The sequence below is a fragment of the Streptomyces sp. NPDC102462 genome, from assembly GCF_044765425.1.
In the GTDB taxonomy this organism is placed as follows: Bacteria; Actinomycetota; Actinomycetes; order Streptomycetales; family Streptomycetaceae; genus Streptomyces.
In genome coordinates, this window is the sequence record NZ_JBIWKB010000050.1 from 17,354 (window position 1) to 70,283 (window position 52,930).

A 52,930-nucleotide genomic window follows, 5' to 3' on the forward strand; every position below is an offset into this window, starting at 1 on the left:
CGGCGGCGTCGTAGCTGGTCGCGCCCGCGCGGCGGAGCCGCAAATCGATACAGCCCCGCGCCCCTACAGGGCGCTGACCCCGGCGCCCAGCCGACAGCACCGGCCCGTGCCGCACCGTGCCGTCGGTCGGCTGCGGCGGCATCGTGGCTAGTCGCGCCCGCGCGGCGGAGCCGCATGTCGATACAGCCCCGCGCCCCTTCGGGGCGCCTGCTCAGACCGCTGCGGCCGTCGCGCGCGTGGTCGAGGCGATGGTCGCCGAGCCCACCACGCGCGTGCCGTCGTACAGGACGATCGCCTGGCCCGGGGCGACGCCGCGGACCGGTGCCGCGAACGACACCTCCAGGGCGCCGTCCACCAGTTCCGCGGTCACCTCGGTCTCGTCGCCGTGCGCGCGCAGCTGCGCGGAGTAGCCGCCGGGGCCTTCGGGGGCGGCGCCGCACCAGCGGGGCTTGATCGCGGTCAGCGCGGTCACGTCCAGGGCGGCGGCCGGGCCGACGGTCACGGTGTTGGTCACCGGCGAGATGTCGAGGACGTAGCGTGGCTTGCCGTCGGGGGCCGGGGTGCCGATGCGCAGCCCCTTGCGCTGGCCGATGGTGAAGCCGTACGCGCCGTCGTGGGTGCCCACCTTGGCGCCGGCCTCGTCGACGATGTCGCCCTCGGCCCGGCCGAGCCGCCGGGCGAGGAAGCCCTGGGTGTCGCCGTCGGCGATGAAGCAGATGTCGTGCGAGTCGGGCTTCCGGGCGACGGCGAGCCCACGCCGCTCGGCCTCGGCGCGGATCTCGTCCTTCGTGGTCACCGTGTCGCCCAGCGGGAACATCGCGTGGGCGAGCTGCCGGTCGTCCAGCACGCCGAGCACGTACGACTGGTCCTTGGCCAGGTCCGAGGCGCGGTGCAGCTCCCGGGTGCCGTCGGGGAGCGTCACCACCTTCGCGTAGTGGCCGGTGCAGACGGCGTCGAAGCCCAGCGCCAGCGCCTTGTCCAGGAGCGCGGCGAACTTGATCTTCTCGTTGCAGCGCAGGCACGGGTTGGGGGTGCGGCCCGCCTCGTACTCGGCGACGAAGTCCTCGACCACGTCCTCCCGGAAGCGGTCGGCGAGGTCCCAGACGTAGAACGGGATGCCGATGACGTCGGCGGCGCGGCGGGCGTCGCGTGAGTCCTCGATGGTGCAGCAGCCCCGGGCGCCGGTGCGGAACGACTGCGGGTTCGCGGAGAGCGCGAGATGGACGCCGGTCACGTCATGGCCCGCCTCGGCCGCGCGGGCGGCGGCCACGGCGGAGTCGACGCCGCCCGACATGGCGGCGAGGACACGGAGGGGACGGGTGCGCTGCGGGGTGTCAGTCATAGCCCCTCCAGAGTACGGGGACGCGGGAACCGGGGCGCGCGAGTATCCGTTGACGATCACATGGGGGACAGGAAACAGGACGGGGACCGGCAGTTGGGCAGGCGTGCGCTGCTGGTGGGCGGCGCGGCGGCGGCGGTGGGCACGGCCGTGCTGGCCCGTGAGGAGCTGTCCCACCTGTGGTGGCGGCTTCCGGGGGTGGACAAGCCGCGGGTGGCGGGCGCGGTGGACTTCCGGGGCGCGCGCTGGGTTGCCGCGTCCACGGCGAACTACCGGCGGGCGGACCGGCCGGCCGACTACCGGATCGACCGGGTGGTGGTCCATGTCACGCAGGGCGGCTACCGCAGCGCGGTGCGGGTCTTCCAGGACCCGGGGCACGGGGCGGCCTCGCACTACATCGTCGGCAAGGACGGCCGGGTCACGCAGTTGGTGCGCGAGCTGGACGTGGCGTTCCACGCGGGGAACCGGGAGTACAACGAGCGCAGCGTCGGCATCGAGCACGAGGGGTTCGTGGAGCGCGCCTCGTCCTTCACGGACGAGATGTACGCGGCCTCCGCGCGGCTGACGGCCGCGATATGCGCCCGCTACGGCATGGCCGTGGACCGCAGGCACATCATCGGGCATGTGGAGGTGCCCGGTACGGACCACACGGACCCGGGGCGGCACTGGGACTGGGACCGGTATCTGCGGCTGGTGCGCAAGGCATCGACCGACCTCGCGCGGCCGACCGCGTCATCGACCTGACCCCTTCCGCGACCCGCGCGGCCGCGCCGCAGCCCGGGAGACGGCAGGGCAGGCCCGTCCGGCAGGGCTGGAGCGGCGAGGGTGCCAGGTCGACCGGAGCGGGCTTCGGTGTCGGCGGTGTCAGGTGAGGCCGGCTGCGCGGGCTCGTTCGACCGCGGGGCCGATGGCCTTGGCGACGGCCTCGACGTCGGCCTGTGTGGAGGTGTGGCCCAGGGAGAAGCGGAGGGTGCCGCGGGCCAGGTCCGGGTCGGTGCCCGTGGCCAGCAGGACATGGCTGGGCTGGGCGACGCCCGCGGTGCAGGCGGAGCCGGTGGAGCACTCGATGCCCTGGGCGTCCAGCAGGAGCAGCAGCGAGTCGCCCTCGCAGCCGGGGAACGTGAAGTGGGCGTTGGCCGGCAGACGGTGCACGGGGTCGCCGCCGAGGATCGCGTCCGGCACCGCCGACCGCACGGCGGCGACGAGTTCGTCGCGCAGGGCGCCGATCTCACGGGCGAACGAGTCCCGCTGGGCGGCCGCCACCCGGCCGGCGACGGCGAAGGAGGCGATGGCAGGGACGTCGAGGGTGCCGGAGCGGACGTGCCGCTCCTGGCCGCCGCCGTGCAGGACGGGTACGGGGGTGTACTCACGGCCGAGGAGCAGGGCCCCGATGCCGTACGGGCCGCCGATCTTGTGACCGGAGACGGTCAGCGCGGCGAGCCCTGACGCGGCGAAGTCGACCGGAACCTGACCGAACGCCTGCACCGCGTCGGCGTGCAGCGGGACGCCGAACTCGCCCGCCGTCTCGGCCAGTTCACGGACCGGCAGGACGGTGCCGATCTCGTTGTTGGCCCACATGACCGTGGCCAGGGCGACGTCGTCGGGGTTGCGGGCGATGGCCTCGCGCAGGGCGTCCGGGTGGACGCGGCCGTACCGGTCGACGGGCAGGTACTCGACGGTGGCGCCCTCGTGTTCGCCGAGCCAGTGGACGGCGTCGAGGACCGCGTGGTGCTCCACGGGGCTGGACAGGACGCGGGTGCGGGCCGGGTCGGCGGCACGGCGGGCCCAGTACAGGCCCTTGACGGCGAGGTTGTCGGCCTCGGTGCCCCCGGAGGTGAAGACGACCTCGCTGGGGCGGGCGCCCAGCGCCTCCGCGAGGGTTTCCCGGGACTCCTCGACCGTACGGCGGGCCTGCCGGCCGGAGGCGTGCAGCGAGGACGCGTTGCCGGTGACGCTCAGGTGGGCGGTCAGTGTCTCCGCCGCCTGCGGGAGCATCGGGGTGGTCGCGGCGTGGTCGAGGTAAGCCATGGTGAGGCCGATTCTACGGCGCCTGCTCCGGCGGCCACGGGGGGTGTGGGGCTGCTCTCGGCCAGTCGGCGCGGCGGGTGCGGCCCGTCCCCGGCCGCTCGCCCCGTCCGGCCGGGGCCGTGCCCGCGCGCGGCGGCGGCCGGTCGGCTCAGAAGCTCCAGGAGACCGTGCGGTCGGCCTGCATGAAGGCCACCAGGACCAGCAGGTCGGCGATGCCCAGGGTGAGGCCGAGGACGGCGCGGCCGGGGCGGGTGGTGCCGCGCCACAGGGCGACGCCGGCCAGCGCGATGGCGATGGGGCCGAGGACGAGGTTGAGGACGAGGAGGCCGAGCAGGCCCAGGATGAAGGACGCGACGGCCATGCCGTCGGCGTCCCGGGTGGCGGGACGGCGGGTTGCCGGTGCGGTGAGGTGCATGGTGGTCAGCTCCCGACGGTCGGCTGGTTCAGCGGTGACGGTGGGGGTGGACGGTGGGGGTGCGGTGCGTCGGGGTCAGTCGGCCGACGGGCCGCGGCGCCGGGCGTGGCGCTCGCGGAGGGCGAAGACACCGAGCCAGACGGCGATGACGGCGCCGGCGACGGCGCTGAGGGGCAGCGGCGCGTGGGCGACGGTGCCCATCAGGACGCCCAGCAGCAGGAGCGCGGCGACGATGAACAGCATGGGATGCGATCCCCTTCCGAGATGCGCTCGTAAGGTTTCGGTGAACGGTTGTGGCTACAGCTGTTCACTGACTACCCACCCTAGCGCGCCGGATGCCTTCCCAATTCCGGAGAACAGTTGTTAACTGGATGACATGAGTCACACCCTCGGCGTCCGGCAGGCCCAGAAGCAGAAGACCCGGCAGGCGCTCCTGGACGCGGCGTTGGCGCTGCTGGAGGAGCAGAGCCTGAGCAGCCTGGGCCTGCGCGAGGTCACCCGTGCCGTCGGGATCGCGCCGACCGCCTTCTACCGGCACTTCCACTCCGTCGCGGACCTCGGCGTGGCCCTGGTCGACGAGGCACTGGGCAGCCTGCACCCGATGGTGCGCACGACGGTCTCCACGGCCGACGGCGACGAACGCATCGCCCGTGCCGTCGAGTTGATCTCCGGTCATGTGCGGACGCACCCCGCCCACATCCGCTTCCTCGCCCGGGAGCGGCACGGCGGGGTGCAGCCGGTGCGCGAGGCCATCCGGGAGCAACTGGCGCGGTTCGCGGAGGAGGTGAAGGCGGAGCTGGCCAAGGATCCGGAGGCCGCGGGCTGGGACGACGACGATCTGCTGATGCTGGCCCACCTCTACGTCGACCAGATGATCAGCACGGCCTCGCTGTTCCTTGAGGCCATGGAGGCGCCGGACGCGTCGGAGGCGGAACGCGCACGCGTCACCCGGGTCGCGACCCGCCGCCTGCGGCTGATCGGCATCGGCCGCCAGCACTGGCTGACCTGACCGCCCCTCGGCCCCGGCCTCCCCGGCGGGCCGCACCCCCGAACAGCCGCTCCCGTGTCGTTTCTCACGTCGGCGGCACCCGGCGCAACACGGTGGCCGGCGAGGGCGCGGTGCGGGTGCCGTGGGCGAGGTTCCGGGCCGCGCTCGCCGGCTAGATGATGGAGATCGTGACGCACACCCGGGATCTCGCCGAGGCCCTTGGGCAGGCGCGTGGACTCGCCCCGGATTTCGCCGAGTTCGCGCTCGTGAACGCCCGGCGTGTGCCGCCGGGGTCCCGGCCGTGGGGCGCCGGCACCCCCCTTCGACACCGCCGTCGCGGCGCCCGAAGGGGCCGACGCCTGCGGCCGGTTGGCGGCCCGACCGGGGCGCGGGCCGCTCAGTCGAGCCTGACCCGGGCCAGCTGCCGGGACTGGGCGACCAGCCGGTCCGCGCCGTCCCAGACCTCGGCGTCCTCCTCCAGGAAGCCGCCGGCCAGATTGCGGGTGGTGATCGACACCCGCAGCGGGCCGGGCGCCGGACGGTGCCGCACATGCACGGTCAGTTCGACCGTGGGGACCCAGCCGGACAGGCCGAGTTCGAAGGCGGTGGGCGGCAGGGAGTCGACGGCGAGCAGCAGCGCGAGGGGGTCGGCGTCCCGGCCGTCCGCGAGGGCGAACCAGGAGCGCATCTCCCCCTTGCCCGAGGGTGCGCCGAGCGCCCAGCCGAGAGTGGCGGGGTCGAGCTTCAGCGTCAGCCGGTCGGTGATGGCCGAGCCGACGTCCACCGGGTTCGGGCCGTCCTTGGGGCCGAAGCACTGGTCCATGGGCGGCAGCGCGGGCGGCGTCGCCGTCGTACGGACGTCGTCCGGGAGCGCGTCGAGGTCGCCGTAGGAGGCGAGGACGCGGATGCGTTCGACCTCCTCGCCGTGTTCGTCGCGCTGGTAGAGGGATGCCTGGCCGGTGGAGAGGGTGCGGCCGGTGCGCACGGTCTCGGTGCGGACGACGGCGGGGCCGGGCCGGGAGGCGGTCAGGTAGTGTGCCGAGACCGTGAACGGGTCGGGATGCGGAAGGGCGTCCGCGAGGGCCCGGCCGAGAACGGCCAGCAGATAGCCGCCGTTGACCGCGTTGGCGATCGTCCAGCCGGCGTGCAGGTCGATGTCGTAGACGCCGGGCTCGCGCCGGGCGACGGCGGTGTCGCGGTCGAACTCGCTGTCGCCGGGCATGGCCCGCCGGTCCGCCGCGGTGGCTTGTTCTGGCATGGGTGAACGGTACAACGGAAAACTACTAAGCGGTAGCTTTTGGGCTCCCGATCTGATCACATGACCATCCGTCCGCCGAGTGAGGTTCCGGCAATTTCTCGGTAAGTGTCCGGACACGTCCGTAACCCCGCGCCGGTCTTTCCCCTCTATGGGGGCATGAGCCTCACCGGGACAGCTTTCCTCTACACGACCTTCGTGCTCTGCGTCGTCGCCCTCGTCCTGCCGCTCGTCCTGTGGTCGCGGATACGGGGGCCGAAGGCCCTGCGCGTCGTCGCCCGGATGCTGATGCTGCTGTTCGCCCAGGGCACCGCCGTGACCCTGGTCTTCGTCCTGGTCAACAACTCCAACAACCTGTACGACAACTGGTCCGACCTGCTCGGCACCGGCAACCATGTGCAGCAGGCCGCCGACCTCGGCCGGGACGGCACCGGCGGGCTTGCGCTCCAGCGGCTGCCCAAGGTGAGGCAGGCGTTCCAGGCGGCCGAAGGACCCGGCATGCGCGCGGCCGGCGGGGTCCGCGTGACCCAGCTCAGGGGCCGGGTGTCCGGGGTGAACGCGGAGGTCTATGTCTGGCTCCCGCCGCAGTACGGCCAACCCGCCTACCGGCACCGGAAGTTCCCCGTGGTGGAACTGCTGCCCGGCTACCCCGGCTCGGCGAAGGCGTGGTTCGGCTCGCTGAAGGCGCACGAGCAGCTGCTGCCGCTGATGGAGAGCGGCCACGTCGCGCCGTTCATCCTGGTGGCGCCCCGCACCAACCTGCTGGCCGGGGTGGACACGGGCTGCGCGAACATCCCCGGCACGGTGAACGCCGACAGCTGGCTGAGCATCGACGTGCCCAAGATGGTCACGGACAACTTCCGCGCGGAGCCCGGGCCGGCCGGCTGGGCGGTCGCCGGGTACTCGGCGGGCGCGCACTGCGCGGTCAAGCTGGCCGTGGCCCACCCCGACCGCTACCGGGCCGCGGTGAGCCTGTCCGGCTACAACGACCCGATCGGCGAGCGGAACTCGCTGACGGCGCAGAACCCGGCCGTACGCGCCCGCAACAACCCCTATCTGCTGCTGAAGAAGGCCCCCATGCCGCCCAGGATCGCGCTCTACGTCTCCGGCGAGTCCGGCGACGGCTACCAGGCCGGCGTGGCCCTGGCGTCGGTGGCCAGGGCGCCGACGACGGTGCACGTGGTGTTCCTGCCGCGCAGCGCGGGCGGGCACACCCTGGCGCTGTGGCGGCCCCAGGTGCCGGCCGTGTTCCGCTGGCTGACCGTGCAGATGGGCCAGAGCCGGATCGGTGACGCTACTCCTCCGTCACCGTCGACCGCCGGTTCCAGGCACGCGGCGCTCGCCAGTGGAAACGCATCGCCAGCAGCCGCAGGACGAAGGCGGTGAGCGCCGCCAGCCCGCTGGTGAACGGATTGAGCGCGCCGTAGCGCAGGCACAGCGCGACCAAGGCGGCGCCGACGATCGCCGGGACCGCGTACAGATCGCGGTCCCAGCGCAGCAGGGAGGGGACCTCGTTGGCGAGCACGTCCCGCAGGACGCCGCCGCCGACCGCGGTGGCCAGGCCCAGCGCCGCCGACGCGGTCAGGCCGAGCCCGTAGGCGTACGCCTTCGTCGTCCCCGCCACGCAGAACAGGCCGAGGCCCGCCGCGTCGAAGACGTTGACCGCGACCTGGATGCGCTCCACCTGGGGGTGCAGGAAGATCACCAGCAGGGCGGCGAGCAGCGGCGTGCTGAAGTACCCGAGGTCCGTGAACGCGGCCGGCGGCACGGCGCCGATGACCAGGTCGCGGAACAGCCCGCCGCCGAGCGCGGTGACCTCGGCGAGCACGGCGATGCCGAAGACGTCGAAGTTCTTGCGCACGGCCAGCAGCGCACCCGAGATCGCGAAGACGAAGATGCCGACGAGGTCGAGGGTGTGCTGGACGGACGGGCCGAAGAGTTGCTGGAACACCCGGACATTCTCACCCGGGGTGGAACGCGGGTCCGGCGCGGTCGGGCGCGGGACCGTCCCCGCACGCGCCGGACGGGAGGGCGCGCCCCGCGCACCCTCCCGTCCGGTCCTGCGGCGGCCTCGGCCGGCCGCCCCGCCAGGTGTCCCTAGGCGTCCTTCGACCGCGGCGTCTCGTCCGCCGCCGCCTCACCGGCGGCGTCACGGGCGGCCTCCTGGGGCTCGTCGCCGGAGGTCTCCCGGGACTCGCCCTCGGGGGCGTCCGCCTCGGAGTCCCCCGCGCCCGACGCGGACGCCTCCGCCGGCTCCGCGTCCGCCTCGGCGGGCTCCGCCACGGTCGCCTTCGCGGTCACCGCGGCGCCCTTCTCGGCGCCCTTGTCCGCGGTCTCCTCGGAGTCCTTGTCGGCGCCCTTGTCCGAGGTCTTGTCCGCAGAAGCCCCGGCAGATGCCTGCGCGGACTCCTCGGCGGGCGCGTCCGCGTCCTGGTCCGAGACCGCCGCCGCGACCGCGGCCGACGTCTCCGCCGACTCCTCCAGGATCGCGTCCGGGACGAGTTCCCCGGCCTCCTTCGCCGCGGACAGCAGGACGGTGTCCTGCGGCGCCTGGTCGGCGAAGTTCTCCGGGTGGTGGCAGGCGACACGCTGACCGGGCCGCAGCTCCAGGAGCTGCGGTTCGGTCGTGCGGCAGATCTCCGTGGCCTTCCAGCAGCGGGTGTGGAAGCGGCAGCCGCTCGGCGGGGCGATCGGCGAGGGCACGTCGCCCTTGAGCAGGATGCGCTCGCTCTTGGCGTTCCTGCGCTTCGGGTCCGGGATCGGCACGGCCGACATCAGCGCCTTGGTGTACGGGTGCATCGGCGCCTTGTACAGCAAGTCGCGGTCGGCCAGCTCCACGATCTTGCCGAGGTACATCACCGCGATCCGGTCCGAGACGTGCCGGACGACCGAGAGGTCGTGCGCGATGATCACATACGTCAGGCCCAGCTCCTGCTGGAGGTCGTCGAGGAGGTTCACGACCTGCGCCTGGATCGACACGTCGAGGGCCGACACCGGCTCGTCCGCCACGACCAGTTTCGGGTTGAGCGCGAGCGCGCGGGCGATGCCGATGCGCTGGCGCTGACCGCCGGAGAACTCGTGCGGATAGCGGTTGTAGTGCTCGGGGTTGAGGCCCACGACCGACAGCAGCCGCTGCACTTCCTTCTTGATGCCGCCCTCGGGCGTCACACCCTGGAGCTTGAAGGGAGCGCCGATGATGGTGCCGATGGTGTGACGCGGGTTCAGCGACGAGTACGGGTCCTGGAAGATCATCTGCACGTCGCGGCGCAGCGGACGCATGCCGCCGACGCCGAGGTGCGTGATGTCCTTCCCCTCGAACTCCACCTTCCCGGCGGTCGGTTCGAGCAGCCGGGTGATCAGCCGGCCCATCGTGGACTTGCCGCAGCCCGACTCCCCCACCACGCCGAGGGTTTCACCGGAGCGCACCTCGAAGTCGAGGCCGTCGACCGCCCGCACCGAACCGACCTGCCGCTGCAGCAGGCCCTTCTTGATCGGGAAGTGCTTCTGCAGCCCGGTCACCTTGAGCAGGACCTCGCCGGGTGCGGCGCCCTTGTCCAGGGTGGCCGTCCCCGCGGTCCGCGCCCCGGCGCTGTCAGCGTCGTCGCTCTGTGCAGGGATGCTCACTGCGTTGTCCTCTGCGTTCTCACTCACAGCTTCGGCGCAATCTCTTCGGTCCAGATCCGCTCCCGCTGCTCCTGCGACATATGGCAGGCGGCCCAGTGCCGGCTGCCGACCTCGGTCAGCTCGGGGCGGACCGTGCGGGTGACGTTGTCCTTCGGCACGTCGGCGTACGGGCAGCGCGGGTTGAAGGCGCAGCCGGACGGGACGTTGATCAGGGAGGGCGGGGAGCCCTTGACCGGGATCAGCCGCTCCTGCTGCTCGCGGTCGAGGCGCGGCATCGAGCCCAGCAGGCCCCAGGTGTAGGGGTGGCGGGGCTCGTAGAAGACCTTGTCCGCCGGGCCCCGCTCGATGCAGCGGCCGCCGTACATCACCAGGATGTCGTCGGCCAGTTCGGCGACGACGCCCAGGTCGTGGGTGATGATGACGACCGCGGAGCCGAACTCCTTCTGCAGGTCCCGGATCAGGTCCAGGATCTGTGCCTGGACCGTCACGTCCAGGGCGGTGGTCGGCTCGTCCGCAATCAGCAGCTCGGGGTTGTTGACCAGCGACATCGCGATCATCGCGCGCTGGCGCATACCGCCGGAGAACTCGTGCGGGTAGCTGTCGACCCGCTTGTCGGGCTGCGGGATGCCCACCCGGTCGAGCATCTCGACCGCACGCCGCTTGGCGGTCTTCTTGTCGACGTCGTGGTGGATCCGGTACGCCTCCACGATCTGCTGGCCGATCGTGTAGTACGGGTGCAGCGCGGACAGCGGGTCCTGGAAGATCATCGCCATCTGCCGGCCGCGCAGCTTGCGGACGTGGTCGGGGTCGGCGGACAGCAGCTCGGTGCCGTCCAGCCAGATCTCGCCGGAGATCTGCGCCTTGCGCTTGCCGTACTGGCCGGCCGTGTGCAGGCCCATGATGCCGAGCGAGGTCACCGACTTGCCGGAGCCCGACTCGCCCACGATCCCGAGGGTCTTGCCCTTCTCCAGCTTGAAGCTGAGCCCGTCGACGGACTTGACCAGGCCGTCGTCGGTCGGGAAGTGCACCTTCAGGTCGCGTACTTCCAGGAAGGCGGTGCTGGGCGAGGCGGCGGTGGGCTCGCCCACGGCCGCTCCGCTCTTGCTGAGGTCGGTCATGCGAGCCTCACTCGGGGGTCGATCACGGCGTAGAGGATGTCCACGACCAGGTTGGCGATGAGCACGGCGAGCGAGGTGATCAGGACGACGCCCAGGATGATGGGCAGGTCCTGGGTCTTGATCGCGGTCAGCACCTCCCGGCCGAGGCCGGGCAGGTTGAACGTGCTCTCGGTGAGAACCGCGCCGCCGATGAGGGCCCCGAGGTCCATGCCGAGCATGGTCAGGATCGGCGTCATCGTGGAGCGCATGGCGTGCTTGCCGATGACGGTCTGCTCCCGCAGGCCCTTGGCGCGGGCGGTGCGGATGTAGTCCTCGCCGAGGATCTCCAGCATGGTGGCCCGGGTGATCCGGGCGTACATCGCCGCGTAGAGGAAGGCGAGGGTGATCCACGGAAGGATCATGCCGCCGAACCAGCCGCCGAAGCTCTGGCTGAGGGGCACGTACTCGGCCTTGAACCACTTCAGGCCGAAGGCGAAGACCGACAGCGCGATCATGCCCGTGAAGTAGATGGGGAGCGAGACACCGGACAGAGCGATGACCATCGCGCCGCGGTCCCAGATGCTGCCCCGCTTGAGCGCGGAGAGGACACCCGCCGCGACACCGACGACCAGCCACAGCACGGCGGCACCGAGCGCGAGACCCAGGGTCACCGGGAAGCGGTCGGTGAGCACCGGCCAGATGGCCTGCTCGGTACGGAAGGAGTAGCCGAAGCACGGCGCGGCGCAGTGGGTGACGTCACCGCCGGCCGCGTAGGTGCGGCCCGCGAAGATGCCCTTGAAGAACTCCCAGACCTGGGAGTAGATCGGGTCGTTCAGGCCCAGCTTCACCCGTACGGCCTCGACGGCCGCGGGATCGGCCTGCTTGCCCACGAAGCTCGTGGCGATGTCGACGCCCGCCCACTTGGGGACGAGGAAGAAGATGCCGAAGACCACCAGGATGATGACCACGAGCATCACTGCGGCGGCGAACAACCGCCTGATGAGGTAAGCGAGCACAGCTCTCGGCCCGCCGCGGGCCGCGGGCCACCGGTGGGGCTTTCCCACGCCTTGTGGGCGGTGGGGGACCTCCGGTGGCCCGCGATCACGCGTCGCCGGCCTTCACCTGCCTTTCGTGCCGTACGGCGGGTGTGCCGGGTTACTTCGGGTTCTTCAGACCGAGGTTGACGAAGTCGTACATGCCGCTGTAGCCGTCGGACGTGTAGACGTTCGCCAGGTTGCTGGAGCGCCAGTTGATGAACTTCTCGAACACGAAGGGCAGGTAGTAGCCGCCCTCCATGACCTTGTGGTTGATCTCCGTGGCGATCTTGGCCTTGCCCGCGTCGTCCAGCGTGTCGACGTAGTCGTCGAACAGGCCGTCGATCGCCTTGTCCTTGATCAGAGCGTAGTTGTTGTTACCGCTCTCCAGGATGTAGTTGCTGTTCCACAGCGGCAGACCGTAGCCCTGGACGGACGGGAAGTCCGGGCCCCAGCCCATGATGATGATGCCGTAGCCCTTCTTCTTCACGTTCGAGGGGCTGCCGATGATGCCGGTGGTCTGCGAACCGTCGTACTGGTCGATCTCGACGTCGATGCCGACCTTCTTCAGCGACGCCTGCATGGACTGAGCGGTGGCCACCTCGACCGGCTTGTTGTTGCGGACGGCGATGGTGGTCTTGAAGCCGCTCGGCTTGCCGCAGGCCTTCAGCTCTTCCTTGGCCTTGGCGGCGTTGCCGCTCTTGTTGGCGCCGGCCAGCTCGTACGGGTCGTAGCTCTGGCCCTCGGAGCCGGGCACCGCCGGGGGCAGCATGTTGGTGCCGATGTCACCACCGGCGAGCGGGCCGCCGCGGGCGGTCTGCAGCGACACGTGGTCGGCGCCGTAGATGACGGCCTTGCGGCAGTGGATGTTGTCGAACGGCTTCACGCTCTGCGGGAAGACCGCGTAACGGATGTAGCCGGAGACCGGGTTGTCCAGGTTGCCCTTGTGCTGCTTCAGGGCGGTGGTGCGGCCCTGCGGGGACATACCGGTCTGGTTGATGTCCAGGTCCAGGTCACCGTTGATCAGGCGCTGGTCGAGCTCGTTGGCGTTGGTGAAGAACTTGACCGTGATCTTGTCCGGGTACGCCTTGCGGACCGGGTCCGAGGACTGCTTCCACTCGGTGTTGCGGACCAGCGTGAGGTCCTTGCCCGGGTTGTAGGACTCGAACTTGTACGGGCCCGAGGAGAACGGGTGCAGCTGGTACTTGGACTTGGTGTCCTTGTCCTGGCGGACCGGGGAGGCCGAGGTCAGGGCCAGCATCTCCTCGAAGTCCGAGTTGGCCTTCGGCAGGTGGAAGACGATGGTCTTGTCGTCGGGCGTCTCGATCGCCTTCAGGCCGAGCTTGTCCGCGGACTTGTCCTTGTACGGGCCCTGGTACTCACCCTTGGGGTCGAGCACCTCCTTCAGGTACGTCGGACCGCCGGAGAGCACGTCCTGTGCCCACACCCGCTCGATGCCGTACTTGACGTCCTTCGAGGTGATCGGCTTGCCGTCTTCCCACGTGATGCCGTCGCGCAGGGTGTACGTGTAGGTCTTGCCGTCGTCGCTGACCTTGGCGACACTGGTGGCGAGGTCCGGTGCCACGGAGGCGCCGTCCTTGCCGGGGGCCGGCTTGTTCGTGACGAGCTGACGGCTGTAGTAGCGCGAGAAGTTCCACATGAAGCCGTAGTAGCCGCGGGTGGTGTCCCACGAGTCGGCGTCCTGGGCACCGCCGAACTTCAGCGTGCCACCCTTCTTGGCCAGCGAGGCCTGGGCGACCTTGTTGTTCGCGGCGTCGAAGCCCGCGGCGCCGTTCTTCGAGCCCTTGTCGCCACTGTCGTCGCCGCCGCCGCACGCTGCCGTGGTCAGCAGCGCGGCGACCACGGCGGCAGCGGCCATGGCCTGCTTGCGCCGCCCTGAGGTGCGTTGGGTAGTCACGATCTCGGATCCTCCGGATGGATTTGATGAGAGATCCCGTGAATGAGCCACGGGTCGCTTGGGGTACGGCAGTTCAGCGGGAGCCCTTCGGGTCAAGCGCGTCGCGCACGCCGTCGCCGAAGAGGTTGAAGGCAAGAACGGTGATGAAGATCGCCACGCCCGGGACCACCATGTACATGGGGTCCGAGTCGTAGTAGTCGATCGCGCTCGAAAGCATCTGCCCCCAGGAGGCCGTGGGCGGCTTGACGCCCACGCCCAGGAAGCTGAGTGCCGCCTCGGTGAGGATGTTGGTGGGGATCATCATCGTCGTGTAGACGATGATCGGCGCGACCAGGTTGGGCAGCAGTTCCTTGAACAGGATGTACAGCCGCCCGGCGCCCAGCGATCGGGCGGCCTCGACGTACTCCCGCTCACGCAGGGACAGCGTCTGGCCGCGCACCACGCGTCCGATGTAGGGCCAGCCGAAGAAGCCGATGACCAGGATCATCACGAACACGCGCACGCTCGTACCGGTCAGCCCCAGCATGTCGCTCGGCATGACGGAGACGAGGGCGATGATGAAGAGCAGCTGCGGGAAGGCCAGCAGGCCGTCCATGACCCGGCTGATGACGGAGTCGACCCAGCCGCCGAAGAAGCCCGCGAGGATGCCGAGGACGGTGCCCAGGATCACGGCCACGACCGCGGACAGGAAGCCGACCAGCAGCGAGATACGGGCGCCGTAGAGGATGCGCGCGAAGATGTCGCGGCCGTTGACCGGCTCTACGCCCAGCAGGTGGTCCCCGCTGATGCCCCCCAGTGAGCCGGTGGGAGTGCCGAACAGCGGGTCGATCAGGTCCTCGTGGTAGACGTCGGGGTCCTGCCCGACGAGACTCGTGATCACCGGCGCGAGCAGGGCGATCACGATGAGCGCGAGGACCACGATGCCGCCCGTGAGGGCGAGCTTGTCCCGCTTGAGGCGTTCCCAGGCGATCCGCCCCAAAGAGCGTCCCTGGACGGCCTTGGCGCCGGCGCTGACTACCGCCGCTTCCTCGGCCGGGCTCGGGGCCGCTTCCGCGGTCGGCTCGTGCAATGGTGCCGTCATCTGGCAGGGACCCCTCTCAACCGGCGGTAGCCGGCCCGCACTTGCCGCTGTGGCGGCATGATCAGTCCGTCGTACAAAGGGGCGACAGGCCCCTGCTGCGGGAGTCTTCAATGCTTGGGCGATCTGCTGCCAGACTTGACGGCGAATGGATGCGTAAACGTGATGCTGTCTGGAGGGTTCCGTTATCCGGACAGTGGGTAACGGGGTTCGGACGTGGAGGAGTTGGACCAACGGGACGGAGTGGGACGTTCCGGCGCGCTCTACACGCGAAGACCCGCTGCTGTCACTCCGTCACCCGGCTCACCGCCCGCCCGCGACGGCATCGCGTCAGTACCTGCCCTGGACCGGCGGATAGCCGTACCCGGCGGCCGGTGCGGGCGGTTGGGCGGCATGCGCCTCACGGTCGTAGAAGGGGCGGGCGGCGGCCCGCATCCACATGACGACCGGGTCGTACTCATCGGTCATCGCGACGGTCGCGACCGGCAGGCCCTCCGGGACGGCGCCCATCGACTGCTGCATCATCGCGCGCACCGAGTCCACCGCGGACGGCGAAGTGTCGTACACGTCAAGGCCGATGGCGAGGTACGGCGACCCGAGGGCGGGCTGCACCCAGGCCCGGCGCAACGAGCGTACGGCCGTGGTGCGGTGGGCGTTCTGCGCGAGCAGGGCGTAGAACTGCGGGATCTCGATGCCGGGTTCCGACAGTCTGAGCGGGCCGGCCGGCTGGCGGTCCAGGCCCGTGGCGATGCGCCGCAGATCGAGCCAGGGCACGCCGACGCCGCCGCCCGGCGCGTGCGGGTTGAGCCAGAGCCCGTAGTGGTCGGGGTAGAGGGTGCGGGCGACATCGACTCCGTCGACCACCTCGTACGAACGGTTCCAGCCACTGGCGGAGAGTTCCTGGGCGGAGGTGACGCAGGGGACGTAGCCGTGGCCGTCGATCTCCATGTTCCCGTACTGGGCGTCGGGGGAGCCGGACTGACCGTGCCACAGCAGCATCCAGACCTGGCCGGAGCCGGGGGTCGCAAGCGCGCGCAGCAGCGCCTCGTAGGCGTCGTAGCGCCCGGGCGTGACCTGGCGCAGCGTGTGCTCGACGCTGCCGCTGAGGCTCGCGCTCACCTGACTTACCGCCTCTTCTTCGAGTACCCCGCATTCGCCACACAGCTTAAGCGCCCCACCCCCACCCGACCGTGCCCATCAACCCCACATCCCGGCAGCGCCCCACAGGGGCGCGAGGCTGTATCACCATGCGGCTCCGCCGCGATGGGGGTCCCCCTGTTCGAGCGAAGCCGAGAACTTGGGGGAGCGACCAGCCACAACGAAGCCGCAGACGAAACGACCGCGTAGAAAACGGCCCACCCAGCGGAGCGCTACCGTTCGTAGAACGGCCGCACATTCGTCCTGAGCCACTCCCCCACCGGATCCTCCGCGACATCGAGCAGGACCAGGTTGACCGGCCACCGCACCGGAACCTCCGCGAGAGCCTGCCCCAGCGCCTCCAGCGGCAGCGCACGCAGATCGCCCTCCCACTGGGTGAGTTCGACCCCCACGAACAGCACCGGATCCGCCGTCTCGATGGCCGCGAGGCACCGACGGGCCGTGCGGACCACGCCGATCGCGGCGAACTCGGCGGAGGCGGCGGACAGGAAGTCGACCGGGTCGTCCTGCCAGTCGGGTTCGAACAGCCGGACCCGGCCGCCGCCCGCCGGTCCGTCCAGCTCGGTGCGCCCGGCCCGGCACAGTTCGGCCACCGCGTCCGGCGGGAGCGGGGCGCCGACCACACCGCCCGGGTTGACCGCGATGCCGACCTGCGGGGGCAGCCCGCGGGCGAACTCCACGGCGGGTGCGATGGTGTACGACATGTGGGAGCCGACGACCTGGCGGAACTGCTCCTCCGAGGTGAAGACCGGCACATGGACCTGACCGTCGATGTCCACGGTGGGCAGGTCGAGGGGGCCGCTGTGCGGGCCGCCGCCGCTCGGCAGCGGGATCCACAGGAAGCTGCGCCCGAGGACTTCGATGATCCGGCCGCCGGCCGACGGGACGCCGAGCGAGGCCGAAAGCACCTCCTCCAGCTCGTTGCCGGGCCATCCGCCGTGCGGGTGGGGGTGCGCCTGTGCCGGGAAGTCCATCTGCCTACCGCCTGCTGGGAACCGCTGCTGTGGCTGAAAAGGCTAACGGGTGGCGGTGCCGACCCTTCACCGTGCGAAGCCGATCCCGTGCAGCACGTCTGCCGCGTCCCGGTCCAGGAGCACCGCGGAGCCGCAGCCCCCGGGCAGTTCCCCCCGTTCGACCGCGCGCAGCAGCCGGGCCGCCGATCTGCGGTGGCGCAGGAAGGCGTGGCGGGAGACGCCCCGGCCGCGTTCGCGCTGCCCGTCGAGCGCGGTCGTGGGCGGCACGTCGAGGAGGATCAGGTGCAGGGTGCCGCCGCGGCGGCGGGCCTCGCGGGCCAGCCAGCCGCGCACCCAGGACTGGGTGCCGCAGTCGTGCACCACGACGCCCTCGCCGGTGCGCAGGGCGCGGCGCAGCGCGGCGTAGTGGGCGAGGCGTACCAGCGGGCGGTACAGCGCGTAGGGCAGCAGGCGCGGGACGCGGGCGTCCCAGCGGTCCCGGGTGTCCTGGGAGTCGATGCGGATGCCGTCAACCGCGCGGTCCATCAGGGTCGACTTGCCGCTGCCGGGCAGGCCGGTGACCACGGCCAGGTCGTGGCGGCCGAAGACGAGCGCGTAGGGGCTGCGGCCGGCCCGCTCGCGCAGGTCGCGGACCACCGGGGCCGCCGGGCGGTCCGCGCAGCGCTCGGCGGCGGGGGCACCCGGCTGGCCGGGTAGTGCGAGGCCCGTGGTCGTGGCGTACGCCGTGGTCCTGTTCACCGTGATCGTCCTCCCCTTGGGTCCGGACATCCCCATCCCCGTCGAGTGTAAAGAGAAGGTAATGCGTGGTGTCTCACGGTGTCGTGCGCGTTCTGCCACAGCCCGGTCACGGATCCGGCCTGCCGTGCGGCGGCGATGCGTGCAATGATGAGCCCGCCAACTGCATACCGGCCGCTTGAATCCGCGCGGGAGAGTTCCCAGCAGCCCTGCTGGGACGCCGAAGGAGCAAGTCCCTCCCTTGAATCTCTCAGGCCCCGTTACCGCGCGGGCGAGGCACATCTGAAAAGCGGGCCGCTGTCCAGTGGCTCCACCCAAGGTGCAAGCCGTGACCACGCGGGTGGTCAGGGCGAACCTCTCAGGTTCCGATGACAGATGGGGAGGATCCACCTCGCCTTCCCCACGCCCTGGGAGACATCCGTCCGATGAGCAGTACCGAACACTCAACGCTGCGGCACACCGCGCTGGACGCGCTGCACCGCTCGCTCGGTGCGACGATGACCGACTTCGCCGGCTGGGACATGCCGCTGCGCTACGGCTCCGAGCGTGACGAGCACACGGCCGTACGCACGAGGGCCGGCCTCTTCGACCTCTCCCACATGGGGGAGATCGGGGTGACCGGGCCCGGGGCCGCGGCCCTGCTGAACTTCGCCCTGGTCGGGAACATCGCCTCGGTCGGTGTCGGCCGCGCCCGCTACACCATGATCTGCCGGTCCGACGGCGGCATCCTGGACGACCTGATCGTCTACCGGCTCGCCGAGCAGGAGTTCCTGGTCGTCGCGAACGCCGCCAACGCCCAGGTGGTGCTCGACGCGCTGGTGGAGCGCGGCGCCGGCTTCGACGCGCAGGTACGCGACGACCGCGACGCCTACGCGCTGATCGCCGTCCAGGGCCCCGAGTCCCCGGGCATCCTGGCCTCCCTCACGGACGCCGATCTGGCGGGTCTGAAGTACTACGCGGGCCTGCCCGGCACCGTCGCCGGGGTGCCCGCGCTGATCGCCCGTACCGGCTACACCGGCGAGGACGGCTTCGAGCTGTTCGTGAAGCCGGAGCACGCCGTGCAGCTGTGGCAGGCGCTGACCAAGGCGGGCGAGGGCGTCGGCCTGGTGCCGTGCGGCCTGTCCTGCCGGGACACGCTGCGCCTGGAGGCGGGCATGCCGCTGTACGGCCACGAGCTGTCGACCTCGCTCACCCCCTTCGACGCCGGGCTCGGCCGGGTGGTGAAGTTCGAGAAGGAGGGCGACTTCGTCGGGCGCGAGGCGCTGCTGGCGGCGTCCGCGCGCGCTGAGCAGAACCCGCCGCGCGTGCTGGTCGGCCTGGTCGCCGAGGGCCGCCGGGTGCCGCGTGCCGGGTACCCGGTCGTCGCGGGCGGCGCGGTGATCGGCGAGGTGACCTCCGGGGCCCCCTCCCCCACGCTGGGCCGGCCCATCGCGATGGCGTACGTCGACGCGGCGCACGCGGCGCCCGGCACGGCGGGCGTCGGCGTGGACATCCGGGGCACCCATGAGCCGTACGAGGTCGTGGCGCTGCCCTTCTACCGGCGGCAGAAGTAGAGACTGAACCCGCAGGGCGCCCAGCGGCCCCGGCCCGCTGTGATGCCGGGCACACCACCCCGCTCACCTGCGCCTTCCGCCCTCCCCCCGTCATCAGCACTGTCTCGCGTACAGGAGAATTCAGGTCATGAGCAACCCCCAGCAGCTGCGCTACAGCAAGGAGCACGAGTGGCTGTCGGCCGCCGAGGACGGCGTCTCGACGGTCGGCATCACGGAGTTCGCGGCCAACGCGCTCGGCGATGTCGTCTACGCCCAGCTCCCGGAGGTCGGCTCCACGGTGACCGCGGGCGAGTCCTGCGGTGAGCTGGAGTCGACCAAGTCGGTGTCCGACCTGTACTCCCCCGTGACCGGTGAGGTCACCGCCGTCAACGAGGACGTCGTGGACGATCCGTCGCTGGTCAACTCGGCCCCCTTCGAGGGCGGTTGGCTGTTCAGGGTGCGCGTCGCCGAGGAGCCGTCCGACCTGCTCTCGGCCGACGAGTACGTCGCCTTCACCGCCGGCTGAGGAGTCGATGACCACATGTCGCTGATGAACACCCCGCTGCACGAGCTGGACCCGGACGTGGCCGCCGCGGTCGACGCCGAGCTGCACCGCCAGCAGTCCACCCTGGAGATGATCGCCTCCGAGAACTTCGCGCCGGTCGCGGTCATGGAGGCGCAGGGCTCGGTCCTCACCAACAAGTACGCCGAGGGCTACCCGGGCCGCCGCTACTACGGCGGCTGCGAGCACGTCGACGTGACCGAGCAGATCGCCATCGACCGGGTCAAGGAGCTGTTCGGCGCCGAGTACGCCAACGTGCAGCCCCACTCGGGCGCCTCCGCCAACCAGGCCGCGCTGTTCGCGCTGGCCCGGCCCGGCGACACCATCCTCGGTCTGGACCTGGCGCACGGCGGCCACCTGACCCACGGCATGCGGCTGAACTTCTCCGGCAAGCAGTTCGACGTGGTCGCCTACCATGTCGACGAGGCCGGTCTCGTCGACATGGCCGAGGTCGAGCGGCTGGCCAAGGAGCACCGCCCGAAGGTGATCATCGCGGGCTGGTCGGCCTACCCGCGGCAGCTGGACTTCGCGGAGTTCCGCCGGATCGCCGACGAGGTGGAGGCGTACCTGTGGGTCGACATGGCCCACTTCGCGGGTCTGGTCGCCGCCGGTCTGCACCCCAACCCGGTGGAGTACGCCGACGTCGTCACCTCCACCACCCACAAGACGCTGGGCGGCCCGCGCGGCGGCATCATCCTCGCGAAGAAGGACTTCGCGAAGAAGCTGAACTCGTCCGTGTTCCCCGGCTTCCAGGGCGGCCCCCTGGAGCATGTGATCGCCGCCAAGGCGGTCTCGTTCAAGATCGCCGCCTCCGAGGAGTTCGCGGAACGCCAGCGCCGTACGGTGGAGGGCGCCCGGATCCTCGCCGAGCGGCTGACCGCGCCGGACGTCCGCGAGGCCGGTGTGAGCGTGCTGTCCGGCGGCACCGATGTGCATCTGGTCCTGGTGGACCTGCGCGCCTCCGAGCTGGACGGGCAGCAGGCCGAGGACCGGCTGCACGAGGTCGGCATCACCGTCAACCGCAACGCCGTCCCGAACGACCCGCGCCCGCCGATGGTCACATCGGGCCTGCGCATCGGTACGCCCGCGCTCGCGACCCGCGGTTTCTCGGCCGCGGACTTCGCCGAGGTCGCGGACGTCATCGCCGAGGCGCTGAAGCCGTCGTACGACGCGTCCGCCCTGACGGCACGGGTGCGGGCGCTGGCCGCCAAGCACCCGCTCTACCCCGGCCTGGGCCAGTAGTCCCGCCGTACGGGGTGCCGCACCCGCGCGTCACTGGGCGCGGCACCCCGTCCCGCACCACCAGCTTGGAGGAGTCACCGTGGCCATCTCGGTGTTCGACCTGTTCTCGATCGGCATCGGCCCGTCCAGCTCCCACACGGTCGGCCCGATGCGCGCGGCGCGCATGTTCGCCGCCCGGCTGCGCAACGAGGGCCTGCTCGGCTCCGTGGCCTCGGTCCGTGCCGAGCTGTACGGCTCGCTCGGCGCGACGGGCCACGGCCACGGCACGCCGAAGGCGGTGCTGCTCGGCCTGGAGGGCGCCTCGCCCCGGACGGTGGACGTGGAGGGCGCCGACCAGCGGGTGGCGGGCATCCGGGAGTCGGGCCGGCTGCGGCTCCTCGGCGAGCACGAGATCGCGTTCGACGCGGACGCGGACCTGGTGCTGCACCGCCGCAAGGCGCTGCCGTACCACGCCAACGGCATGACCCTGTGGGCGTACGACGCCGGGGGCACCGATCTGCTGAGCAAGACGTACTACTCGGTCGGCGGCGGCTTCGTCGTCGACGAGGACGCGGTCGGCGCGGACCGGATCAAGCTGGACGACACGGTGCTCAAGTACCCCTTCCGCACGGGCGACGAGCTGCTGCGCCTGACCCGTGAGACCGGCCTGTCGATCTCCTCGCTGATGCTGGAGAACGAGCGGGCCTGGCGCACCGAGGAGGAGATCCGCGCGGGCCTGCTGGAGATCTGGCGGGTGATGCGGGAGTGCGTGGCGCGCGGCCTGTCCCGGGAGGGCATCCTGCCGGGCGGTCTGAAGGTGCGGCGCCGGGCCGCCGTGTCGGCCCGCCAGTTGCGCGCCGAGGGCGATCCGCTCGCGCACGCGATGGAGTGGATCACGCTGTACGCGATGGCGGTGAACGAGGAGAACGCGGCCGGCGGGCGGGTGGTGACCGCCCCGACGAACGGCGCGGCCGGCATCATCCCGGCGGTCCTGCACTACTACCTCGACTTCGTGCCCGGCGCCGACGAGGACGGCGTGGTCCGTTTCCTGCTCGCGGCCGGCGCGATCGGCATGCTGTTCAAGGAGAACGCGTCCATCTCCGGCGCCGAGGTCGGCTGCCAGGGCGAGGTCGGCTCCGCCTGCTCCATGGCCGCCGGTGCCCTCGCGGAGGTGCTGGGCGGCAGCCCCGAACAGGTCGAGAACGCCGCGGAGATCGGCATGGAGCACAACCTCGGCCTCACCTGCGACCCGGTCGGCGGCTTGGTGCAGATCCCGTGCATCGAGCGCAACGGCATGGCCGCCGTCAAGGCGGTCACGGCCGCCCGCATGTCGATGCGCGGCGACGGCCGCCACCACGTCTCCCTCGACAAGGTCATCAAGACCATGAAGGACACCGGCGCGGACATGTCGGTCAAGTACAAGGAAACGGCCCGCGGCGGCCTGGCGGTGAACATCATCGAATGCTGACACCGCGGGCCGTGCCCCCGGCCACGGACGGGCCGCCGGGGGCGGTTCGCTGTACCACCGGCGGTTTCCGGGGCGGGCGTTGTGGGGTTCTGCGGCGTAAGTCCCTTGTGCGCGGGGGTGGCGGGGTGGGGCGGGGGGCATAGAGGAGTCAACTCCTGTCACCCCACTGACGTCTGAGGGAGTCCCCGCATGTTGCACGGCATCGATGTGAGTGCGTATCAGTCCTCGTCCTATGAGACGGACGGCGTCTCCTTCGTCTTCATCAAGGCGACGGAGGGGCGTTCGTACGTCAACCCGAAACTCAGTGCCCAGACGAAGCGGGCCCGTGACGCGGGGCTCGTCGTCGGTTTCTACCACTTCCTGTGGCCCGGCAACATCGGCGCCCAGGCCGAGTACTTCGTCCGGCACGCCCCTGAGAAGGCGGGCGACATCCTCGCCGTCGACTGGGAGACGACGAGCGAGGGGACGCACGCGAGCAACGCCGAGAAGGACCTGTTCATCCGGAAGGTGAAGGACCTGCGGCCGAGCCACCAGGTGGTGCTCTACGCCAACCGCCACTTCTGGCTGAACGTCGACACCACCTCGTACGCCGGCGACGGTCTGTGGATCGCCGACTACGTGAGCGCGGGCGAGCCCCGCATCAAGGCGAAATGGCGCTTCCACCAGTACACCAGCGAACCGCACGACAAGAACGTGGCGGCCTTCGCGGACAAGGCCGCCCTGCGGGCCTGGGCAGGCAACGGCTGACCGGCGAAGGTCCGCCACGCCGGGATGCGGTCGCGATCGGTACGCCTGAGCAGGTCCAGTGAAGTCCGCTGCGGTTCGACAGCCAACGGCATATCGCGGCGCATCCAGCGGAGCGTCAGGCGCGGAAGTCCGCCGGCCGCTCCGGGGACGCCTCGGCGAGGGCCTTGCGAACCGCCTCGGCGCCCGCCCGCAGCCCGTACACCGGGGTGCCCGGCTGCTGCCGCCAGGACTCGTCGATGCCGCCCGCGTCCACCGTGTCGAAGCCGAGTTCGTCGATCAGGTCGCGCACGGCCCGCTTGGCGGCCTCGTCGTCGCCGGCCACCGGGAGCGCCATGCGGTCGGGGTCGCCGGCCGGGCGGTGGCGGTCCAGGATGTCCTGGGCGTAGGTGCCGTTGAACGCCTTGATCACCGGGTGGCCGATCTGCCGCTCGGTCCAGCGGCTCTCGGTGATCCCGTCGTCCTCGATGCCCGCGATCCGGCCGTCCCGCTGCGGATAGTAGTTGCCCGTGTCGATCACGGCGACGCCCTCGGCCGCCCCGTCGAGCAGTCCGGACGGCAGGTCCGGTACCGCCCGCACCGGGACCGTGACCACGACGACCTGCGCGCCGCGGGCCGCCTCCGCGGCCGGGACGGGCGTGGCGCCCGTCTCCCGGGCCAGCTCGGTGAGGGTGTGCGGGCCGCGGGAGTTGGCGACGGACACGTCGTGGCCGAGGGCGGTGAGCCGCCGGGTGAGGTTGCCGCCGATGTTGCCCGCGCCGATGATGCCGATCTTCATGACAGACCCTCCATGATCAATGCGTGCGCATGCGTTGAGGAGCGTCAACCCGGGCACTGCGCGGACTATTCCGGACCGCGCGGCAACCAGGTGATTCCGGTCGGCACCGCTCGTGATCAGTGCTCTCGTGGCCCGCCGAACGGGTCCTCCAGCTCCGCGCGCAGGACGTTCGCCGCGGTCTCGGCATCGCCGTCGGCGATCGCCCGGGCCAGGGCCGCGTGGGCGTCGTCGGCGGTGTTCGGGTCCTGTACGCGCTGCCCGGTCAGCGCCAGCAGGTCGACCAGGCCCTCCCGCAGCACGGGGGTGAACTCGGCGAACAGCTCGGCGAGTACGGGGTTGTGCGCGGCGTCGACGACGGCCGCGTGGAAGGCGATGTCGGCGTCGACGAACGCCCGGTCGTCCGCAGTGGCGGCGGCCCGGCGGCCGTCGAGCGCGGCCCCGATCGCCGCCACGTCCTCGGGGGTACGCCGGGCGGCGGCCAGCCGGGCCGCGTGCACCTCGACGGCCATCCGGACCTCGTAGACGTCGCTCACCGCGGCCCGGCGCAGCCGCGTCGGCCAGTCCTCGACGGGCTGTGTCGCCACCACGAACACGCCCGCGCCCTGCCGGGGCCGCACCAGCCCGGCCCCGGTGAGCGCGCGCAGCGCCTCGCGGACGGTGGAGCGGCCCACGCCGAGTTCCCTTGCGAGGGTGGTCTCACCGGGCAGCCGGGTGCCGACGGGCCAGTGACCTGCGGCGATCTGCTCACGCAGACGGGCGGCGGCCTGTTCGACCAGCGGGCTCGGGCGGACGGGACCTAGGGCCATGGAGTGTCACCAACTCGTCGGGGGCGTGGGGCCCGCAGCCGGGGGGCGTCGGGTCGCACTGAAGATTCTCACTTGTCTGAGGACCTGAGGAATGGCTAGCGTATCCCGCATGACGCTTCGCGGTCTGCTTCTCCTCGGCTGCCGCGGCGGGGCCTGACGCGACCGGCACCCCGCCGCGGGGCCGCCGTGCCGCCGGTCACCGTCCGACCGAGCCGAAGGGCACCACCCGACGATGACCACCGTTCTGACTCCCGGCTGGAATCCCCAGCGCCCCAGCCCCATGCCGTACCACCGCTACCGTCCCTACGACCGGCGCGTGCACGTCCCGGCCGGCGACCGGTCCTGGCCCTCCGCGCGCCTGACCCGGGCGCCACTGTGGGTTCCCGTCGACCTGCGCGACGGCAACCAGGCGCTGGCCGAGCCGATGGACACGCCCCGCAAGCGCCGCTTCTTCGACCTGCTGGTCCGGCTCGGCTTCAAGGAGATCGAGGTCGGCTACCCGTCGGCGAGCCGCACCGACTTCGACTTCGTACGGCACCTGGTGACCTCCGGGGCCGTCCCCGACGATGTCACCCCGGTCGTGTTCACCCCGGCCAGAGCGGACCTGATCGACCGCACCTTCGAGGCGATCGAGGGGATGCCGAGGGCCGTGGTCCACCTGTACTTCGCGACCTCGCCGGTGTGGCGCGAGGTGGTGCTGCGCCGGGACCGGGCCGGGGTGCGGCGGACCGTGCGGGAGGCGGCCGGGCACATGGCGCGCCGGGCCGGGGACAGGGCCGGCGTACGCTTCCAGTTCTCGCCGGAGACCTTCAACCTCACCGAGCCCGACTTCGTCCTCGAACTGTGCGACGAGCTGACGGAGTTGTGGGACGCGAGCCCCGACCGCCCCGTCACCCACAACCTGCCCGCGACGGTGGAGATCGCCACCCCGAACGTCTACGCCGACCAGATCGAGTACGTCCACCGCCAGTTGTCCCGCCGCGACTCGGTGATCCTGTCCGTGCACCCGCACAACGACCGCGGCACCGGTGTCGCCTGCGCCGAACTGGCCGTGCTGGCGGGTGCCCAGCGCGTGGAGGGCTGTCTGTTCGGCAACGGCGAACGCACCGGTAACGTCGACCTGGTGACCCTCGCACTGAACCTCTACGCCCAAGGGGTCGACCCGATGGTCGACTTCGGCGACATCGACGCGGTACGGGAGACGGTCGAGCACTGCAACCGGCTGCCCGTGCACCCCCGCCACCCGTACGCGGGCGAACTGGTGCACACCGCCTTCTCCGGCACCCATCAGGACGCGATCAGCAAGGGCCTGGCCCGGCACGCCCGCCGGGCGGCCGAGTCGGGGGTACCGGAGCGGCAGGCGCCCTGGTCGGTGCCGTATCTGCCGGTGGACCCCGCTGACCTGGGCCGCTCCTACGAGGCCGTGATCCGGGTCAACTCGCAGTCCGGAAAGGGCGGTTCGGCCTACCTGTTGCGCACGCGGCACGGCGTCGACCTGCCGGAGCGGATGCGGAGCGAGTTCGCGGGCCTCGTCCAGGAGATGGCGGACGCCGACGGGCGGGAGGTCACCCCGAAGGAGCTGTACGACCTCTTCCGCGCCGCCTACCTGGACGACGGCCCGCTGCGGCTCAAGTCCTGGTCGAGCCACCGGGAGGCGCCGGGCAGCGACCGGTTCGTCTGCGCCCTGCGCACCGGCGCGGACGACATCGCCGAGCACACGGGGACCGGCGCCGGCCCGCTGGCCGCGTTCGCCGACGCACTGGCGGGCGCCGGGTACCCCGTCGAGGTCCTGGAGACCGCCGCGAGCGGGCCGTTCGCCTTCGCGGAGTGCCGGGTGGCCGGCCGGACGGTGTGGGGCGCGGGACAGGACGACTCGGCGGCGGCCGCCGCCGTGCTCGCGGTGCTGTCCGCGGTGAACCGGGCGGTGCGCCGGTGATCGTCCTGCGTGCGGAGGACGTACAGGTCGTGCGCGACGGCCGGCCGATCCTCCAGGAGGTCTCACTGACCGTGCGGGCGGGCGAGCACTGGGCGCTGCTCGGCGCCAACGGTGCCGGCAAGTCCACCCTGCTCGGCCTGCTCGGCGCCCTCACCCATCCGACGCGCGGCACGGTGGAGGTGCTGGGCCGGCGTCTCGGCCGGGTCGACGTGCGGGAGCTGCGGTCGTACGTGGGACACGTCGATCCCCGCCATCCGCTCACCGAGCCGCTGACCGTGCGCGGTGTGGTGCTGACCGGGCTCACCAACTCGGTCGCGCCGCTGCCCCGCTGGCGGCCGACGCCGGAGCAGGAGGCGCGGGCGGACCGGCTCATCGAGACGCTGGGGCTGGCCGACCACCGCGAGTCCCGCTGGCCCACGCTCTCCCAGGGGCAGCGCGGCCGGACCCTGATCGCACGGGCGCTGATGCCCGAGCCACGGCTGCTGCTCCTGGACGAGCCGGCCACCGGCCTCGACCTGCCGGGCCGGGAACAGCTGCTCGGTGCGCTGGACGCGCTGCGCCGGGAGCATCCGCGGCTGGCGACGGTGCTGGTCACCCACCATCTGGAGGAGCTGCCGGCCGGGACCACGCACGCCCTGCTGCTGCGCGACGGACGCAGTCTGGCCCAGGGCCCGGCCGAGGACGTGCTCACCGGCGACCGGCTCGGCAAGTGCTTCGACCTGCCGCTGGTCCTGGCACGCCACGGCGGCCGCTGGAACGTGCGCGTCGAGCGCCCGGCATGACAGCGGGGGGCGCCCGGCCGGGCGCCCCCCGCTCCGCTCATGTCACTTGTTCAGGTAGGCCCAGAACTCGTCGAACGACAGCACCTTGTCGCCGTTGAGGTCGCGGGTCTTGATGACGGCCTCGGCCACCGCCTCGGTGACGTTCCAGTCGCCCCCCTGGGCCAGGGCGGTCTTGAACTCGGCGGCGGTGATGAACCCGTCGCCGTCCGCGTCGATCCGCTCGAAGTGCTTGCGTGCCTCGTCGATGTCCGCCACCGATCCGCCCCTTATTGTTCGTGTTTCTCGTGCCGTGTCGGCGTAGTGCCGCGGGTCAGGTTAACCGCCCGCCCGCGCCCGGAGCGCGGTGACCACCCAGGCGAACTCCTCCTGGTGCCGCGGGGGCTCCTGGTGTCCGGCGACGGCGGCGGCCAGTTCGCGGTAGCGGGCGACCTGGGCGCCGAGGTCGATGCGGCGCAGCACCGCCGCGTGGTCGGCGCCCTCGCCGAGCAGTTCGGTCAGTACGGCGTCGGCCTCCGGGCCCTCGGGCGCAACGCCGCGCGCCCGGGCGGCGCCGACCAGGTCGACCAGGCGCCGGAAGAACCACAGGGACGCGCCGGCCGGGGTGTCCGGGCCGCGGTCGGCCGCGTTGACCTCGATGTTCCGGCGCATCGCGGCCCGGAAGCCGGGGTCCTGGAGCAGTTCGGCCAGCTCCACCCAGGCGTCGACCTGGGCCGGGGTCGGATCGTCGGGCAGGTTCACCCCGGTGTGCCGCATCCGCTCCCGGATCGCGGGGTCGGCGGTGTCGAGCCCGCGGAAGGTCTCCTCCACGAACTCGTCCACGATCCGCTGCCGTTCGGCGGCCGACAGCCGCGCCAGTTTGTTCATCAGTGTCATCTCCTCTGCGGTCGAGCCGCGTCGGGCCACGGTCGACAGCACCGCGCGGGTCACCTTCAGCGAGCGGATCTGGGCGTCGAGGGCCGCCACGTGCGCGGCGGCGACCTGCGCCACCGTTCGCTCGCCGGAGAGCACGTCCCGCACCTGCGCCAGGCCGAGGCCCAGTTCGCGCAGGGTGCGGATCAGCTCAAGACGGGCGGCGGACGCGGCGTCGTAGAGCCGGTAGCCGCCGGCCGAGCGGGTCACCGGGTCGAGGACGCCCTCGTCGGACCAGTAGCGGATGGTGCGCACGGTCAGTCCGGTGGCCCGGGCCAGCTCGCCGATGGTGAACAGGCCGCTGCCGTCGTACGGGCGGTCTGGGGGGTGGCCCCGCGGGGGGTGCTGCATGTCTGCCAGTCTGGGCCTTCCAGTGGGTGGAGACTCAAGGCGAGCCGGGAGTGCGGGCGTGACGAAGACCCTGCGGGACATTCTCGACGCGGCGGCCCGGGGAGTCTTCCCGCCGGACGACGGCGGCACGACCGTGGTGCCGCAGCACGCGCACCGCCACGCGGGTGTGATCGCCTTCACCGCGCACGCGGTGGTGTTCACGGACGAGGACGAGGGGTGGGTGCGCGGGGCCCTCGACGCGGTCGGCTGCGATCCGCTGGCCGCCGCCGTGCATCCGCGCTTCCTGGCGGACTTCATGGCGCGCACGGGACGCGCCCACGACACGGTCGACGCGCTGCTGGTCGGCGCTCCGCTGCCGGGCGGGCCGCCGCTCGCGCTCCGGGAGGTCACGGACCTGGGTCATCCCCGGATCGGCTACGCCCGCGAGCGCCGCGACGGGGTACGGGCCTGGGCGGCGGACGGCGGGGTGGTGGTGCTGGGCCGCGGGGTGGCCGGACGGTTGGAGGTGTCCGTGGAGGTGGACGCGACGGCGCGCCACCGCGGGCTGGGACGGGACCTCGTGGCGGCGGCGCTGCGGCTCGCCGACGAGCCGGTGTGGGCGCAGGTGTCGCCGGGGAACGCCCGCAGCCTGCGGGCGTTCCTGGCGGCCGGCTACCGCCCGGTGGCCGCGGAGGCGCTGCTCAGTGCCACGGCTTGTAGTGCGGATTGCTCCGGCACTCGTTCATGATCTCGGTCTTGGTGGTCTTGTCGACGGGGCAGACGCCGATGACGTACTTGCGCTGGATCCCGCCGGGGAAGGCGACCTCCACCTGGTCGGCCCATTTGTGGGTGTCGCCGATGGTCTGGTTGACGTCGATGCCGCCGGGGGCGTCGATGTAGTAGTTGTAGCCGGACTTGTACCAGGTTTTGTACAGGTCGTGGTCGTAGGTGGTGGAGACGTACGGCGAGGGCTGGTTGACGAGCACGTACTTCTCGATGTCGTACTGCCCGTTCACCACGTCCTTGGGCCGAAAGCCCTCCTCGAAGACGACGGACGGGGCGCGGCTGTCGCTGCGGTACAGGGTGCCGCAGGCGGTGCGCCAGGCCGGCGTCGGGGTGATCCGGCCGATGTCGACGCGGCGGTCGGCGGCCGCCTCGATCGGATTCTCGAACCGGGGGCAGACCGGGGCGGCCCCGGCGGCTGCCCGCACGGGGGTGGAGGCGGCCGGGGCCGCGGCCGTCGTGGCGAGGACGGCCGCGAGACAGAGGGCGGCGGCAGCGGCGCGGCGCCGCGGGCGAGTACTGGTCATGGGGGGTGACGATCCCGGTTCCCGGGCCGTGCGGCCGGGACCGTCACCCCATCGGGGGCGTGTCCAACTGGCGGCTTTTCAGCGGAAGATGCCGGTGTGTCCGAGCGAGTAGCGGCCCGGCTGTGGATAGACGGCGAGTCCGTGCGGGCCGCTGCCGACCTTGATGCGGGCCAGCTGGGCGCCGGTGCGGGTGTCGATCGCGTACACCTCGGAGTGGTAACGGCCGGACAGCCACAGCACCCTGCCGTCCGCGGAGACGCCGCCCATGTCGGGGCTGCCGCCGCCGGGCAGGCGCCACTTCCCGGTGAGCTTGCCGCGGCCGAAGTCGAACAGGGAGATGGTGCCCTCGCCCCGGTTGGAGACGTACATCACGCGGGAGTCGCGGCTGACGTAGAGGCCGTGGGCGCCCTTGCCGGTGGCCAGGAACCGCGGCTTGCCGAAGGTGTCGCCGTCGAGGATCCACATCCCGTTGGCCTTCATGTCGGCGATGTAGAACAGCTTGCCGTCGGGCGACATCTTGACGTCCTGGGGCATCGCGCCCTGGAGCGGCAGCTTCTGCTGCGCGACGACCTCCATCCGCGCCGTGTCGACCTTCAGCAGTTCGCCGCTGAACTCGCAGGAGACGATGAAGTAGCGGCCGTCCAGGGAGAAGTCGGCGTGGTTGACGCCGTAGCAGCTGACCGGGACGGTCTTGGCGGTCTTCATGGTGTGCGGGTCGCGGAAGACCAGCTGGCGGTCGAGGGAGGCCATGACGACCGCGTACTTGCCGTCGGGCGTGAAGTAGAGGTTGTACGGGTCGTGCACGGGGACCGGCTTGCCCGCCTTGCCGGTCCTAGGGTCGATGGGGGTCAGGGAGTTGCCGCGGTCGTTGTTGACCCACAGCGTCTTCAGGTCCCAGGAGGGCACGACGTGCTGGGGCTGGACGCCGACCGGGATCGTCCCGATGACCTTGTACGTCTCCGGGTCGATGACGCTGACGGTGTTGGAGTTGGTGTTGGGGACGTAGATCCGCGACGGGAAGTCGTCGACCACCGGGGAGAGCAGGCCGGGGCGGTCGGCGGCGTAGACGTCCTTCGGGTCGAGCACGGGCGGCATGCCGGGCAGCCCGTCGCCCTGGTGCCCCGCCGACCGGCCGGGGACGGGCGCCTTGCTGGGGATCGCCGTGTCCGTGCGGTGCTCGGTGTCGCTGCACCCAGACAGCACGGACAGCGCGGACAGCAGGGTCAGGGTGGCAGCGGCGGCCAGGACGCGGGCCGCGAGGGTGGGTTGCATCAGCTCAGCAGCTCCGTGGTGGTGACCGCGTGCAGTCCACGGCGGTCGAGTTCTTGCAGTACGTCGGGGAGGGCGGCCACCGTGTCCGGGTAGCCGAAGTGCAGGCTGACCACCGATCCGGCGGTGACCTCGGTGAGGACCGTGCGGGTGACGGCGGCCGGGCCCGGCCGGGTGTGGTCGAGCGAGTCGACGTCGTACGAGAGCACGTGCGGGTAGCCCGCTGCGCGGGCCAGCCGCTCGACCAGCGGGGAGGCGGCCTGGGCCCGGGACGGGCGGAACCAGCTGCCGATCGAGCCGGTGAGCCGTTTCAGCCGGTCCGCGCAGCCGGTGATCTCGGCGCGGGCGTCGGCCTCGGGCAGGGTGTTGATCGAGAGGTGCCGCTGGGTGTGGTTGCCGAGGTCGTGGCCGCCGTCGAGGATGCGGCGGGCCATCTGCGGGTGCTCGTCCAGCCAGCTGCCGACGGCGAGCACGGTGACGCGGGCGCCGCGCCGTTCGGCCTCGGTGAGCAGGGCGCGGGCCAGCGCGGGGTCGCCCTGGCCGTGGAAGGTGAGGGCGATGCGGGGGTGGTCGCGCGGGCCGTGGCTGATCTGGGCGGGCTGCCGGGGGAAGGCCCGGGGTGCGGGTGCGGCTCGGGGCGTGGCCTTCGCGGGGGTGGGCGCGAGGGAGGCGGTGGGGCGCGTGGCGGCGGGCTGCCCGGAGCCCGCGGCGGACCCGCACCCGGCGGCGAGGACGCCACCGGTGACAAGCCCGGCGCCCGCGCGCAGGGCCCCGCGGCGGTCGGTCGTGGTCACGCACACCATTTAAAAGGCATGAGATACGAAAAAACGCTGATTGCGCCCATCGAGGGACAGTTCCCGGGTCGCGTCGCGCGGCGCTCCGCCGGTCGTCAGCGGTCGGTCACCTGCATCTCGAACCACGTCGTCTTGCCCCGCGGCAGCAGGTCCACGCCCCACCGGTCGGACAGCCTGTCCACGAGGAACAGCCCCCGGCCGCTGATGTCGAGCTCCTGCACCGGCATCAGACACGGCAGCCCGCGCGAGGGGTCGCGGACCTCCACCCGCATCCAGCCGCGACGACGGCGCATCCGCAGCCCGAAGACACGGGCGCCGGTGTGGCGCACGGCGTTGCCGACGAGTTCGGAGACGAGCAGGACGGCGTCCTCGGTGAGCTTCGGGGTGAGCCCCCACTGACGCAGGACCACGACCTGGGCGAGCCGCCGGGCGGTGGCCGCGGACTCGGGGCGGGACGGCAGCGGGACCTCTGCCTCGGCGGGGTTGCCGAACAGGTCGAGTACCTTGAGCGCCTGTTCGTCCTCGACCGCAGGCGACCAGCGCGCCGTGGTCGCACGGCCGTGTCCCCGCGGCTGTTCGATGCCCTCCAGCCCCGCCATGCCCCCATCATGGCCGCCCCGGGCGCCGTCCGTGGCCGTTCCGCGGGAATACGCCTCCGGGGAGCCTCCCTTGCATGGCATTCGTTCGGCATATGCCAAAGTCATGTCAGAGCCGATGGCGGCCTGGTTGACCTGCACAGACGGTTCGTTCCCGGGCAAGGGACAGGTCTCCTCGACAAGGCAGACTCAGGGCAGCCTCAAGGCTGCCACAGTCCGCCCCATCGAGGGACCCCGGATGAGACAGCGCGTCAATTGCAAGTGCTTTGGCGGGAGTTCTTCAGAGGAACGTTGCCTTGCCCGGGCCCTCCTCCACGAAGCTGCGCATGCCCCGCTCGCGGTCCTCGGTGGCGAACAGCCCCGCGAACCACGTCCGTTCGACGGCGAGCCCGGTGTCGAGGTCCGCCTCAAGGCCGGTGTCGATCGACTCCTTCGCCGCGCGCAGCGCGATCGCCGGGCCCCGCGCCAGCCTCGCGGCCCAGGCGTGCGCCTCGGTGTACACGTCGGCGGCCGGAACCACTCGGTCCACCAGGCCGATGGCAAGCGCCTCGTCGGCCCTGACCTGGCGGCCCGTGAAGATGAGGTCCTTCGCCTTGGCGGGGCCGACCAGTCGCGGCAGCCGCTGGGTGCCGCCGGCGCCCGGGATCAGACCGAGCAGGATCTCCGGCTGGCCCAGCTTCGCGTTGTCGGCGGCGATGCGGTAGTCCGCGCACAGCGCGAGTTCGCAGCCCCCGCCGAGCGCGTAGCCGGTGACAGCGGCGACCACCGGCTTGGGGATGCGGGCCACGGCGGTGAAGGAGTCCTGGAGGCCACGGGCGCGCAGGACCATCGCGGCGTGGTCCATGGCGCGCATCTCCTTGATGTCCGCGCCCGCCGCGAACACCTTCTCGCCGCCGTAGAGCACCACGGCGCGCACGTCGTCGCGGCGCGTGACCTCCTCGGCAAGCTCCCTGATCCGGTCCTGCACGGCGACGTCCAGCGCGTTCATCGGCGGGCGGTCGAGCCGCAGCGTGCCGACGCCTTCGGCGACTTCGAGATGTACGGTCATGCTCCGCAGGTTAGCGGCCGTTCACACCCCACGGGCCGCCGATACACCACCGAGGAGCAACTGGCGGGCCCCGAGGCGGGTATCTCAGGGGCAGCTGACCGCTCTCAGCTCCGCGACCCGGGCCGCGGTGCGCCCTGTCGGCGACGCGCTTTCGGCAGGCGCGCGGGAAGCACGTACCGTCCTCAGCCTCCTGCTCGCCGAGGTCGACAGCAGTCTCGCTCGGCATGGTCACGCCTCCACGGTCATGGTGATCCGTCTCACCCCCGTGACCGTAGAAGCCCGCGCGTCGGGAGGGCGGTCATGGTGTGCCGTTGGTGTGCCAGGTGCGCCACAGTGCCGCGTAAGCGCCGCCGGCCTTCACCAGTTCGTCGTGCGTGCCCAGTTCGGTGAGCCGGCCCTCCTCCATCACGGCCACCCGGTCCGCGTCGTGGGCGGTGTGCAGACGGTGGGCGATCGCGATGACGGTACGGCCCGCCAGCACGGCGGCCAGGGCACGCTCGGTGTGCCGCGCGGTCGCCGGGTCCAGCAGGGCCGTGGCCTCGTCCAGGATCAGTGTGTGCGGGTCGGCCAGCACCACCCGGGCCAGGGCGAGTTGCTGGGCCTGGGACCCGTCGGTGGCCGTACCGCCGGGTCCCAGCCGGGTGTCGAGGCCGTCCGGCAGCTCGCGCACCCAGGCGTCGGCGCCCACCGCGGCCAGCGCCGCCCACAACTCCTCGTCACCGGCCGCCGGTTCGGCGATCCGCAGATTGTCCCGCACCGTGCCGAGGAAGACATGGTGCTCCTGGGTGACCAGCACCACCTGCCGGCGCAGCCGCTCCGGCTCCAGACCCGCGATCGGCACCCCGCCCACCGTCACCGTGCCCGCGCCCGGCGCGTCGACGCCCGCGAGCAGCCGGCTCAGCGTGGTCTTGCCCGCGCCGGACGGCCCGACCACCGCCAGCCGCTCACCGGGCCGCACCGTCAGATGGACCCCGCGCAGCACCTCCCCGCCCCGCTCGTAGGCGTACCGCACCCCGGACACATCGATCCGGTCGTCCGCCGGGGCCGGCGCGCCGCCGTCCGGCACCGACCGCGGCGCCCCGGCCAGCCCCTCCACCCGGGCGAACGACGCGTTGCTGCTCTGCAGTTGCTCGATCCGCAGCAGGATCTGGTCCAGCGGCTCGGCGAGCTGCCGCAGATACAGCGCCGCCGCCACCACCGCGCCGAGGCCCACCGCCCCGCGCGCGTGCAGCACCCCGCCGACCAGCAGCACCCCCGCCACCGGGATCGTGTACGACACATCGACGGCCGGGAAGAACACCGTGCGCAGATACAGCGTGTACAGCCGGGTCCGCCGGGACGTCTCCAACGCGTCCCGGCTCGCCGCGATCCGCCGCTCCTCCAGGCGGAACGCCTCCACCGTGCGGGCCCCGGCCGCGGTGGCCGCGATGATCTCCGCGACCTGGGAGGTGGCCGCGCCCTCGGCGAGATAGCCGTCCCTGGCCCGGCGCAGATACCAGCGCAGCGCGCACCAGATCGGGATCGTCCCGAGCACCCCGAACAGGCCGAGCAGCGGGTCAAGCGCGAACACGGCACCGACCACGAACAGGGCCTGTACAAAGGAGACCAGCAGTTCGGGGCCCACGTCGCGGAGCGTGGTGCCGATCGCGGCCACGTCCGCGGTGCCGCGCGCGGTGAGGTCTCCGGTGCCGGCCCGCTCCACCGTCGACGCGGGCAGCGCGAGCGTCCGGTCGACGAACTCCTCACGGACCCGGGCCAGCGTCCGCTCCCCGAACCGGTACCCCACGTACCGGGCCCAGCGCGCCAGCAGCAGCTGGGCCAGCGCGCACACCAGGATGCCGGGCGCCAGCCGGTCCACCACCGCGGCCCCGGCTCCGGCCCGCACCTCGTCCACGATCCGGCCGACCAGCCACGGCCCGGCAAGTCCGGCCGCCGCGGCCAGCGCGTTCAGCAGCAGCGCGGCGGCGAAGGACCGCCCGTCGGCCCGCACCAGCCGCACCGTCGCCCGGCGTACGTCGGCCCGCCCGGCGACCGGCAGTTGACCCGTGTCCGGCGTCACCGCACGACCTCCTCGGCGGCGTTGTCGCGAGCCACCAGGGCCCGGTAGCCGGGCTCGTCCGCGAGCAGCGTGCGATGCCGTCCGGTGGCCGCGACCTTGCCGTCCACCAGGTAGTGCACGGTGTCCGCGCGGTCCAGCACCAGCGGCGAGGTGGTGGTCACCACCGTCGTACGGCCGGTGCGCGCATCCCGCAGCCGGCGCGCCACCGTGGCCTCCGTGTGCGCGTCCAGCGCCGATGTCGGTTCGACCGCGAGCAGCACCTCCGGGTCCGCCAGCAACGCCCGGACCAGCCGCACCCGTTGCCGCTGGCCGCCCGACAGGCTGCGGCCCTGCGCCGACACGGCCGAGTCGAGCCCGTCCGGCAGGCCCTGCACGATGTCGTCGGCGGCGGCCGCGTGCACGGCCCGCGCCAGCGCGGCGTCGTCGCACTCCCGGCGCCCGGTCACCACCTCCCGCAGCGTTCCCGCGAACAGGTCGGCCTCGTTGTCGCAGACCAGGATCCTGGAGCGCACCTCGGCCAGCCGGATCGCGTCGAGGCGCACCCCGCCCCAGGTGGCGGCGGACGGCGCGAAGCGGCCGAGGCGGTCGACCACGGCCGCGGCGTCCGCGGGCCGGGCGGCGACCAGCGCGGTCAGCCGCCCAGGCGGCACCCGCACCCCCGACTCGGGATCGACCAGCAGGGCCGGCTCCGCCGGGCCGGGCCGGGTCCCCTCGTCCGGCTCCGGGTCGAGCCGCAGCAGCGCCACCACCCGGCGCGCGGCCACCACGCCCCGGCTGAGCTGATAGCCCATCTCCACGAAGAAGGCCACCGGACCCACCAGCACCGCGACATAGCCGTACACCGCCACCAACTCGCCTACGCTCAGCTCGCCCGCGGCGGTCATCCGGGCCGCGAGCCAGGTCACCACCGCGAGGAACAGGGTGGGCAGGCCCACCCCGAGCGCCTGCACCCAGCTGGCCACCGCACCCACCCGGTAGCCCTGCGCCCGCAGCCGCCGCGAGTCACCCCGGAACGCGTCCGCGAACAGCCCCTTGCCGCCGAGTCCGTTGAGGACCCGCAGCCCGCCCGCCAGATCGCCGATGCGCGCGGTCAGCACGCCCTGCCGCTCCCGGTACGCGGTCTCCGCCGCCTGCAACCGCACCGTCAGCGGACCCGCGACCAGCGCGATCACCGGCATCCCCAGCAGCACCACCGCGGCCAGCAGCGGTGAGATGGACAGCAGCACCCCGGCCACCACGACGTAGACCACCACGGAGCCCACCCCGGGCCCGACGACGGTCAGCGACTGGGCGATCGTCTGCACGTCGCCGACGCCGACCGTGACGATCTCCCCGGCCCCGGCCCGCCGCGGCAGCGCGGCCCCCAGCCGCACCGCGTGCCCGACGACCACCTTGACCGTGCGGAAGTTGGCGTCCATCCGCACCCGTGTCATCGTCCGGTGGCGCATGATGCCCAGCCACGAGTTGACCGCCCCGACCAGGAACAGCACCACGGTCCACACGGCCAGCGCGCCCAGGTCACCCGCGATCAGACCGTCGTCGACCGCCCGGGCCATCAGATACGGCGTCGCCGCCATCAGCACCAGCCAGACGCTGCCCAGCAGCGCCCCGGCCAGCGACCGGCCGGGCTGGCACCGCACCAGCCACCACAGGAACCGCCAGCCGCCGCGCGTGTCGGGTGTCCCGGGATCCTCGTACGCGTCGATCATCCATGCTCCCCGTCCGTTCCGGTGTGCCGAGTGCTCCGCTGGTTGTGCCGCTCTGTGCCGTCAGTTGTCTGCGGCGGCGTTGTGGCTTGGCGCGCCCGCGCGGCGGAGCCGCATATCGAATACAGCCCCGCGCCCCTTTGGGGCGCCGCGTGCCGTCAGTCGGGTGCGGCGGCGTCGTGGCTTGGCGCGCCGTTCCTCGCGCCCCTTCGGGGCGGTGTCCAACCGCGGCGGTCGCTGTCAGGCCAGGCTGTCCCGCCAGGCGCGGTGGAGGTTTGCGAAGCGGCCCGTTCCGGCGATCAGTTCGGTGGGTTCGCCGTCCTCGACGATCCGGCCGTGCTCCATGACCAGCACCCGGTCGGCGATCTCCACGGTCGACAGCCGGTGCGCGATCACCACGGCCGTACGGCCGCGCAGCACCGTCGACATGGCCCGCTGCACCGCCCGCTCCCCGGGCACGTCCAGGGAACTGGTCGCCTCGTCGAGGATCAGTACGGCCGGGTCGGCGAGCAACGCCCTGGCGAAGCCGACCAGTTGACGCTGGCCGGCCGAGATGCGGCCGCCCCGCTTGCGTACGTCCGTGTCATAACCGTCCGGCAGCGCGTCGATGAACTCGTGCGCCCCGATCGCCTTCGCCGCCCGCTCGATGTCCTCACGGGTGGCGTCCGGGCGGCCGATGGCGATGTTCTCGGCCACCGTGCCCGAGAACAGGAACGACTCCTGCGTCACCATCACCACCCCGCGGCGCAGTTCGGGCGAGGACAGCTCCCGCAGGTCCACCCCGTCGAGCAGGACCCGGCCGTCGGAGGGGTCGTAGAACCGGGCGAGCAGCTTGGCGAGGGTCGACTTGCCCGCGCCCGTCGAACCGACCACGGCGACCGTCTGACCGGCCGGGATCGTCAGGTCGAAGCGGGGCAGCACCTCCCCGCCGGTGCGGTAGGCGAACCGGACGCCGGCGAAGACGACCTCGCGGCCGGGGCGGCCCTGCGCCGACTGCTCCGGCAGTGCTCGGGGCGCGGCCGGCTCAGGCACCGACGGGGTCTGCGCCAGCAGGCCCGCGATCTTCTCCAGCGAGGCGGCGGCCGACTGGTAGGAGTTGAGGAACATGCCCAGCCGGTCGATGGGGTCGTACAGGCGGCGCAGATACAGCACCGCCGCCGCGAGCACGCCGAGCGCCAGCGAGCCGGACGCCACCCGGGCGGCGCCCCACAGCACGATCACCGCGACCGCCGTGTTGGCGACCAGCCGGGAACCCACGACATAGCGGGCCATCTCCAGCAGGGCGTCGCCGTTCGTCCGTTCGTGGCGCCGGTTGAGCACGTCGAACGCGGCGTCGTTCGCGGCCTCCCGGCGGAAGGCGCGCACCGGCCTGATGCCGTTCATCGTCTCGACGAACTTCACGATCACCGCCGCGATGGCCGTGGAACGGAGCCGGAACACCCGCCCCGCGCGCCGCTGGTAGAGCCGTACCAGCAGATACAGCGGCACGAAGGAGGCCACCGCGACGGCGCCGAGGCTCAGGTCGAGCCAGAGCAGCATCGCGGAGATGTACACGAAGGACAGGATCACCGTGATGAGTTCCTGAAGCCCCTCGCTGAGCAGTTCGCGCAGCGATTCCACGTCCGCGGTGGAGCGCGAGATGAGCCGGCCCGAGGTGTACCGCTCGTGGAAGTCGACGCTCAGCGCCTGCGCGTGCCGGAAGATGCGGCCGCGCAGGTCGAGCAGCACGTCCTGGTTGACGCGCGCGGACGCCTCGATGAACGCGAACTGGAGGCCGCCGGAGAGCAGCGCGCACAGCAGATAGCCGACGCCGACCGCGATCAGCGGGCCGTGCTCGCCGCGGCGGAGGGCCGGTACGGCGCTGTCGATGGCGTACGCCACCAGCAGCGGGCCGGCCTGCACGGCGGCCTGCTGGAACAGCAGCAGCAACGTGGTGACGGCGACGCGGGCCTTCAGCGGGGCGAGCAGCGAGCGCAGCAGGGCGGCCGTGGCACCCGGCGGCGCGGGCAGCACGTCCCGGTCGAAAGGATCCAGGGAGTCCTGCGGCCGGGCCGGAGCGGCAGCCGCGTCCGGCGGGGTCACGGACCCGGAGGCGGCGGGCGGCGGAGCCGACGAGGCGGGAGCGGTCATCGAGGGTCCTCCACTTCCGTGCCCGGTACACCGGCGGCCCGCGGCGCACCGCCGCGTCCGTCCGCGTTCCGTCCGTCACCCGCGCCGGATCCGGGCCGTTCGCCGGCGGTGTGCTGTCCGGTCCGGCCGTCGGGCCGGTCCGCGGTTCGCCGGCCCGACAGCCGGCCTGCTGGTTCCCCGGCCGCGCCGGGTGCCGGCTCTTCGCCGGACATCAGGTGGGCGTACTCCGGGTGGGTGCGGAGCAGTTCGTGGTGGGTGCCGACCGCGGCGATGCGGCCCTGGGAGAGCAGGGCGACCCGGTCGGCGAGCAGCACCGTCGAGGGGCGGTGGGCCACGATCAGCGCGGTGGTGTCCGCGAGGACCCGGCGCAGCGCGGCCTCCACGGCGGCCTCGGTGTGCACGTCGAGCGCGGACAGCGGGTCGTCCAGCACAAGGAAGCGCGGGCGGCCCACCACCGCCCGGGCGAGCGCGAGCCGCTGCCGCTGCCCGCCGGACAGGCTCAGCCCCTGCTCGCCGACCTGGGTGTCCGTGCCCTGCGGCAGGGCGTGCGCGAACTCGGCCTGCGCGACGGACAGCGCCCGCTCCAGGTCCGCCCGGCCGGCACTGCCGTCGCCGCCCATGAGTACGTTCTCCCCGACGGACGCGGAGAACAGCGTCGGTTCCTCGAACGCCACGGCCACCTTCGCGCGCAGTTCCTCGCGGGGCATGGCGGTGATGTCCCGTCCGTCCAGCGTGATCCGCCCGGAGGTGACCTCGTGCAGCCGGGGGATGAGCGCCGTCAGGGTGGTCTTCCCGCTGCCGGTCGCCCCGACCAGGGCCATGGACTCGCCCGGGCGGATGTGCAGGTCGATGCCGTCGAGGGTGGGCGGGGAGCCGGGCGGGGCATCGGGATAGCGGAACCGGACGCCGTGGAACCGGAGTCCGGCGTCCGCCGTCCCCGGCTCCCGGTCGGGGCCGCCGGTCGGCCCCGGCTCCTCCACCCGGGCGTCCCGCGCCTCGAAGTACCGTTCCGTCGCCGTCGCCGCCTCCTGCGTCATCGCCAGCAGGAACCCGATCGAGTCCACCGGCCAGCGCAGCGCGAGCGCCGTGCTCAAGAAGGCGACCAGCGTCCCCGCGGACAGCTGCCCGTCCGCCACCCGCACGGTCCCCAGCACCAGCGCCGCGCCGATCGCGACCTCCGGCAGCGTCACGATGACCGCCCAGATCGCCGCCAGCAGCCGCGCCTTGCGCAGCTCCGTGCCGCGCAGCGTCCCCGACAGCTCGCGGAACGCCCGGGCCTGGCTGCGGTGCCGGCCGAACCCCTTGATGATGCGGATGCCGAGCACGCTCTCCTCGACGACCGTCGTCAGGTCGCCGACCTGGTCCTGGGCGAGCCGCGCCACAAGGGCGTACCGCCGCTCGAAGATCACGCAGGTCCATATCAGGGGCACCGCGGGTCCGAGGACGACCAGCCCGAGCAGCCAGTCCTGGGACATCATGATCGCCACACCGACCAGAATGGTCACGCCGTTGACCAGCAGGAACGTCAACGGGAAGGCGAGGAACATGCGCAGCAGCATCAGATCGGTGGTGCCCCGGGAGAGCAACTGGCCCGACGCCCAGCGGTCGTGGAAGGCCACCGGCAGCCGTTGCAGATGCCCGTACAGCTCGGCCCGCATCTCCGCCTCGACGTGCGACAGCGGCCGGGCCACCAGCCACCGCCGCAGCCCGAACAGCCCCGCCTCCGCGATCCCGAGCAGCAGCAGGTACAGCGCGCCCAGCCACACGCCCGCCGGATCCCGGTCGGCGACCGGCCCGTCCACCATCCACTTCAGGACCAGCGGGATCACCAGCCCCACGCAGGAGGCGACCACCGCGACGAACGCGGCGGTACACAGCCGTACCCGCACCGGGCGTACATACGGCCACAGCCGCAGCAGGGTGCGCACGGTGGAACGGTCGGGACGGTCCTTGGTGGTTGCATGTGTCGAGGGCATCACACGGAGCCTACGGACCCGCACCGACAACGCCCACCGAGTTTCAGCCGGGCTCCCCTCCGCCGTTGGTCCTACGACCAGCATGTTCACGGTGCGACGCACCTGGCGGCACGACGGGTCGCACAGATGCGCGCACGGGGCGTAAGGCCGCGCGGCGGACGTACGGCGGCACCCCACGGCCCGTCCGGCCGGGGTCACAGGACCCGCAGCAGCAGCACCGCCCGCTCCGGCACCGTGATCGCCGCACCGGCCGCGTGCACCACGCCCGGTGGCTCCGCCTGGTCCTCCCGGGAGGTGTCGACGACGACCTCGTAGCGGTCAGCCCACGGCGGTCCCGGCAGGACGAAGGGCGCCGGGCGGTCCCCGGCGTGCAGCACGGCGAGGAAGCTGTCGTCGAGGATCGGCGCGCCCCGCTCGTCGCGGCCCGGTATGTCACGCCCCGAGAGGTACATGCCGAGCGCGGCGGCGGGGGCGTACCAGTCGTCCTCCGTCATCTCCGTACCCCGCGCGGTGAACCAGGCCAGATCGCGCAGTCCGTCCGCCGAGTGGGCGCGCCCGGAGAAGAACGCGCGCCGGCGCAGCACCGGGTGCCGGTGGCGCAGGGCGATGAGACGGCACGTCAGTTCGAACAGCGCCCGCCAGCCGGGCTCCGCCGCCAGCGACCAGTCCAGCCAGCTGATCGGGTTGTCCTGGCAGTAGGCGTTGTTGTTGCCCTGCTGGGTGCGGCCCAGCTCGTCGCCGGCCACCAGCATCGGTACGCCCGTGGACAGCAGCAGCGTGCTGAGCAGGTTGCGTATCTGCCGGCGCCGCAGCGCCCGGATCCGCTCCTCGTCCGTCTCGCCCTCGGCCCCGCAGTTCCACGAGCGGTTGTCGCCGGAGCCGTCCCGGTTGTCCTCGCCGTTCGCCTCGTTGTGCTTGCGCTCGTAGGACACCAGGTCACGGAGGGTGAAACCGTCGTGCGCGGTGACGAAGTTGACCGAGGCGTACGGGCGGCGGCCGCCCCAGGCGTACAGGTCGCTGGAGCCGGACAGCCGGTAGCCGAGGTCGCGCATGTCCGGCAGCGCTCCGCGCCAGAAGTCGCGGACGGCGCCACGGAAGCGGTCGTTCCACTCGGTCCACAGCGGCGGGAAGGCGCCGACCTGGTAGCCGCCCGAGCCGATGTCCCAGGGCTCGGCGATGAGCTTGACCCGGCGCAGCACCGGGTCCTGGGCGATCACCGCGAGGAACGGGGAGAGCATGTCGACGTCGTGCATGGAACGGGCCAGCGCCGCCGCCAGGTCGAACCGGAAACCGTCCACGCCCATCTCCGTCACCCAGTAGCGCAGCGAGTCGGTGATCAGGCGCAGCACCTGCGGCCGTACGACGTGCAGGGTGTTGCCGCAGCCGGTGTAGTCGGCGTACCGGCGGGCGTCGTCCTGGAGGCGGTAGTAGCCGCGGTTGTCGATTCCCTTGAGGGAGAGCGTCGGGCCCAGTTCGCCCGCCTCCGCGGTGTGGTTGTAGACCACGTCGAGGATGACCTCGATGCCGGCCGCGTGCAGGGCGCGGACCATGCGTTTGAACTCGCCCACCTGCTCGCCGGTGGTCCCGGAGGCGGCGTAGGCCGCGTGCGGGGCGAAGTAGCCGATCGAGTTGTAGCCCCAGTAGTTCCGCAGGCCGCGGCGCAGCAGGTGGTCCTCGTGCGCGAACTGGTGCACGGGCAGCAGTTCCACCGCGGTCACGCCCAGCCGCACCAGGTGCTCGATCGCCGCCGGATGGGCCAGCCCGGCGTAGGTGCCGCGCAGTTCCTCGGGGATGCCCGGGTGCAGTTTGGTGAATCCGCGGACATGCAGCTCGTAGATGACCGAGTCCGCCCACGGTGTCTTGGGCCGGCGGTCGTCGGCCCAGTCGTCGTCATCGTGGACGACGACACCCTTGGGGACGAACGGCGCCGAGTCCCGCTCGTCGCGCACGGTGTCGGCGACATGCTGTTCCGGCCAGTCCCGCACGTGCCCGTACAGCTCCGGTGCCAGCCCTGAGGAGGCGTACTCGCCGTTCACCGCGCGCGCGTACGGGTCGAGCAGCAGTTTGGCGGGGTTCCACCGGGCGCCGGTCCACGGGTCCCAGCGGCCGTGCACCCGGTAGCCGTAGCGCTGGCCGGGCCGCACGCCCGGCAGGAAGCCGTGCCATATCTCGTGCGTCAGCTCGGTCAGCGCCACCCGGGTCTCCCGGCCGGTGTCGTCGAACAGACACAGCTGGACCGCCTCGGCCCCGCCCGCCCAGAGCGCGAAGTTGGTGCCGGCACGCCCCTCGGGGCCGGGCCGGAACCGGGCCCCGAGGGGCGTGGAGGCGCCCGGCCAGACGGCCGGTGCGGGCGGCGTCGGCCGCCGGGCGCCGCTCGTCGCGGCGGCCCGGCGGCCGTCCTGCCCGGCCCGTCCCTGAGCCGTCGCCCGCTGCTCGGCTGCGCTCGTCACCCTGTCGGCCCCTCTGCGTCGGCTCGTTCGCCCACGGGGGCGCACCCGGCCCGCGCCATGCGGCCGGGCGCGCCGGACCCCTCGGGCAACGGCGCGTCCGGCCGCATGACACGGCGCGCCCGCGGCGGCTCGCGCGGGCGCGGCGGCTCCCCATCTCGTCGTCCTCCCCCTGTTCTGCCCACAGCGTGCGTCGCACTCACGTTTCCCCAGGGCCGGGCCGTCGTTGAGTCACGCGTGAGGCATGGACATGGGCGCGCACGGCGCGCGACGGCCGCACTGGCCGCGGTGTTGACATGGGCAGGGCTGCTGGCGGGCGCCGCCGGCTGTACCTCGGGCGGCGCGGACGACCTCGGCATCGGCCGGTTGTTCGGCAAGCCGCCGACCCCCGAGGAGGCCATCCGGGTGACCCCGGACGACGGCGGCAAGAACGTGCGCCCCGGCGAACGGCTGCGGGTACGGGTGGCGAGCGGACGCCTGGAGTCGGTGCGGGTGGTCAAGCACCAGGACGCCCAGGAGAGTCCGGTCGCCGGGCACATCACCGGCGACGGCATGACCTGGGAGCCCGACGAGCGGGCACTGGCGCTCGCCGCCAAGTACACGGTGGACGTGGTGGCCCTGGACGGGCACGGGCGCCGCTCGGCCCGGCACACCGAGTTCACCACCCAGGTGCCGGCGGAGCGTTTCATCGCGTACATCACCCCGGAGAACCGCTCCACCGTGGGCACCGGGATGATCGTCTCGCTGAGTTTCAGCCGGGACATCGCCGACCGTGCCGCCGTCGAACGCGCCGTCCGCGTCACGGCGCGGCCCGCCGTCGAGATCCGCGCGCACTGGTTCGGCAAGAACCGCCTCGACTTCCGCCCCGAGCGGTACTGGAAGCCCGGCACCAAGGTCACCGTCGATGTGGCGCTGCGCGACGTCGAGGCAGCCCGCGGCGTGTACGGACTGCAGCGCAAGACGGTCGAGTTCACCGTCGGCCGCAGCCAGGTCTCGCTGGTCGACGCGGCGGAGCACACCATGGAGGTGCGGCGCGACGGCCGGCTGCTGTCCACCGTGCCGATCACCGCCGGGGCCCCGGAGACCACCACGTACAACGGGAAGATGGTGGTCATGGAGATGTACGAGGTCACCCGGATGAACGGTCAGACGGTCGGCTTCGGCGGCGAGTACGACATCCCCGACGTCCCGCACGCCATGAAACTCACCGACACCGGCACCTATCTGCACGGCAACTACTGGGCCCAGGACGCCCCCGGGGTGACCAACGTCAGCCACGGCTGCGTGGGACTCAGGGATGTCCAGGGCGGCAGTCCGAGCACGCCCGCGGGCTGGTTCTTCGACCGCACCCTCATCGGGGACGTCGTCGAGGTCGTCAACAGCGACGACGAGACCGTCGATCCCGGCAACGGCCTGAGCGGATGGAACATGGGCTGGAAGGAGTGGAAGGCGGGCGGCGCGGTCAAATAACCGGAAGGGGCAAGCGGTTGGGGTGGCCGACGGGCGGGCCGCGGCCGGCGGAAGTTGCGACGGAACGGTGACCATTGGCTGACACGAAGCTCAAAACCCTGCGGTTAATATGCGCCAGAGTGCGCGTGCGACGCACCGGGGCGGGGGCCTGACCAGGCCCGGCGGAGGGGAGAAGAGTTGAACGTGCGGCCGATATCGGGGGCGTCGGTTGACGCGCGGCGGCGGACGGGCAAGGGGGGTGGCGGGCGGACGCGGAAGGGACTGCCGGCGGTCATAGCCGGCGTCCTGCTCATGGCCGTCACCGCGTGCGGCGGTTCAGGGTCGGACTCCGGGTCCGGCTCCCAGGACGGCAAGGGCAAGGACTCCTCGACGCAGCAGAGCACGCAGTCGCAGGCCGTCGTCACCATCGCGCCCAAGGACGGCGCCCGGTCGGTCGGCACCAGCGGGGCCCTGAAGGTCTCCGCGGCCAAGGGCAAACTGACCGAGGTCGTCGTCAAGGACGCCAAGGGCAGGACGGTCGACGGCACCATCACCGGCGGGGGCTCCCGCTGGACGCCTTCCCGTCATCTGGCCGCCGCCACCGCGTACACGGTGCACGCGGTCGCCGAGGACTCCGCGGGCCGCAAGGCCGCCGAGGAGTCCCGCTTCACCACACTGACCCCGCAGCACACCTTCACCGGGTACTTCACCCCCGAGGACGGGTCCACGGTCGGCGTCGGCATGCCGTTCTCGCTGCGCTTCACCCGGGGCATCACGCACCCCGAGGACGTCGAGAAGGCCATCAGCATCACCACCGAGCCGGCCGTCGAGGTCGAGGGCCACTGGTTCGGCAACGACCGCCTGGACTTCCGCCCCGAGAAGTACTGGAAGGCCGGCACGAAGGTCACCGTCCGGCTCGACCTGGACGGCGTCGAGGGGCGGCCGGGCGTCTACGGCAAGCAGACCAAGACCGTGAAGTTCACCATCGGCCGCAACCAGGTCTCCGTCGTGGACGCCAAGAAGCACACGATGAAGGTCACCCAGGACGGCAAGGTCATCAAGACCATCCCGGTCACCACCGGCAAGCCCGGCTACGACACCTGGAACGGCCAGATGGTCATGAGCGAGAAGCTGACGGTGACCCGGATGAACGGGGAGACCGTCGGCTACGGCGGCGAGTACGACATCAAGGACGTGCCGCACGCCATCCGGCTGACCACCTCGGGCACCTTCATCCACGGCAACTACTGGGGCGGCGGCGCCTTCGGCAACTACAACGCCAGCCACGGCTGCGTGGGCCTGCGGGACGTGCGCGGCGGCTGGGACAAGGGCGCACCGGCGGCCTGGTTCTTCAACCACTCGATGATCGGCGACGTGGTGGTGGTCAAGAACTCCGACGACCGCACGGTGGCCCCGGACAACGGCCTCAACGGCTGGAACATGCCGTGGAAGGAGTGGACGGCGTAACGGAAGGCGCGGGTCCGCCGCCCCCGACACCAGCCGTCTCACGGCGGCGGACCGGGTGGCCGTGCTGGAGGAGGGCCGGCTCACACGACGAACTGCTGAAGCCCGGCGGCGCGTACGCGACCCTGTGGCGCACCTGACACACCAACGGCACACCATGACCGCCCTCCAGTAGTTCGCGGATCATGCAGTCGTACAACGGCGCCTGCGGCCACGGGTGGGACACGCCGATCTTCCGGTATCCCCAGGCTGCGTAGGCGGACTGCGCGGGCGCGGCCTCGGGTTCCTGGCGCACGGTGAGCGTGACCCGTTCGGCGTCCAGGCCTTGGAGGAGGCGGGCGTGCAGTTCGCCGGCAACGTCGCTGGGGCCCTCACAGTACGGCGGTTCCCCGTACACCTCTTCGTATGCGGGGAGGAACACGTCCAGTTGCCGTGCGGCGGCGTCGGCCTCGTGGCGTTGGAACGTCACCGTGCTCATCAGGCGGCACCCCTCAGGTCGGCGTACTCGGCCAGGCGGTCAGCGGCGTCCCGAGGCCGAGGGCGTCGATCAGGGCGTTTGCGCGCGGGTGGCCCACTCGTCCGCGAGCATGGCGTGTACGACGGAGTCGCGCCACTGTCCGGCTTTGAGGATGTGACCGCGGATGGTGCCCTCCTCGACCATGCCCGCGGCCGCCATCGTCTTCGCTGAGGCTTCGTTGAGCGGGGAACGGGCGCCCCACATGCGGTGCAGTGCGAGTGTTTCGAACCCGAGACCGAGGAGGAGGAGAACGGTTTCGAGACCGTGGCCGACGCCGCAGGCATCCGGGCGCAGCGCGAAGCCGAAGGTGGCTGCGCGCTGCTGGTGGGGGTCCGTGGCGATCCGGCCGAACCCGATCAGGTCGTCCGTGTCCCGTTTGACGACGGCGAGCGCGTACTCGCTGCGCGGGTCCGCCGTGGCGGCGGCGATGGACCGGGTCACGATCTGGGCGACCTGGTCGCGGGTGCGCGGCTCGAACGACAGGTGCTCCGTTGCCTCGGGGCTGCCGTAAATGGCGAGCACCATGTCCACGTCCTCGATGGCGAGTTCACGGAGGGCAAGGCGAGTGCTGGAACGAGCGACCGGGTGCATGGCGCGGACTCTACCCCCGGGTCAGTGCTGGTCGGCTCGCGTGAGCGCCAGGTGCCGGGCCGAGGGGAATCAGCCCCGCTGCGAAGACGCCGAGTTCATCGGCCGCGCATCGTCCCGGTGCTGCAACTCCGTCAGGTGGCGAATTACTTGGAGCCACACGCTCGATCCCCAGATCTGTCGTCTCCGGACGCCAGTCAGCCAGGACCCGATGCGCCTTCCACGCACTGCTGAAACCAGCGTCCCGCAGGCCCCGTCTGATGAGGCGGGGCCTTGCCGTCCCCCTGCCCGCCTCGCTCTGACTACGCAAGGACCGCGCCGTGTTCTCCGCGATCTTCCAACACCACGTCGGCTATCTGGCTGCCTGCACATTGACCGCCCTGGTTCTCGGTGGCGCGGCATGGGCGCTCGCCCGCAGACTGGGCAACTCTCACAGCGTGTGGTGGTCCGGACTCGCCTTTACTGTCACCGGTGTCCTCGGTGTCACCCTCATGGACGGCGGCTCGGCCGGCGGCGTGTGCGTCCTCAACCATCAGTTCGCCGAGCCCTTCCACACCACGCAAGGGTGGTGGAATCTCGCCATGATGGTGCCTGTCGGCTTATTCGCTCTCCTGTCCGCCCGCCGCCCGCTCCCTGTCCTGGTCGCCGTCATCGCCATGCCCCTGGGTATCGAGTTCACCCAAGCCACCGTCGATGGCTTGGGGCGCGTGTGCGACAGCTCGGACGCCGAAATGAACATCATCGGCGGACTGGCGGGAGTCACAAGCGCCGTGATCGTGCTCACGGTGCGCCGGTCGCTCGTCTGGCAGGCCGGCGCGAAGGGGGCGCTGATCGCCTCCGCCGCGTTGCTGCTCCTCGGCTCGGGAGTCGCGCGCCCGATGCTCGACTTCACGAACGTTGACGGCACCGGCCTCTCCGCAGCGGACGCCGACCAGAAGCGGGCCGTCGAGGCGGCTGTGGATGAGGCGTTGGGCGACCGGTACGAGATCGACCAGTTGTACGAGCAGCCGTGCGGGGACCTGCCGTGCACGAACATCATCTTCAACCTGCACAGCCGAGAGAAGGGGCCTTGGCCCCGGTGCGTGGAGGCCCTACTGGCTTGTGAACGTGACATGGCCCCGCGTGGGACAGGCCGACGATGCACAGGAACCGGATCCCGCGGACACAATCCGAGTGAACGCCATCACTGGGCAGGTGTACGACGCCGGCGGGGCACCCGTCAAGGCCGGTTGACCACCACCCGCCCTCGTCGTTCAGGCCGGTCATGCCGTAGGGATGCGCGGTCCGGGCGCCCGGGAATCAGCCCACGCTGGACTGGTGATGAAGCCGGCCCGAGCCGAGTGCCCGAGTTACCCCTGGGGCGATCGCAGCCGCCCCTGCCGTCTTCGGGCGGCAGGGGCTATTTCGTCATGCTCGGACGTGAACAGACAGCTGAGTCCTCACACGAAAATGGCCCCGCCTCCTACCCTGACAGTGCGACCTGTTCAGAGATTGGGGCGAGACCGTGCCATCTGACGCTACCCCGGGCCCGTACGCCGACTCGGTGCGCTTCGGCCAACGAGTGCAGATCCTCCGCGAACGCCGCGGAATGACCCAAGCCCAGCTCGCCGACCTCGTAGCGCTCTCACCACACACCCTCCGCAAGATCGAGAACGGGCAGCAGAAGGCCCCCGGCCTCGACATGGTGCTGCGGATCGCCGAAGCCCTACGCGTCGGCGACCTCGCCGATCTGACAGGCCACCCAGACATGCACGTCGACCTCTTCATCGGCCCCGGCCACCCACGCCTCGCCGCGGTCAAGGCCGCTATCGACACCTTCACCCTGTCCTCAGACACCGAGCCGCCGCCCGTGGCGCACCTCGAAGCCCGCCTGCACGCCGCGTGGAAAGAACGGCACGGGGCGAAGAACCACCGCGAGGCCGTCGGCAAGTTGCTGCCCGATCTCATCCGCGACGGCCAGGCCCTCGTCCGGCACGCCGACACCGCCAATGAACGGCGCGCGGCGCAGGCCCTGCTCGCCGAGACCTACAGCCTCAGCCAGTTCTTCATCGCCTACCAACCGGATGCCGCTCTGCTGTGGCGCGTCGCCGAGCGGGGCATGGTCGCAGCCCAGGACTCCGGCGACCCGCACACCATCGGCGTCGCCGCCTGGCTGCTCGGGCAGGCACATCGCGACTCCGGGGCGCGGCACTTCGACGCGGCTGACGCCATCAACCTGGAGGCTGTCCGGTTCCTGGAACCGCTGCTGCCGGACGCGAGCGACGATGTCCTCGCCATCGCCGGCGCCTTGGAGTTCGAACTCGGCTACACCGCGGCCCGCCGGCGGGAGACCGGTATCGCGTGGGGGCACTGGGACAAGGCCAAGAAGATGGCGAACAGACTGCCAGCCGATTACTACCATCCCGTCACCAGCTTCGGACGGGCCGTGATGGGCGCTCATGCGGTCACCGTGGCGGTGGAGTTGCGCCAGGGCGGCGAGTCCGTGCGGCAGGCGGCGAAGGCCGACACGACCGTGATCAAGTCGCGTCCGCGGCGGGCCCGGCACCGGATCGAGGAGGCCCGCGGCTACCAGCTCGACAACCAGCCGGACGTGGCGGTCGCTTCCCTGGAGAAGGCGTTCGAGGCTGCGCCGGAGACGATCCGGTACAACGGATATGCACGGGCGATCCTGCTGGAAGAGGTGGAGTCGACGCAGGCTGCTCGTCGTCGGCGGGCGGCGGAGCTGGCGGCGAAGGTCGGCATCCTCGCTGCTTGAGGTGTAGCGACCGGATTCCGGTCGGCGGCAGTACGCGCGGGCTTCTACGGTCACGAGTGTGAGACGGATCACCATGACCGTGGAGGCGTGACCATGTCGAGCGAGACCGTAAACGTGCCGCCGACCGAGGTGCTGGACGTCTTGGGACTGCCCGACCTGGACAGCCTGGACGAGGCCCGGGGGGCCGGCCGCGTGTGCATCTGGGGCGGCGAGTCGCTGACGATCGAGACTGCCGTCGACCTCGGCGAGCAGGAGGCTGACGCGGGTACGTGCTTCCCGCGCGCCTGCCGAAAGTGCGTCGCTGACAGGGCGCACCGCGGCCTGTTCGCCCACACGCCCATGTGCGACCTGTGCGAGACAGAGGCGACAGCCGCCAACTGCACCGTCGGCCGCAGCTTGTATCGACTCGTCAGGGACAACCGCCGGTGACCCACCGACAGACGACCGCAGGGGCGCGGCCCCCGCACGCGAGCCCGCCGCTCAGCCACATGCGGGTCTACCAGGTGGACCGCTACGGGACGGTCACCCGTGACAACGGACGGGTCAACGTTGTGGGCTACTGCTCGTCCCGCCCTGTCATCGGGGAACGGGTGCGCTGCTCTGCGCCGAGGCGATACCGGCAGGCGCGCTTTTGGAGTCCTGCCTCGCTTCAGTCGAGGCGGCTCGGGAGGAGCGGCGTCGATGCGTATGAGGCCGGACAGCTCAAAGGTCCAGGTCTTCTACGCGCTGGTTCTGGCCGTTCTCATGGGCGCCCTCATGGCCGGTATCGGCCGCTGACCCGATGACCGGCTCCGGTCGCTCGCGCCCCAGGGAGCGACCGGAGCCTCCAGCCGCCCGCCGGCTTCCCGCTCCCCCGCGGGGGCCAGCGGGCCCGGCCCGGCACACCCGACCCCGTGATGCCCAGCGGTGTGCCGGGCCGCCACCCTCGTCCCGACATAGGAAGGTTCTCGATCGTGTTGCCTCCGGCACCGCCAGGTGTTGTCCCGTACATCGCCGGATGGAGTGAGGAACGGCTCCTGAAGTGCCCGATCACCCGCCGCCGCATGGCCCCGGGGATCGCGTACGCGGATGAAACCCCGTACGACCGCGACAGCTTCGGCGTGCTCTGGGCCCGCTACACCCTGCGGCCCAAGCAGCGCCGGGGCAGCCCACAACTCCGGAACGTCCACCCCTACCGCCAGCGCCGGGCAATGCTGAACATGATGTGCCAGGTCTGCTCCCGCATGCCGCCGGACCCGCACGGCCCGCATCTGTTTCTCCTGCGGGACAGCGCTGGCGCGATCCGGGAAGGGGAACGGACGACGAGCCCGCCGGTATGCGTACCCTGCGCCGGGATCTCCATCCAGCTTTGCCACGCCCTGCGCGGTGGACGCTTCGTGGCGGCGTGGGCGCGGCGCGTGCCCGCATGGGGTGTGGTCGGTCCCCTTCATCATCCCGTGACGCTCCAGCCCATCCCCGGGTGCCACATGGAGCAGGTGAAGTACGGGTCCCAGTGGGCTCCCTGGGTCCGGGCCGCCCGCACGATGGTGGAGCTGCGCGAGGTGACACCGGCGGACCTGGACCGCGAGTTCGCGGCCCTCGGGCGCGACCGCCTGGAGGAGGAGTTCGCCCGGGTCGCGGAGCTGATGACCGTGTGAGGACTCCGCAATCACCCGACCGGGGCGGGGCGCCTCGTTGCTCCAGCCACCCCGGCCGGTCCCCGAAATCAACTGACCGAAGGAGAGAGCCCTTGAACACCACCATGGACCGGGCCCAGGAAGCGTTTCCGCTCGCCGGCGGCAGGCTGCCGCTCAGCACGGAAGCCCCGTCGGGGCCGGACACGCGGCCCTGGGCCCTGCGGTTCGCCCGCACCCCGGACGCGACCGGAGCCGTCACGGTTCCCCGCCGGCGTCTATGATCCCGCCCGCCAGGTCAACGTGTCCTACGGCGGGGGCCTGTTGACATGCATGGCCAACACCCACACCCCGACCGTGCCGGACGGTTCGATGACGAACCCGCCGCCGCTGGACGAGGGGCCGAAGGACATCCCAATCGTGTTGTCAAGCCGCAGCCGTGACGGTAGGTGAAGCGTGATAGCACGCTCCGTCACGGATCATGGCCCACAGGACGTT

The 52,930-nt window shown here is 71.9% G+C and carries 48 protein-coding genes, 1 pseudogene and 1 riboswitch; of the genes and pseudogenes, 19 read left to right on the forward strand and 30 right to left on the reverse strand.

What is annotated here, in order from left to right; genetic code table 11:
* Window positions 1-211: 211 nt before the first annotated feature.
* Window positions 212-1,342, reverse strand: coding sequence for a tRNA 2-thiouridine(34) synthase MnmA (mnmA, locus tag ACIRFL_RS32560; RefSeq protein WP_404035549.1), 1,131 nt, complete (start codon window positions 1,340-1,342; stop codon window positions 212-214).
* 60 nt (window positions 1,343-1,402) lie between these two features.
* Here mnmA and ACIRFL_RS32565 point away from each other — a divergent pair, with 60 nt between their 5' ends.
* Window positions 1,403-2,083: an N-acetylmuramoyl-L-alanine amidase gene (locus tag ACIRFL_RS32565; protein WP_404035552.1), complete on the forward strand. Its 681-nt coding sequence runs from the start codon at window positions 1,403-1,405 to the stop codon at window positions 2,081-2,083.
* A 120-nt stretch (window positions 2,084-2,203) separates the two neighbouring features.
* Here ACIRFL_RS32565 and ACIRFL_RS32570 read toward each other — a convergent pair whose 3' ends face one another.
* The 3 genes from ACIRFL_RS32570 to ACIRFL_RS32580 form a co-directional block, all read right to left on the reverse strand.
* A complete protein-coding gene (locus ACIRFL_RS32570; RefSeq protein ID WP_404035555.1) occupies window positions 2,204-3,367 on the reverse strand; it encodes a cysteine desulfurase family protein in 1,164 nt (387 codons plus the stop codon).
* Between the two features lie 148 nt (window positions 3,368-3,515).
* The gene (locus tag ACIRFL_RS32575; protein ID WP_404035558.1) at window positions 3,516-3,782 is read right to left on the reverse strand and encodes a DUF4190 domain-containing protein; all 267 of its coding nucleotides are present in this window, start codon (window positions 3,780-3,782) and stop codon (window positions 3,516-3,518) included.
* 75 nt (window positions 3,783-3,857) lie between these two features.
* Entirely contained in the window at window positions 3,858-4,025 is a 168-nt protein-coding gene (locus ACIRFL_RS32580; RefSeq protein WP_404035561.1) for a hypothetical protein, read from the reverse strand.
* Window positions 4,026-4,158: 133 nt separating this feature from the next.
* Between ACIRFL_RS32580 and ACIRFL_RS32585 the strand changes: the two genes are divergently transcribed.
* Window positions 4,159-4,791 carry a TetR family transcriptional regulator gene (locus ACIRFL_RS32585; RefSeq protein ID WP_404035564.1) on the forward strand — a complete coding sequence of 211 codons (633 nt, stop codon included), beginning with the start codon at window positions 4,159-4,161 and terminating at the stop codon, window positions 4,789-4,791.
* 376 nt (window positions 4,792-5,167) lie between these two features.
* Here ACIRFL_RS32585 and ACIRFL_RS32590 read toward each other — a convergent pair whose 3' ends face one another.
* Entirely contained in the window at window positions 5,168-6,028 is an 861-nt protein-coding gene (locus tag ACIRFL_RS32590) for a thioesterase family protein (protein WP_404035568.1), read from the reverse strand.
* Window positions 6,029-6,184: 156 nt separating this feature from the next.
* Between ACIRFL_RS32590 and ACIRFL_RS32595 the strand changes: the two genes are divergently transcribed.
* Complete coding sequence (locus ACIRFL_RS32595) at window positions 6,185-7,411, forward strand: alpha/beta hydrolase (RefSeq protein ID WP_404035571.1); 1,227 nt, start codon at window positions 6,185-6,187, stop codon at window positions 7,409-7,411.
* Here the strand turns inward: ACIRFL_RS32595 and ACIRFL_RS32600 are convergent.
* From ACIRFL_RS32600 to ACIRFL_RS32640, 9 genes are all read right to left on the reverse strand, one after another.
* Window positions 7,320-7,976 carry a trimeric intracellular cation channel family protein gene (locus tag ACIRFL_RS32600; protein WP_404035573.1) on the reverse strand — a complete coding sequence of 219 codons (657 nt, stop codon included), beginning with the start codon at window positions 7,974-7,976 and terminating at the stop codon, window positions 7,320-7,322. The two genes, ACIRFL_RS32595 and ACIRFL_RS32600, sit on opposite strands and share 92 nt — an antisense overlap.
* A gap of 146 nt (window positions 7,977-8,122) precedes the next feature.
* Window positions 8,123-9,649 (reverse strand): ABC transporter ATP-binding protein, encoded by a 1,527-nt coding sequence (locus ACIRFL_RS32605; RefSeq protein ID WP_404035575.1) that lies wholly within the window; start codon window positions 9,647-9,649, stop codon window positions 8,123-8,125.
* A gap of 23 nt (window positions 9,650-9,672) precedes the next feature.
* Complete coding sequence (locus ACIRFL_RS32610; protein ID WP_404035578.1) at window positions 9,673-10,767, reverse strand: ABC transporter ATP-binding protein; 1,095 nt, start codon at window positions 10,765-10,767, stop codon at window positions 9,673-9,675.
* Window positions 10,764-11,762 carry an ABC transporter permease gene (locus ACIRFL_RS32615; protein WP_404035581.1) on the reverse strand — a complete coding sequence of 333 codons (999 nt, stop codon included), beginning with the start codon at window positions 11,760-11,762 and terminating at the stop codon, window positions 10,764-10,766. Before ACIRFL_RS32615 ends, ACIRFL_RS32610 begins: the two co-directional genes overlap by 4 nt.
* Window positions 11,763-11,901: 139 nt before the next feature.
* Entirely contained in the window at window positions 11,902-13,698 is a 1,797-nt protein-coding gene (locus ACIRFL_RS32620) for an ABC transporter substrate-binding protein (protein ID WP_404035583.1), read from the reverse strand.
* A 73-nt stretch (window positions 13,699-13,771) separates the two neighbouring features.
* Window positions 13,772-14,779 (reverse strand): ABC transporter permease, encoded by a 1,008-nt coding sequence (locus tag ACIRFL_RS32625; RefSeq protein ID WP_404035586.1) that lies wholly within the window; start codon window positions 14,777-14,779, stop codon window positions 13,772-13,774.
* Between the two features lie 327 nt (window positions 14,780-15,106).
* On the reverse strand, window positions 15,107-15,895 hold the full coding sequence (locus ACIRFL_RS32630) for an enhanced serine sensitivity protein SseB C-terminal domain-containing protein (RefSeq protein WP_404035589.1): 789 nt from the start codon (window positions 15,893-15,895) through the stop codon (window positions 15,107-15,109).
* A gap of 251 nt (window positions 15,896-16,146) precedes the next feature.
* Window positions 16,147-16,908 (reverse strand): enhanced serine sensitivity protein SseB, encoded by a 762-nt coding sequence (locus ACIRFL_RS32635; RefSeq protein ID WP_404035592.1) that lies wholly within the window; start codon window positions 16,906-16,908, stop codon window positions 16,147-16,149.
* A gap of 66 nt (window positions 16,909-16,974) precedes the next feature.
* The gene (locus ACIRFL_RS32640) at window positions 16,975-17,652 is read right to left on the reverse strand and encodes an AAA family ATPase (protein ID WP_404035682.1); all 678 of its coding nucleotides are present in this window, start codon (window positions 17,650-17,652) and stop codon (window positions 16,975-16,977) included.
* A 170-nt stretch (window positions 17,653-17,822) separates the two neighbouring features.
* A riboswitch (glycine riboswitch) is annotated at window positions 17,823-17,919 on the forward strand.
* A 149-nt stretch (window positions 17,920-18,068) separates the two neighbouring features.
* Between ACIRFL_RS32640 and gcvT the strand changes: the two genes are divergently transcribed.
* From gcvT to ACIRFL_RS32665, 5 genes are all read left to right on the forward strand, one after another.
* Window positions 18,069-19,196 (forward strand): glycine cleavage system aminomethyltransferase GcvT, encoded by a 1,128-nt coding sequence (gcvT, locus tag ACIRFL_RS32645; RefSeq protein WP_404035595.1) that lies wholly within the window; start codon window positions 18,069-18,071, stop codon window positions 19,194-19,196.
* A 127-nt stretch (window positions 19,197-19,323) separates the two neighbouring features.
* Complete coding sequence (gene gcvH / locus ACIRFL_RS32650) at window positions 19,324-19,701, forward strand: glycine cleavage system protein GcvH (protein ID WP_404035598.1); 378 nt, start codon at window positions 19,324-19,326, stop codon at window positions 19,699-19,701.
* 15 nt (window positions 19,702-19,716) lie between these two features.
* A complete protein-coding gene (gene glyA / locus ACIRFL_RS32655) occupies window positions 19,717-20,979 on the forward strand; it encodes a serine hydroxymethyltransferase (protein WP_404035601.1) in 1,263 nt (420 codons plus the stop codon).
* A gap of 79 nt (window positions 20,980-21,058) precedes the next feature.
* Window positions 21,059-22,426, forward strand: a complete 1,368-nt coding sequence (locus tag ACIRFL_RS32660; protein WP_404035603.1) for an L-serine ammonia-lyase — start codon at window positions 21,059-21,061, stop codon at window positions 22,424-22,426.
* Window positions 22,427-22,615: 189 nt separating this feature from the next.
* On the forward strand, window positions 22,616-23,173 hold the full coding sequence (locus tag ACIRFL_RS32665; protein WP_404035606.1) for a glycoside hydrolase family 25 protein: 558 nt from the start codon (window positions 22,616-22,618) through the stop codon (window positions 23,171-23,173).
* A 115-nt stretch (window positions 23,174-23,288) separates the two neighbouring features.
* Here ACIRFL_RS32665 and ACIRFL_RS32670 read toward each other — a convergent pair whose 3' ends face one another.
* The gene (locus ACIRFL_RS32670) at window positions 23,289-23,948 is read right to left on the reverse strand and encodes an NADPH-dependent F420 reductase (protein WP_404035609.1); all 660 of its coding nucleotides are present in this window, start codon (window positions 23,946-23,948) and stop codon (window positions 23,289-23,291) included.
* 116 nt (window positions 23,949-24,064) lie between these two features.
* Complete coding sequence (locus ACIRFL_RS32675) at window positions 24,065-24,754, reverse strand: FadR/GntR family transcriptional regulator (protein WP_404035612.1); 690 nt, start codon at window positions 24,752-24,754, stop codon at window positions 24,065-24,067.
* A 232-nt stretch (window positions 24,755-24,986) separates the two neighbouring features.
* Between ACIRFL_RS32675 and ACIRFL_RS32680 the strand changes: the two genes are divergently transcribed.
* Together ACIRFL_RS32680 and ACIRFL_RS32685 are read left to right on the forward strand one after the other, a co-directional pair.
* A complete protein-coding gene (locus tag ACIRFL_RS32680) occupies window positions 24,987-26,690 on the forward strand; it encodes a 2-isopropylmalate synthase (protein ID WP_404035615.1) in 1,704 nt (567 codons plus the stop codon).
* Window positions 26,687-27,472 (forward strand): ABC transporter ATP-binding protein, encoded by a 786-nt coding sequence (locus ACIRFL_RS32685; RefSeq protein WP_404035618.1) that lies wholly within the window; start codon window positions 26,687-26,689, stop codon window positions 27,470-27,472. The genes ACIRFL_RS32680 and ACIRFL_RS32685 overlap by 4 nt, the downstream gene beginning before the upstream one ends.
* Before the next feature lie 42 nt (window positions 27,473-27,514).
* Here ACIRFL_RS32685 and ACIRFL_RS32690 read toward each other — a convergent pair whose 3' ends face one another.
* Together ACIRFL_RS32690 and ACIRFL_RS32695 are read right to left on the reverse strand one after the other, a co-directional pair.
* Complete coding sequence (locus ACIRFL_RS32690) at window positions 27,515-27,727, reverse strand: EF-hand domain-containing protein (RefSeq protein ID WP_404035621.1); 213 nt, start codon at window positions 27,725-27,727, stop codon at window positions 27,515-27,517.
* Between the two features lie 60 nt (window positions 27,728-27,787).
* The gene (locus ACIRFL_RS32695) at window positions 27,788-28,732 is read right to left on the reverse strand and encodes a MerR family transcriptional regulator (protein WP_404035624.1); all 945 of its coding nucleotides are present in this window, start codon (window positions 28,730-28,732) and stop codon (window positions 27,788-27,790) included.
* A 58-nt stretch (window positions 28,733-28,790) separates the two neighbouring features.
* On the opposite strand from ACIRFL_RS32695, the gene ACIRFL_RS32700 reads away from it, so the two are divergent.
* On the forward strand, window positions 28,791-29,459 hold the full coding sequence (locus ACIRFL_RS32700) for a GNAT family N-acetyltransferase (protein WP_404035627.1): 669 nt from the start codon (window positions 28,791-28,793) through the stop codon (window positions 29,457-29,459).
* Here ACIRFL_RS32700 and ACIRFL_RS32705 read toward each other — a convergent pair.
* The 10 genes from ACIRFL_RS32705 to glgX form a co-directional block, all read right to left on the reverse strand.
* Window positions 29,413-30,021 carry an ADP-ribosyltransferase gene (locus tag ACIRFL_RS32705; RefSeq protein ID WP_404035629.1) on the reverse strand — a complete coding sequence of 203 codons (609 nt, stop codon included), beginning with the start codon at window positions 30,019-30,021 and terminating at the stop codon, window positions 29,413-29,415. The two genes, ACIRFL_RS32700 and ACIRFL_RS32705, sit on opposite strands and share 47 nt — an antisense overlap.
* A gap of 78 nt (window positions 30,022-30,099) precedes the next feature.
* Window positions 30,100-31,293 carry a hypothetical protein gene (locus ACIRFL_RS32710; protein ID WP_404035632.1) on the reverse strand — a complete coding sequence of 398 codons (1,194 nt, stop codon included), beginning with the start codon at window positions 31,291-31,293 and terminating at the stop codon, window positions 30,100-30,102.
* Window positions 31,293-32,093: a polysaccharide deacetylase family protein gene (locus ACIRFL_RS32715; RefSeq protein WP_404035635.1), complete on the reverse strand. Its 801-nt coding sequence runs from the start codon at window positions 32,091-32,093 to the stop codon at window positions 31,293-31,295. Before ACIRFL_RS32715 ends, ACIRFL_RS32710 begins: the two co-directional genes overlap by 1 nt.
* An 86-nt stretch (window positions 32,094-32,179) precedes the next feature.
* The gene (locus ACIRFL_RS32720) at window positions 32,180-32,683 is read right to left on the reverse strand and encodes an ATP-binding protein (RefSeq protein WP_404035638.1); all 504 of its coding nucleotides are present in this window, start codon (window positions 32,681-32,683) and stop codon (window positions 32,180-32,182) included.
* A 277-nt stretch (window positions 32,684-32,960) separates the two neighbouring features.
* A complete protein-coding gene (locus tag ACIRFL_RS32725) occupies window positions 32,961-33,728 on the reverse strand; it encodes an enoyl-CoA hydratase/isomerase family protein (RefSeq protein WP_404035641.1) in 768 nt (255 codons plus the stop codon).
* Between the two features lie 298 nt (window positions 33,729-34,026).
* Window positions 34,027-35,787 (reverse strand): ABC transporter ATP-binding protein, encoded by a 1,761-nt coding sequence (locus ACIRFL_RS32730; RefSeq protein ID WP_404035644.1) that lies wholly within the window; start codon window positions 35,785-35,787, stop codon window positions 34,027-34,029.
* Window positions 35,784-37,496, reverse strand: coding sequence for an ABC transporter transmembrane domain-containing protein (locus ACIRFL_RS32735; RefSeq protein ID WP_404035647.1), 1,713 nt, complete (start codon window positions 37,494-37,496; stop codon window positions 35,784-35,786). Before ACIRFL_RS32735 ends, ACIRFL_RS32730 begins: the two co-directional genes overlap by 4 nt.
* Before the next feature lie 237 nt (window positions 37,497-37,733).
* A complete protein-coding gene (locus ACIRFL_RS32740) occupies window positions 37,734-39,623 on the reverse strand; it encodes an ABC transporter ATP-binding protein (RefSeq protein WP_404035649.1) in 1,890 nt (629 codons plus the stop codon).
* Window positions 39,620-41,599, reverse strand: coding sequence for an ABC transporter ATP-binding protein (locus ACIRFL_RS32745; protein ID WP_404035652.1), 1,980 nt, complete (start codon window positions 41,597-41,599; stop codon window positions 39,620-39,622). The genes ACIRFL_RS32740 and ACIRFL_RS32745 overlap by 4 nt, the downstream gene beginning before the upstream one ends.
* Window positions 41,600-41,793: 194 nt before the next feature.
* Window positions 41,794-44,049 (reverse strand): glycogen debranching protein GlgX, encoded by a 2,256-nt coding sequence (gene glgX / locus ACIRFL_RS32750; protein WP_404035655.1) that lies wholly within the window; start codon window positions 44,047-44,049, stop codon window positions 41,794-41,796.
* A gap of 234 nt (window positions 44,050-44,283) precedes the next feature.
* On the opposite strand from glgX, the gene ACIRFL_RS32755 reads away from it, so the two are divergent.
* Together ACIRFL_RS32755 and ACIRFL_RS32760 are read left to right on the forward strand one after the other, a co-directional pair.
* On the forward strand, window positions 44,284-45,516 hold the full coding sequence (locus ACIRFL_RS32755) for an Ig-like domain-containing protein (protein WP_404035658.1): 1,233 nt from the start codon (window positions 44,284-44,286) through the stop codon (window positions 45,514-45,516).
* 177 nt (window positions 45,517-45,693) lie between these two features.
* Window positions 45,694-46,962, forward strand: coding sequence for an Ig-like domain-containing protein (locus tag ACIRFL_RS32760; protein ID WP_404035660.1), 1,269 nt, complete (start codon window positions 45,694-45,696; stop codon window positions 46,960-46,962).
* A 169-nt stretch (window positions 46,963-47,131) separates the two neighbouring features.
* Here the strand turns inward: ACIRFL_RS32760 and ACIRFL_RS32765 are convergent.
* Together ACIRFL_RS32765 and ACIRFL_RS32770 are read right to left on the reverse strand one after the other, a co-directional pair.
* A pseudogene (locus ACIRFL_RS32765) lies at window positions 47,132-47,437 on the reverse strand (hypothetical protein); the annotation flags it as partial.
* A gap of 69 nt (window positions 47,438-47,506) precedes the next feature.
* On the reverse strand, window positions 47,507-48,067 hold the full coding sequence (locus tag ACIRFL_RS32770; RefSeq protein WP_404035663.1) for a GNAT family N-acetyltransferase: 561 nt from the start codon (window positions 48,065-48,067) through the stop codon (window positions 47,507-47,509).
* 317 nt (window positions 48,068-48,384) lie between these two features.
* Here ACIRFL_RS32770 and ACIRFL_RS32775 point away from each other — a divergent pair, with 317 nt between their 5' ends.
* From ACIRFL_RS32775 to ACIRFL_RS32800, 6 genes are all read left to right on the forward strand, one after another.
* On the forward strand, window positions 48,385-49,656 hold the full coding sequence (locus ACIRFL_RS32775; RefSeq protein WP_404035666.1) for a VanZ family protein: 1,272 nt from the start codon (window positions 48,385-48,387) through the stop codon (window positions 49,654-49,656).
* A complete protein-coding gene (locus tag ACIRFL_RS32780; protein WP_404035668.1) occupies window positions 49,653-50,819 on the forward strand; it encodes a helix-turn-helix transcriptional regulator in 1,167 nt (388 codons plus the stop codon). Before ACIRFL_RS32775 ends, ACIRFL_RS32780 begins: the two co-directional genes overlap by 4 nt.
* A gap of 93 nt (window positions 50,820-50,912) precedes the next feature.
* A complete protein-coding gene (locus ACIRFL_RS32785) occupies window positions 50,913-51,248 on the forward strand; it encodes a hypothetical protein (protein ID WP_404035671.1) in 336 nt (111 codons plus the stop codon).
* A 614-nt stretch (window positions 51,249-51,862) separates the two neighbouring features.
* Window positions 51,863-52,456 (forward strand): hypothetical protein, encoded by a 594-nt coding sequence (locus ACIRFL_RS32790; RefSeq protein WP_404035674.1) that lies wholly within the window; start codon window positions 51,863-51,865, stop codon window positions 52,454-52,456.
* A 92-nt stretch (window positions 52,457-52,548) separates the two neighbouring features.
* Complete coding sequence (locus tag ACIRFL_RS32795; protein WP_404035676.1) at window positions 52,549-52,716, forward strand: hypothetical protein; 168 nt, start codon at window positions 52,549-52,551, stop codon at window positions 52,714-52,716.
* A 19-nt stretch (window positions 52,717-52,735) separates the two neighbouring features.
* Window positions 52,736-52,885, forward strand: coding sequence for a hypothetical protein (locus ACIRFL_RS32800; protein ID WP_404035679.1), 150 nt, complete (start codon window positions 52,736-52,738; stop codon window positions 52,883-52,885).
* The last annotated feature ends 45 nt before the right edge of the window (window positions 52,886-52,930 follow it).

Coding starts and splice junctions, on each gene's coding strand:
- mnmA (WP_404035549.1), bottom strand. CDS start 1,342: ATGACTGACACCCCGCAGCGCACCCGTCCCCTCCGTGTCCTCGCCGCC.
- ACIRFL_RS32565 (WP_404035552.1), top strand. CDS start 1,403: ATGGGGGACAGGAAACAGGACGGGGACCGGCAGTTGGGCAGGCGTGCG.
- ACIRFL_RS32570 (WP_404035555.1), bottom strand. CDS start 3,367: ATGGCTTACCTCGACCACGCCGCGACCACCCCGATGCTCCCGCAGGCG.
- ACIRFL_RS32575 (WP_404035558.1), bottom strand. CDS start 3,782: ATGCACCTCACCGCACCGGCAACCCGCCGTCCCGCCACCCGGGACGCC.
- ACIRFL_RS32580 (WP_404035561.1), bottom strand. CDS start 4,025: ATGCTGTTCATCGTCGCCGCGCTCCTGCTGCTGGGCGTCCTGATGGGC.
- ACIRFL_RS32585 (WP_404035564.1), top strand. CDS start 4,159: ATGAGTCACACCCTCGGCGTCCGGCAGGCCCAGAAGCAGAAGACCCGG.
- ACIRFL_RS32590 (WP_404035568.1), bottom strand. CDS start 6,028: ATGCCAGAACAAGCCACCGCGGCGGACCGGCGGGCCATGCCCGGCGAC.
- ACIRFL_RS32595 (WP_404035571.1), top strand. CDS start 6,185: ATGAGCCTCACCGGGACAGCTTTCCTCTACACGACCTTCGTGCTCTGC.
- ACIRFL_RS32610 (WP_404035578.1), bottom strand. CDS start 10,767: ATGACCGACCTCAGCAAGAGCGGAGCGGCCGTGGGCGAGCCCACCGCC.
- ACIRFL_RS32625 (WP_404035586.1), bottom strand. CDS start 14,779: ATGACGGCACCATTGCACGAGCCGACCGCGGAAGCGGCCCCGAGCCCG.
- ACIRFL_RS32635 (WP_404035592.1), bottom strand. CDS start 16,908: ATGGACTTCCCGGCACAGGCGCACCCCCACCCGCACGGCGGATGGCCC.
- gcvT (WP_404035595.1), top strand. CDS start 18,069: ATGAGCAGTACCGAACACTCAACGCTGCGGCACACCGCGCTGGACGCG.
- gcvH (WP_404035598.1), top strand. CDS start 19,324: ATGAGCAACCCCCAGCAGCTGCGCTACAGCAAGGAGCACGAGTGGCTG.
- glyA (WP_404035601.1), top strand. CDS start 19,717: ATGTCGCTGATGAACACCCCGCTGCACGAGCTGGACCCGGACGTGGCC.
- ACIRFL_RS32665 (WP_404035606.1), top strand. CDS start 22,616: ATGTTGCACGGCATCGATGTGAGTGCGTATCAGTCCTCGTCCTATGAG.
- ACIRFL_RS32670 (WP_404035609.1), bottom strand. CDS start 23,948: ATGAAGATCGGCATCATCGGCGCGGGCAACATCGGCGGCAACCTCACC.
- ACIRFL_RS32675 (WP_404035612.1), bottom strand. CDS start 24,754: ATGGCCCTAGGTCCCGTCCGCCCGAGCCCGCTGGTCGAACAGGCCGCC.
- ACIRFL_RS32680 (WP_404035615.1), top strand. CDS start 24,987: ATGACCACCGTTCTGACTCCCGGCTGGAATCCCCAGCGCCCCAGCCCC.
- ACIRFL_RS32695 (WP_404035624.1), bottom strand. CDS start 28,732: ATGCAGCACCCCCCGCGGGGCCACCCCCCAGACCGCCCGTACGACGGC.
- ACIRFL_RS32705 (WP_404035629.1), bottom strand. CDS start 30,021: ATGACCAGTACTCGCCCGCGGCGCCGCGCCGCTGCCGCCGCCCTCTGT.
- ACIRFL_RS32710 (WP_404035632.1), bottom strand. CDS start 31,293: ATGCAACCCACCCTCGCGGCCCGCGTCCTGGCCGCCGCTGCCACCCTG.
- ACIRFL_RS32715 (WP_404035635.1), bottom strand. CDS start 32,093: ATGGTGTGCGTGACCACGACCGACCGCCGCGGGGCCCTGCGCGCGGGC.
- ACIRFL_RS32720 (WP_404035638.1), bottom strand. CDS start 32,683: ATGGCGGGGCTGGAGGGCATCGAACAGCCGCGGGGACACGGCCGTGCG.
- ACIRFL_RS32725 (WP_404035641.1), bottom strand. CDS start 33,728: ATGACCGTACATCTCGAAGTCGCCGAAGGCGTCGGCACGCTGCGGCTC.
- ACIRFL_RS32735 (WP_404035647.1), bottom strand. CDS start 37,496: ATGATCGACGCGTACGAGGATCCCGGGACACCCGACACGCGCGGCGGC.
- ACIRFL_RS32740 (WP_404035649.1), bottom strand. CDS start 39,623: ATGACCGCTCCCGCCTCGTCGGCTCCGCCGCCCGCCGCCTCCGGGTCC.
- ACIRFL_RS32745 (WP_404035652.1), bottom strand. CDS start 41,599: ATGCCCTCGACACATGCAACCACCAAGGACCGTCCCGACCGTTCCACC.
- ACIRFL_RS32770 (WP_404035663.1), bottom strand. CDS start 48,067: ATGCACCCGGTCGCTCGTTCCAGCACTCGCCTTGCCCTCCGTGAACTC.
- ACIRFL_RS32780 (WP_404035668.1), top strand. CDS start 49,653: ATGACCCAAGCCCAGCTCGCCGACCTCGTAGCGCTCTCACCACACACC.
- ACIRFL_RS32785 (WP_404035671.1), top strand. CDS start 50,913: ATGTCGAGCGAGACCGTAAACGTGCCGCCGACCGAGGTGCTGGACGTC.
- ACIRFL_RS32790 (WP_404035674.1), top strand. CDS start 51,863: ATGGCCCCGGGGATCGCGTACGCGGATGAAACCCCGTACGACCGCGAC.